A 56,497-nucleotide genomic window follows, 5' to 3' on the forward strand; every position below is an offset into this window, starting at 1 on the left:
GGGGGGGCCCCCCCCCCCCCCCCCCCCGGGGGGGGGGGCGCACCCCCCCCCCCCCCACCCCCCCCCAGCGCACGAAAATAAAAGGTTGGAACCAACAATGGTTTTTTGGCCCGCGCCCCGCGGCCCCCCCCCACCAGCCGCCCCGGCCCCCCGCCCCGGCCCTTCTCGCTTTCTTCAAGCATGTCACACTCGCCGCCCCCACATCGTCTATTGGTTATGAGCATCAACGACCTGCGTACCGATATCCGGGGAAACGTTCTCCTGCCGGGTGATACCGCCTTCGACCTCGCCGCCCGCCCCTGGAACACCGCGATCGCCCAGTCGGTCGCCGCCGTCGTCGAGGTCGCCGACGCCGACGACCTCGCGAACGTCGTGCGCTACGCGAACAGAGCGGGTCGTACGGTCCTCACCCAACCGACCGGCCACGGCGCGACCGGCGACATCGACGACGCGATCCTCGTGCGCACCGGCCGCCTCGACACCGTCGACATCGACCCGGCCCGGCGGGTGGCCCGCATCGGCTCCGGCGCCCAGTGGGGCGCCATCCAGCACGCGGCCGCCGCGCACGGCCTGAGCGGCCTGGCAGGCAGCAACCCCGTGGTCGGTGTCACCGGATACACCCTCGGCGGCGGCTTCGGCTGGCTGGCCCGCAAACACGGTTGGGCGGCCGATGCGGTCCGCGCGTTCGAGATCGTCGACGCCGACGGCCGACGCGGCCGGGTGAGCGCCGACGCCGACCCCGAGCTGTTCTGGGCGCTGCGCGGCGGCGGGGGCGACTTCGCGATCGTCACCGCGCTCGAGATCGAACTGTTCGAACTGCCACAGCTCTACGGCGGCCGGGTGAGCTGGTCGGCCGAGCGCACCCGCGACGTGTTCGACGTCTTCACCGAACTCACCACCGACGCGCCGCCGGAACTGTCGGTGTGGCTGCAGCGCTACCAGATCCCCGGCGTCGCACCGACTGTCGCCATCGACTTCGCCTATCTCGGCGACGAGGCACGAGGCCGTGAACTGACCAACCGCCTCGACACCATCACCGGCGCGCTCGCCGACACCCGCACCACCATGACCCCCGACCAGATCGGCACCATCACCGCCGAACCCACCGACCCCAGCCCTTCGCTGTCGCGCGGCGAACTACTCACCGATCTGGGCGACGCGGTCGTCAAAACGCTCATCGCCGCCCCGGTCGCGCCCCTGCTCAATATCCAGATCCGCGGCCTCGGCGGCGCCATCGCCGAAACCACCCGCGAACACGGCGCCCGTGGCCCGCTCACCGAGCCCTACGCCCTCTATCTACTCGGCCTCGGGCTCCCCCACCTGATCGACGATGTCAAGGCGGCCTTCGGCACCATCGTCGACAACCTCGGCGCCCACGTCACCGGCAAGAAGCCGTACACCTTCCTCGCCCCGGGCGAATCGGCCGCGGCCGCCTTCGACACAGTCACTCTGGACCGCCTCCGCGAGATCAAGCAGGCCCGCGACCCGCGAAACGTCTTGCGCGCCAACTTCCCTGTCCTTGGCTGACCGCCGACCCGTGCCGTCCACAGCCGACGGCGCGGGTCGAGCGTGTCGGCCGCACAGGCCGTCATCGCGAGTTCGGATTGTTCGCCGCGACGACGAAGGGCGCGCCAGGGAGTGACCTCCGCCGGACGACTGTCAGGCGGAGGCGCGGTTCGCCCGGTGACGTCGGACGGCCGACCGGTTCGCACAGGTCGGGCTACAGAAGCGTTGTCTGCCGTTGCGCGAGGTGTCGGCGTACACCTGCGAGCACCCGTCCGCCGCGCAGGCGCCGAGGCGATCCATCCCCAACCCGGTCAAGTGCAAGGCGGTGCCGACGGTGATCAGTGCCGCGATCCGACGGTCCGTCGCCACCCCAGGGTCCCGGAAATGCAGGTGCCAACCGTCGCCCACATGGTCGGTCAGGCGGGGTGCCGACGCGTACTCGGCCAGCAACACGTTGAGCCGCGTCGCGCGCTCGGTACGGTCCACGCATTCCACCACGCCGCGCCAGCGCCCCAGAAAGGCCGTCACCGACGCGAGATCACCGTCGGACACCGGTGCGGGCAGCACCAAACCCGCCGCCGCACAGCGCCGCGCCAACTCCGCGGCGCTCGCACACGGATCATTGAGCAAGTCGACGCCGAGCAGCACCGGCTCCCGCCCGTAATGGTTGTAATGCACAATGCCATTACATCAGACTCGAATCATGAACAGCCACCCCGCACACTCCTGGCAGATCGAGTCTCGCCACCGGACCAGCGAGGGCCTCGTGGCCTATCAGCGCTGCCGCTGCGGCGCCCGCAGGGTCGTCGTCGACCACCTGAGCGTCGCGTCGGAGATCCACCGCGACGAGCCCGGCCTCGCTACGGCCGGATAACTCGCACCACCATGACGAACGTCACGTTTGACCGCTACACTTTGGACCGCTGCCCAGATGTGGGGCAGATCTCGCCATAGCGTCAGCGCTCGACCGGAAAGACCCCTTGATGAAGCGTTCCACCGTCGTCGCCATCCTCGCGGCCGCCACCGTGCTCGGGCCCGTCGCGGGTACCGCGGCAGCCTCGCCCGGCCTGCCCCTCACCGACTTCACGGCGGAGACCCCCATCGGCGACTTCGCCCTGCCGAGCGATCAGCCCGAATCCGGTTCGGCGCAGAGCGGCTCCACCACCGGCCTCGAGACCACCGGCTCCTCCGGCACCGGCTCGGCCGGCCTGCCCAACCTCGACCGTCTGCTGTTCGGCGGACGCATCCTGTGCGGTGCCTTCGGCAGCGCGCTCGCCGTCGCGGGCGAGGCCATGATGGACTGCAGCGAGCTCCCCACACCGGCCTGAGAGGGCCACAGGCACAACGAAGGGGCACCGGAAACTTCCGGTGCCCCTTCGTTTTTCGTGTGTCGCGCGCCTACGGAGCGTCGGCGTTGCCCGCCTTCCATTCCGGCCACGCGATGTTCCAGTCGCCCAGCCCGTCGACACCGGACAGGGTGCCGCCGACCGTGTTCTTGATGACGGTGATGTCGCCGCGCTTGGCGTTCTCGTACACCCAGCGCGCGTTCGCCGGACTCAGATTCAGACAGCCGTGACTCGCGTTGGAGTAGCCCTGCTGCCCGACCGACCACGGCGCCGAGTGGAAGAAGATGCCGCTGTAGGAGATTCGCGTCGCGTAGTCCACCGGCGTGCGGTACCCGTCCGACGAGTTCACCGCCACACCGTAGGTCGAGGAATCCATGATGATCTTCTCGTGCCGGTCACTGACGATGTAGATGCCGTTGTCGGTGGGCGTGCTGTCCTTACCCATCGAGGTGGGCATGGTCATGATCACCTCGCCGTTGCGCTCCACGGTCACCTGGTGGGTGTTGTCGTCGGCGGTGAAGATCACCGCGTCGCCGATGGTGAAGAACGAGTGGATGTTGTCCTGGCCGAACAGGCCCTTACCCAGGTCCTTGCCGTAGACGTTCACATCGATCGTCACCTTGGTGCCGGGCTTCCAGTAATGCTCTGGGCGCCACCGCACTTCGCGATTGTTCACCCAGTAGAAGGCACCCTCGACAGCAGGCTCGGTGGTGATCTTGATGGCCTCCTGCACGGCACGACGATCGGGGATGTTCTCGTCGAACTGGATCGCCACCGGCTGACCGATACCGACCACCTCGCCCTCGCCGGGCATCAAGTACGGCTTGGTCTGATTGTTCGGCGAGCTGGTGGTGAAGCTCATCGTCGAGGAGTTCGCGCCACCGAGCCCGATAGCCGAGGCCTTGAGCTGGTAGGTCTTGCCGTAGCCGAGCACCTCGGCGGTCGACCAGGAGCGGCCGTCCGCGGCCAGCTGGCCTGCCACCGCGTTGCCCTGCTGATTGGTCAGCGTGACGTCGGTGAACTTGCCGTCTTCGACCTGGAAGGCCATCGGCATGCCGGGCGAGACGCCGACCTGCCCGTCCTTGATGGTCGAGACCAGCTTCGGCTTGATCAGCTCGGCGAGAGGGTTGCGATCGATCGCCACCTCCACACCGGCACCCTCCGCCGCCGAGCACGCCGACGCCCCGAGGGCGAACACCGCCAGCAGCACCACCGGAACGATCGTCCGTAGCGACCGAGGTCGCCCCCGCTTCTTACTCATGTCAACCCCGTTTCCGTACCGACGCGATTACAGTGCGCCGCAGATCCCACCGACCCGAATCGCTAGAGCCATCCGTGTGAGCGGGGGGCGTTACGAACTCGACGTCTCGCCCATTCTGCCAGCTGGCCCGGCCGGTTCCAACGGGAAATACCCCGCGACACGACCAAGTCACAATCGTTAGATACGTACAGAGGCCGCTGGCGTTAACAACGCCAGACATGCCGCATTGTTGCTGGTCAGAGCCCGATTTCACTTTCCGGCCCACGGCCTGCTAATGTTTGTTCCGCACCGGAGACGGGGCAAAGAACAAAGACACGCGCCATTAGCTCAATTGGCAGAGCAGCTGACTCTTAATCAGCGGGTTCGGGGTTCAAGTCCCTGATGGCGCACCACAACGAAGCTCCTGACCAGGTCATACGGTCAGGAGCTTCGTTCGTTACATCTGCTGGATCGGGTCGTCACCGAGCAGATGCCAAAAGTTCGCCACCAAAATCTTCGTCGGCGCCGAGTCAGCCGTCAGATCACGATATTTCGTTGCGCGGCGGCGAGGTTGGCGATCAGCTCCGCACGAGTCTGGGACTCGTGCGCGACCCAAGCGGGCTGGCCGGGACCACTGCGCCAGGATTCGCTGAGCGGGCTGTTGTCGACGGTGTCGAAGCCGAACTGGTCGTACAGTCGGGTCACGAGATCCACCGCCTCGGGAAAGTCGCTCGACGCCGACAACGCCAGCCGCCCCGGCGCCCCCGCGGGTCGACCCGCGGTGGTGATGCGGGGAGCCTGGATATGCGTGAAAGCCTTGACCACCTTGGATGCCGGTAGATGATCCTGGCGCAGCTCGTGAACGGTCTTCCCGCCTGATTCGACAACCGGGAACCGGCCGTCACGCCAAGCCATGTAGTTGTTCGTGTCGAGGACAACCTTTCCCGCGAGCTGGTCGACGGGCATGTTGTTGATCAGCCTGAGCGGGACGGCCACCACGGCGAATTCACCGGCCGCCGCGGCCTCGGGCGCAGACGCGGCGCGCGCTGATGGGCCGAGTTCGGCAATCAAGTCGTGGAGGGTCTCGGGTCCGCGCGAGTTGGCGATGACGACTTTGTAGCCGTTCGCGATGGCCGCACGGGCGATCTGGCTACCGACCTCGCCTGCGCCGATGATGCCGATTGTTGTCACGATGCCTTCCCGGTGAATGGTGTCAGCGGCTGTGTGAGTCGTCAGCGCAGACGGCGCGGTCGATCAGCTGCAGTACCGCGCTCTTCGCATGACGCAACTCGTCCGCACCGATGCCTGACTTGTGCAGGAACTCGATCCCCTGCATGACAGCGATCAGTGCGCGGGCTGTCTGTTCCGCATCGACGCCTGCATCGATTTCACCCGCCTCCTTGGCCAGGGTGATCTGCCGAACGAACAGTTCGAGCGTCCCGGCGTATGCCTGGCAGGCCATAGCTCTGACCTGCTCGTCTTGTGAGCTCAGCGCCGCTGCACTGTTGGCCATCAGGCAGCCTTGCGGTGGAAGATCCAGGCGGCCGCCGTCCTCGAAGGTGACCGCCGAGGTGAGTCCGTGCCATGGGCTCGGATCGGCAGCCAGGGCAGCCTCGAGCCCAGCGGACTGACGGGCGCAATAGTCCTCCAGAATCCGGATAAACAAGTCGTGCTTGTTGCCGAATGCCCCGTACAGGCTCTGCGTCCCGACCCCGGTGGCGTCCGTCAGGTCCTGGACCGACGTGGCCGCATAGCCATCGCGCCAGAAACTCGATCTCGCGGCAGTGAGCACAGCCTGCTCATCGAACTTTCTCGGCCTGGCCATTTCTCGATCGTATCAGTTATGGAGGGAACACTCAATAATTGACAAGACGAGCCACCTCTGCAATTTTTGAGGGACCACTCCATAACTCGATACCAAGGATGACGCACATGGTGACAGGACCACTCGAAGGCAAGACCGCGCTGGTGACAGGCGGATCCAGGGGCGTCGGCGCGGGCATCGTCGCCCGATTGGCCGCTGATGGGGCACGGGTGGCATTCACCTACGCGAACTCCAAGGAACACGCGCAAGACGTGGTCGCCGCCGTGACCGCGGCAGGAGGCGTCGCACACGCGATCCGCGCCGACAGCCTGACCGAAGAGGATGTCGTGTCCGCGGTCGCGCACACCGCCGATCGGTTCGGCGGCCTCGACATCCTGGTCAACAATGCCGGTGTCGGTAGTTTCACCGAGATCACCGACCTGACGATGGCCGAGATCGACGCGATGCTGACGGTCAACGTGCGGTCGGCGATCGTCGCGATCCGAGAATCGCTGGCGCACTTGGGCGGGGGCGGGCGGATCATCAACATCGGCAGCATCAACGCCGATCGCATGCCCTTCCCCGGCGGGTCGATCTACGCCATGACCAAAGGCGCACTGTCCAGCCTGACCCGCGGACTCGCCCGGGAGCTCGCCCCGCGCGGAATCACTATCAACAACGTGCAGCCAGGCCCGGTCGACACCGACGCCAACCCAGCCGATGGGCCTGCCGCGTCGGCCATGCTCGGCGTGATGGCGGTTGACCGATTCGGGACCACGGCGGAGGTCGGCGCTTTCGTTTCCTTCCTCGCCGGGCCCGAGGCCGCCTACATCACCGGCGCCAGCTTGAACATCGACGGCGGATTCGGCGGCTGATGCGGGCTCGGGGCCGCTGACCGTTCCGACTGCGGGCTTCTGCTGCGCCGGGCGGCACCAGCCGAGGGGGACCGCGAGCAGGCGCTGCCGGCCGGGGACCTACGGCCCGATCCAGCGGCTCGTCGCGCCGAAAAGTCGTGTGGCCAGGTGTTTGCGATTCATCCGGAAGGGATGAGGCGGTCAGGCGGTCCCGGGGCCAGAGTGGACGGGGATGTCCGGCCGGCGCAGCAGTCGAGTCCGGAACCACCGATCCGATTCCTTCGCGCAGGAGGCCTTCATGGGCGAGCCGGTTGATCAGCAGTTGATCCATGACGCATTCCTTTACGTGCAACCGCTGGTGGAGACCCGGCGTCAGCACCGGATGCACAACGCCAGGTTCGGCCCCGATAACGCGCTGACCGCATTCCGGCACCTCCTGGACGACACGGTGCGCACGGTGCCCAGTCCCAACAGCGACACCCTGTACACCGCCTTCGGATATACCCTCGCCGAGGGTCCGCTGGTGGTCGTGTTCCCCGAGGTCGAACCCGACCGCTACTACGTGCTGCCGTTCTACGACGCGTTCACCAACGTCTATGCCTCCTACGGCACCCGAACCGGCAAGTCGGAGCCCGGCCCGCACCTGATCGTCGGCCCCGGTTACGACGGCGAGGTCCCGGACGGAATGCCGGTGATCCAGTCACCGACCGAGCGTGGTGCGATGCTCGGCCGGTTCCTGGTCTACGGCCCGGACGACCTGTCCACCATCCACGCCATCCAGGACACGATGTCGGTCACCACCTTGGCCGACTGGAAAGCGGGCAAGCGCGGCATCACCTACACCGAGGCCGGAGATCGGTCATGGCCCGAACGCGGATCGGTGGTACCCGACGTCAAGGCCGACCCCGTCGAGTTCTGGAAAGCCGTCGGTGAGATGGTCCCCGGCACCCCGATCCCCGAACGCGACCGCGCCTTCTTCGACCGGTTCGCCGAACTCGGCCTGACGCGCGACGGATTCACCGAACCGACGGACCCAGCCATCCGCGACACGCTCTATCAGGGCACCCTCGACGGCTGGCAGTTCCTCACCGACATGGGCGCCGACCAATCCAAGGCCGAGGAGCTCGGCGTCCATTTCCTCCACCAGAACGGTTGGGACTGGTCCGCGGTCGGCGGCGACCCGGACAACACCGGCGTCCGGGACTACGGCACCGACTACACCTTGCGAGCCTGGGTGAACCTGCTCTACTACGGCATGCTCCCGCCAGAGGAAGCGCTGTACCCGACCGCGTTCTCCGACGAGCAGGGTGTGCGGATGAACGGCACCCACACGTACACCGTCACGATCGACACCGCGAACCTGCCCAACCACCCCGACGGGTTCTGGTCGGTCACGATGTACGACCTCGACGGCTATCTGGTGCGCAACGCGCTGAACCGGTACAAGTTGAGCAGCCACAGCCAGCTCAAACCCGACCCCGACGGGAACATCACTCTCACCATCGGCCACGACCAACCGGCCGACGAGAAGACGAACTGGCTACCAGCTCCGGCAACCGAGTTCTATCTGATGTTTCGCGCCTATCTGCCGGTCGCCACCGTTGTCGACGGCACCTATCCCTTCCCGATCATCCGGCGCCCCTCGTGAAGTAAGCGGCGAGGGTGGCCCGACGACAGCGGCACCCGCCTGGGACGGAAAGGTGGCCAACCGGGTGCCGCTTGCTCAGCCGGAATCCGCGAGCCGGGTGGCGTCGCATCGGGCGCGCATCACCGCATCCGCTCGGGGTTCCGCCGGGGTGTGCGGGTGGTGCGCGCGGTTGACGTCCATGAGTCCGTCGAGGGCGTCGCGGGCACGGGTGAGTTCGGCGATGTGCTCGGTCAGCCGGTCACGTTCCTGTGCCATCCGCTCGAAGGCGAGCTCCGAATTCTGCTCGCTGGGGGCGTCCACACAGCGCAGCAGCTGGGAGATCGTGCGGCTGGACACCCCGGCCGCGTACAGCCGTCGCAGCAGCAGCACCCGGTCGACGTGGTCGAGGGCGTAATGCCGTTGGCCGCTGGGACTTCGAGCGCTGGTCAGCAGACCCTGCTCCTCGTAGTAGCGCAGCGACCGGACGCTGACTCCCGTGCGCGTGGACAACTCCCCGATCCGCACAGCTTTCCTCCTCGTGATCTGCGACACAGACCGTTGCCTCTCACATCCATGTCAGCTTTTAGCGTAGATCTATCGCCGGTAACCCGGCGAGTCGGACTATCTGGAGAAGCGACATGGCATCCCTATTCGAGAGCTCTCAGCTCGGTGACCTGGTACTACCCAACCGCGTGGTGATGGCCCCGATGAGCAGGGTCCGCGCCACCGCGGGCGGCCTGGCCACCCCATCCATGGCCAGTTACTACGCCCAGCGGGCGACCGCCGGCTTGATCGTGAGTGAGGGAACGCACCCGAACCCGGTGGGGCAATCCAATCCGGGCACCCCCGGACTGCACACCGACGAACAGGTCGCGGCGTGGCGGCAGGTGACCGATGCCGTGCACGTCAACGGTGGTCGTATCTTCGCCCAGATCATGCACGGCGGACGGGTCTCCCACCCGGACACCACCGGGATGCGGCCGGTCGGCCCGTCTGCCGTGCCCGCGACCGGCGAAGTGTTCACCCCCACCGGGCCGCAGCCCGTGCCCGTCCCGCGGGCCCTGGATATCGCCGAGATCCCCGAGCACGTCGAGTCCTACGCCGAGGCGGGGCGCCGGGCAATCGACGCCGGTTTCGATGGAGTCGAGCTGCACGGCGCGAACGGATATCTGATCTCGCAGTTCCTGTCCTCGAACGCGAACCTGCGCACCGACCGCTTCGGCGGTTCGATCCGCAACCGCATTCGGTTCGCCGTCGAGGCGGTCGCCGCCACCGTCGACGCCGTCGGTGCTGCCAGGACCGGCATCCGCCTGTCCCCGGGCGGGGAGTTCTGGGGTGTGGCCGAAACCGATGTCGCCGCGCTGTACAGCGAGTTGCTGACCGAACTCGCTCGCCTCGATCCGGCCTATATCCATCTGGAAGCGACCACCGACCACGAGGTGCTGCTGGAGTTGCGGCGGACGTGGCCGGGCGCGCTCATCATGAACCCGGTGCTGCCGATGGGACCGAAGCAGACCGGCCTCGACGAGGCCGAGCAGTGGCTGGGCCTGGGTGCGGACCTCATCAGTTTCGGTCGCGCGTTCCTGTCCAACCCGGATCTCGTCGAACGGTTGCGCAACCACTTGCCGCTGGCCCCGGTAGACGAATCGACCTACTACCAAGGCGGCGACAACGGTTACCTGACCTACCCGGCGCATCAGTACGCCGCCTGAACGTCCACACAGCCCGCATCCCGGCAGCTACCACAGCTGCCGGGATGCGTTCTTTTTGCTCAGGGTCGACTGCCAGGCACCGGTCACGATCTCGTTATCGAACCGCCATGGAAATCCCGCGCTCGAGCGCTCAGACCCCGATTCAGACTCCCCCGAGCTGCGCAAACCCTCACAAAACCAGATTCGGACGAACTTTTTTTGTGACGGCCGCCACGCAGATCGGAGTTCTAAACCTCCTGCATACATAACGATTCTGCAACTGCCCGGCAAGGAAACAAGATCGGCAACGTTTGCCGTTCAAGTTTCGTTTACCTTGCGTTAACCCTTCGTGACCATTCTGTCATCAGGTCACAAACGGACCTGCGGTTTGGTTAGCCCGGAAGTATCCAACCTCCGATAGCACCGAACAGCGCGTGGTCTCCCCGCAGCCAGCTGTGGAGCGCCGTGCGACGCCAGCGATGAACCGCCACCGAGCGTTCGTCCCCCGACAGTGTCGCACCTTCCCATACACAGACAGAAACAACGCATCGCCTGACCGGCGTGTACTCCCGTGCGCGCTGCGCGATCCATCGCGCCCTCCTCCAGGGCCTGCGTCGCCAGACAGAGATGAAGGAACAGAAAAACCATGCTCATCAAAGACAAGCTCAGCACCGTTGTCGGCCGTCGCTCGCGCCGTGAGGCGTTCACCGTGGCAGTCGCCGCGGTCGGCCTGGTCGCCGTAGCCGCGTCCTCCGCCGTCTCGTTCGCCGACGACAGCGTTCCCGAGCGTGCCGCCATCGTCGAGCAGGCGGAGAACATCCCCGCCGTCGGCGCCGCACCTGCTGTTCAGGCCATCCCGGCGCCCGCGCCGCAGGCCGCTCCCGCCCCCGCACCGGAGGCCGCTCCTGCTCCCGAGGCCGCCCCGGCGCCGATGCCCGAGGTGAAGTCCTACGAGGACAACCTGCACGGCTGGATCACCGAAGCTCTCGACATCATGGCCGCCAAGGGCATCCCCGGCAGCTACGAGGGCATCCACCGCAACATCATGCGTGAGTCGACCGGTAACCCCCAGGCGATCAACCTCTGGGACATCAACGCGATCAACGGCATCCCCTCCAAGGGCCTGCTCCAGGTGATCGACCCCACCTTCGCGGCCTACCACGTCGAGGGCACTCCCTTCGACGTCTGGAACCCGGTGTCCAACATCGTCGCGGCCTGCAACTACGCGGCCAACCGCTACGGCTCGATGGACAACGTCAACAGCGCGTACTGATCCAAACCGTCACCAGGCACGTACTGAACAAAACGTACGACAGCGCCTACTGATCCTTCTGACGGGTGAACGCCCCCACTCCGGTCATCGCCGACCGGAGTGGGGGCGTTCCGTCGTAGAATCGCCGTCGTGCCAGACAGCGCCGATCAGGCATCCGATCACGCGCATTCCGACGCGGCCACCGCCAGCCGGGTCGCCAAAGCCCGCCGCATGGCCGCCTACGCCTGGTCGCGTGACATTCGCAGCGCCGAGCTACTCGCCCTGCCCGCGGCCACCCTGCGCAAGTTGGCCCGCGCCGCCGACACCAACCCGCCGAGCACCGGCGAGACCTGGCAGGTGGTCGCCGACCTCCTCGACCAGAAGGACGCCTGGGCCGCCCGCAACCCCGACCACGCCGCCGCGGTGCGCACCAACGCCGACGAGAAGCTGCTGTGGGTGAAGCCCCCGGTGAAGCCGTGGACCGCGGAGTCCTAGCGATCCCGCCTCAGGCGAGCAGCAGCCCGACGGCCAACGCGAGCATGACCACCGCGATGAGCGAATCCAGGACCCGCCACGCCATCGGACGCGCGAAGAGCGGACCGAGCCGGCGAGCACCGTAGCCGAGGGCCACGAACCAGATGACGCTGGCGAGCATCGCGCCCGCGGCCAGGAACCAGCGGTCGGGCGAGGCGTAGGTGCTGGCGAAGGAGCCGAGCAGGACCAGCGTGTCGAGATACACATGCGGATTGAGCCAGGTCAGCGCCAGGCAGGTGAGCACGGACGCGCCGACGGCCACCGAGGCGCCCGCCGCTTCGGCGATCAAAGCCGACGAACCGAGGGCGCGTCGAGCCGCCAGCAGCGCGTAGCCGACCAGGAAGGCCGCCCCCGCGTACCGGGCAACGGTCAGCACCGCCGGAAACGACTCGACGACCGTCCCGAACCCGGCCACTCCCGCACCGATCAACACGATGTCGGACACCGCGCACACCGCGATCACCGGCAACACGTGCTGCCCACGCACCCCTTGGCGCAGCACGAACGCGTTCTGCGCGCCGATCGCCACGATGAGCGAGAGCCCGAAGCCCAATCCGGAGAGGGCGGCCAGCGCCGCCGATGATGCCGTCACCCCTTCGACGTTAAGAGAACGTCAATTTTCAGTCCAGCTAATGATTCTTCACAACCATTAGAGTTGCTTATGTGGATCTCCAGCTGGACCAGTTACGCGCGCTCAACGCCGTCCTCACCGAGGGCACCTTCGATGCGGCCGCGCGCAGGCTCAACCTCACACCGTCGGCGATCAGCCAGCGGATCAAGGCACTGGAGGAATCCGCCGGACGCGTGCTGGTGCAACGCTCGAAACCGGTGCGCCCCACCGAATCCGGACTCGCGGTGCTGCGTTTGGCCAGGCAGGTGGAGTTGCTCGCCGGCGACACCGCGCGCGAACTCGGCGATGCCGACCGCCCCGCCGACCGGCCGATCCGCATCCCGATCGCCGTCAACGCCGACTCACTCGAATCGTGGGTGATGCCCGCGCTCGCGAGCGTGCCCGCCGGGATCTCCTTCGACCTACACCGCGAAGACGAGGAACACACCACCCAGCTGTTGCGCGACGGCACGGTGACAGCCGCGATCACCGCGACCGCGACGCCGGTACAGGGCTGCACCGTGACCCCGCTGGGCGCGATGCGCTATCGCCCGACAGCGACACCCCGATTCGTCAGCACCTGGTTCCCCGACGGCCCGACCCCGGCCGCCTACACCCGCGCGCCTGTCGTGCACTTCGACCGCAAGGACGATCTGCAGTTCCGCCAGCTACGCCGCCGCACCCGTCGCCAGGTCGACCCGCCGGGTCATTACGTGCCGTCGTCGAGCGCGTTCGCCGATGCGGTGCGGCTCGGACTCGGCTGGGGCATGCTCCCCGACCTGCAAACCGGGAAAGACCGCACCGCAGGCACTTTGGTGAATATCGACGGCGACTCCCACATCGATGTCCCGCTGTACTGGCAGCAGTGGAAACTCCACTCCCCCGCCCTCACCGCCGTCGCCACCGCGATCGCCGCGGCCGCGGCATCCGCGCTCACGACGCCGGCTTAGCTACCGAACCGTCTCGTCGAGATCCGGAACCACGCTCAGCCCCCACTGATTGGCACAGCCGGTACACACCCACGTTCCGTTCATCTCCTGATAGGTGTACTCGTAGTCGCAGGCGGGGCAGTTCAGCGAATCACGCATGACAGATCCTTGTGAGTGGTGAGTTATCGAGCAGCGGAGAGGAATTCGATCAGGATGCGATTGACCTCATCGGGCCGCTCCAGATACCCGTAGTGCCCACACCGCTCGATCTCGGTATAGGTGGCCGTCGGGATCGCCTCGGCGACCTCCCGACAGAACCGCGGCGGCACCATCTGATCATCGGCGAACCCGACAACCAAGCTGGGCACCGAAATCCCCCGATATGCCTGCCGCCGATCCTGCGACCGATCCATCCCCGCCTGCGCCCGCGTCCCGGGAGTTCCCTTCCCCGAAGTGAATTCGAAGATATCGAGCCACTCCTGCGCCTTGGCCGGATCGGCCAGAGTGTGCGGCGACAGATTCTGCATCGCCTTCACCGCGGCCGCGTACTCCGGCGGCAACTGGATCCCCTTGTCGAACAACGCCTGCTCCCCCTTGCTGAGGGTGCTCGTCACCGGATGCGGACGCGCGGTAGCGGCGAACATCACCGCCTTGCGCAGCAACTCCGGCCGAACCAACGCCAGCTCGGCGACGATCCGCGACCCCATCGAGGTACCGACCACATGCGCCGGGGCACCGAGGTGCTCGATCAGCGCGGCGGTATCACCGACCAGTTGCGCCATGGTGATCCCGGACGCCGACTCCGACGACGGCGCGATCCCCCGATTATCGACAGTCGCGACGGTGAACCCCGCCTTGACCAGGGCAGGCACCTGATAGGTGCGCCAGACACGTCCAGGACTCCCACTACCCATCACGAGCAGGACAAGCGGTCCCGAACCGGTGACGTCGTAGTTGAGCTGAATGCCGTTGAGCGAGGCGATGGGCATATCTCAACTTACCGCCAGAGCAGGACGGGTCGGCAGCGAGGATGACCACGCAGCCGACTCAGCTCGTCGCGACGAGGGAGGCGGCGCGAACAGCGACTGTCGCGCCTGAATCGTTAACCGGCCGAATCGCTTCGGGCCTCGCCGGCCGCTGTCACCTTCGCGGCCAGCGAGCGGAGTGCCGCGCTTTCCGCGTCGGTCATCCGGTCGATGAACAACTCCCGCACCAACTCGACATGCTCGGGCGCGGCCTCGCGCAACACCGTGCGTCCGGCCTCGGTCAGCGAGACGACGATTCCGCGCGCGTCGTCCTCGGCGGGCACTCGATCGACGAGTCCGCGCGTGGCCATCCGGGCCAGTTGCTTCGATAGCCGGGACTTGTCCCAGCAGACCTCGGCAGCGAGCTCCTTGGCCCGCAGACACCCTTCGGGTGTCGCCGACAGCGGCACCAACAGCTCGTAGTCGGCCATCGACAGTCCGTGTTCGGCCAGGCCGGCGGCCAGGACGGCGTCGAGTCGCTGGCGCATCAGGATGTAGGACTGCCAGGTCTGCTGCTCTTCTTCGGACAACCATCGGGGCACGGGAATGATTCTAGAGCTTAGTTGGTTGACATGGAAACCAACTACGTAGCACCCAGGAGGCACCCCATGCCCGCTATCACCGTCGATGACATCATGGTGCTGCCCAGGCTGCCCCGTCCCGATGTCACCGAGACCCAGCGTCCGGTTCGCCAGATCGTCACCGCCGCGCGCCAGCGCGAAGGCGCCGGATTCGAGGTGACCCGGCCGTTCCCCAGCGTCGACCTGCGCTCGGCCGACCCGTTCATCCTGCTCGACCAGATGGGCCCGGTGGCCTACGAGCCGTACGAGGCCAAGGGCGCACCGTGGCATCCCCACCGCGGCTTCGAGACCGTCACCTACATGCTCGACGGCACCATGGTCCACCACGATTCCCAAGGTGGCGGCGGTGTGATCGGCGAGGGCGACACACAGTGGATGACCGCGGGCTCCGGCATGCTGCACGACGAACTGCCCGAGGAGAAGCTGGTCATCTCCGGCGGTACGTTCCACGGAATCCAGCTGTGGGTGAACCTGCCGCGATCGAACAAGTTCGCCACCCCGCGCTACCAGGACCTGCGCGCGAGTGAACTGACCCTGGTGAGCTCGCACGACGGCGGTGCGCTCGTGCGCGTCATCGCCGGTGAGTTCGCCGGATTCGCGGGCCCCGGGTCAACCTACACCCCGATCGCCTACGCCCACGCCTCGCTCGTCCCCGGCGCCCAGCTGGCGACGCCGTGGCCCAAGGACTTCACCGCGATGGCCTACGTGCTGTCGGGCAGCGGCACGGTCGGCGTCGATCGCAGGCCGATCAGCGCCGGGCAGCTGGTGGTCTTCGGCAAGGGCGATGCCATCACCCTGACCGCTGACCTCACCCAGCACAGCACCACCGGCGATCTCGAGGTACTGCTGCTCGGCGGAACCCCGTTGCGCGAACCGGTGATTCAGTACGGGCCGTTCGTGATGAATACCCGCGAAGAAATCATCGAGGCGATGGAGGATTTCAACGCGGGCCGAATGGGTACCATCCCGGCTGAACACCTGACCGGGCGCAGGCTGGGCGAATAACCGACCACGACTCGCGGCGAATCCCCCTCCGCGTGCGGTTGACAATCGGTCGCCCCGTCATCAAGGTGGACGGGGCCTACCGGCCATCATCGTGGCCGTGACCACACCCGAACCGCAGCAGACATAGAGGAATTCATGAACGTTCGCCGGCTCACCGTCAGCCTTGCCGCCGTAGGGCTCGCCCTGATCGCCGCACCCGTCGCCCACGCCAACCCGTTCGCGGGCTCGGCAGGCACCGGTTCGTCCAGCTTCGACTCCATTCTCGGCGCCACCGGCTCGGCCAATCTGGTCCAGTCCGGCTCGGCCGGTGGGGCGTTCCGTAGCTGCGACGATGCGATGGCAGCCGGCCGCGCGCCGTTGTTCCGTGGCGAGGCGGGCTACTCCCCGCACCTCGACCCGGACGGCGACGGCCTGGCCTGCCCCACGCAGTAAAAGCACAAAAAACACCCGATGTGGCTCGTTGGCACATCGGGTGTTTTTTGTTGTCCGGCCGGCTGATTCAGCGGCGGAAGATCTTGATCAGGACCAGGCCGGCCACGAGGGCGCCCGCTCCGATCAGCGTGTACTTGACCTTCGGCTCGTTGAACTTGGCGACCACCATATTTTTGGTGTCGTCCGCGATCCGTTGCGGATCGGCGCGCACCGCCAGTTCGTCGAGCGTGGTCGCCAACCGGGTACGCGCGATCTCGATCTCGCGCTCGATCCGGTCGGTGTCGTCCTTGGCCACCGTCACCTCCAGGTAAATGTCTGCTGCTCGTCACCGAGTCTATCCATGCGCCTCGCGGACCCGGTCGGTTACCGTGCGGTGGTGACCGACAACCATCGCCTCTCCCCCGGAGACACCGCCCCCGAATTCACGCTGCCCGACGCCGACGGCAACGACGTGTCGCTGTCGGACTACCGCGGCCGCAAGGTGATCGTCTATTTCTACCCGGCCGCCAGTACCCCCGGCTGCACCAAGCAGGCCTGCGATTTCCGCGACAGCCTGGCCGAGCTCGGCGGCGCGGGCCTCGAGGTCATCGGCATCTCGCCCGACAAACCCGCCAAGCTGGCGAAATTCCGCGACAACGAGGGCCTGACCTTCCCGTTGCTTTCCGATCCCGAACGCGAGGTGCTCAAGGAATGGGGCGCGTTCGGCGAGAAGATGATGTACGGCAAGACCGTGACCGGCGTGATCCGCTCGACCTTCGTGGTCGATGAGTTGGGCAAGATCGAAGTTGCCCAGTACAACGTTCGAGCCACCGGACACGTCGCTAAGTTGCGCCGCGATCTGTCGGTGTAGTCAGTCGCCGAAGGTGGCGATGAACACCTCGTAACCGTCGAGCAATCGGGCCAGGCCGAATTCGAAATCGGCCTGCTCCCACTCGATATCGCCATCATCATCGAACGCGGCGGAGGAGAGCGCGGCCGACACCGAGGGGAAGCGCTTCGGGTCGAGCACCCTGGCCATCACCGAGGGGAAGTCGGCGCCCTCTTCCTCCTGTAGGTCCCGCAGGAACCGCCGTTTGCCCACCACGAACATCGACACGTTCATCACCAGCTGGAGCTTGACCGGGTCCGGCACCGCCGTCTCGGCGAGCACGCCCAACGCCGTCTCGAGCCACGCCATATTGTTCGGTCCCATCGGTGGCCGACTCAGCGGAATGTCCATCCACCAGGGATGACGACCCAGCCGCGCGAACTCGGCCCGCGCCCACTGCTCCAGCCCCGACCGCCATGGCGTCCGCGGCGCGATGACGGGTGGCACACCGACGACCCGGTCCATCAGCAGGTCGACCAGCGTGTTCTTGCTGTCGACATAGCGATACAGCGACATCGCGGTGAAGCCGAGCTGCTTGGCGACCTGGTTCATCGACAGCGCCGCGAAACCCTCCGCATCGGCCACTTCGGTGGCGGCGTCGAGAATCTGATCGAGGGTGAGCGCCCGTTTGGGGCCGCGGCCGCCGGGTTGCCCGAGTCCCCACATCAGCTCGACCGCTCGCGGTAACGCCGTGTCGCCGGACGTCGTCATCTGCCTCCTCTGCTCGCCTCGACTCTAACCCGCCCGCTCTTGCCATCAAGAACTGTTTAGCCTATAAACTGTGTTTATCACATAAACAGTTTCTCGATCGGAGAGAACCCATGGCACCCGAACGACCACCCGCGCTCTCGATCCGCCACCTTCACAAGGCCTTCGGCGCCCACGTCGTCCTGGACGACCTCGACCTAGACATCAGCGCGGGCACCGTCTTCGCCCTCCTCGGCCCCAACGGCGCGGGCAAGACCACGCTGGTCCGCATCCTGGCGACCCTGGGCCGCCCCGATCGCGGCGACGTCACGGTCTTCGAGCACGATCTGCTGCAAGCCCCCGATACGATCCGGCGGCTGATCGGCGTCACCGGCCAGAACGCCTCCGTCGACGGCGTGCTCACCGGCTCCGAAAACCTGCGGCTCACCGGCAGGTTGCTGCACCTCGGCAAGGCCGAAACCGCGCGTCGCGGCGCCGAGCTCCTGAGGCGTTTCGATCTGCTCGACGCCGCCGACAAGCCGGTCGCTTCCTACTCCGGCGGCATGCGTCGCAGGCTCGACCTCGCGATGAGCCTGATGGGCAAGCCGCGCATCGTCTTCCTGGACGAGCCGACCACCGGCCTCGACCCACGCAGCAGACGCGACTTGTGGGCTGCCATCAGGGAATTGGCGGCTGAGGGGACGACCATCCTGCTCACCACCCAGTACCTGGAGGAGGCCGACCAGCTCGCCGACCGGATCGCCGTGCTCGACGACGGCCGCATCGTCGCCGACGGCACGCCCGAGGAGCTCAAACGCCTGGTGCCGGGCGGACATATCCGATTCCGCTTCGCCGACCGCGGACTACTCGACGCCGCCGCGCGAGCACTCGACAGCAGCTCCGGTGGACATGCCGACCCCGAACAGCTGACCCTGCAGGTGCCATCGGACGGCAGCGCCGTCGAGATCAAACAGCTACTCGACCATTTCGCCGAACTCGAGATCGCGATCGAGCAGCTGACTGTGCACACCCCCGACCTCGACGACGTGTTCTTCGCGTTGACCGGTCAGCCAGGACGAACCGAGGTCGCCGCATGAATGCCACCCGCACACTCCAGGATTCGGCCACGATGCTGGACCGCAATATCCGCCACACCCTGCGCAGTCCCGACACCATGATCATGACGGTCGTGCTGCCGGTGATGATCCTGCTGATGTTCGTGTTCGTGTTCGGTGGCGCCATGGATGTGGGCCCCGGCGCCTACATCGACTACGTGGTGCCAGGAATCATCTTGCTGTGTGCGAGTTTCGGTGCGTCCACCACGGCGGTCGCACTGTCCACCGACGTGGCCGAGGGCATTATCGACCGGTTCCGCACCATGGCCATCGCCCGGTCCGCGGTGCTCACCGGGCACGTCGCCGAGAGCGTGATCCGCAATCTGATCACCTCGGGGATCGTGATCGGGGTGGCGGTGCTGCTCGGTTTCCGCCCGACCACCGATCCGCTGCGCTGGCTGGGCGTATTCGGTGTGCTGGCGATGTTCGTGTTCGCGCTGTCCTGGTTGGCGGCCGCACTGGGCTTGCTCGCCCGAAACCCGGAGGCGGCCAACGGCTTCACCTTCGTGTTCATGTTCCTGCCCTATGTGAGCTCGGCGTTCGTGCCTGCCTCGTCGATGCCGACGTGGCTGCACTGGTACGCCGAGAATCAGCCGGTGACACCCGTGATCGAGACGCTGCGCGGGTTGTTGATGGGCACACCGATCGGCAACAGCTGGGTGCTCGCGGTGCTGTGGTGTGCGGGCATCGGGCTCGTCGGGTACATCGCGGCGGGCGTGCTGTACCGGCGACACACCAGGGTCTGAAACCGACGAAGGGGCAGCGCACGCGCTGCCCCTTCGTAGTCGAGCCGATCAGTCGGCGGACGCCGTATACGGGCCGTCCGGCACCCCCGCCTGCGCGGGCTGCATGCTGAGCGGAATTCCGGTACCGGGCACAGTCGGTGCGGCGGCGGGAATCTGCGGAACCCCGGGAACAGCGGGTTCGAGCGGCAGCGGATCCTCCTGCGGTGCATCGCCGTACAGCTGGGTCGGGTAGCCGAGCGGGAACTCGCCCGGATTCACCAGTTGCGGATTCGGCGACACCGTCTCGTACGGCGAGGTGGCCGACTCCTCGGCCGGGCTCACCTGCAAACCGCTACCGGAACCGAGCCCGCCGCTCGACCCGGTCTCCGCCGCGGCGGCTTCGTGTGTCTGGGGGGCTTGCGGAATCATCGGCGCCGACGCGGCGCCGGGCTCCGACGACACGGCGGTGTTGTCGACCACCGGCGGCCCGCTGTTCATCACCGCATACGAACCACCCGCGACCAGCCCGCCCGCGAGCACACTCGCCGCCGCGGCGACCATCGCGGTCCCCCGCTTGGGCCGCGAGCCGGTCGAGATCGGCACCACGACCGTGTCGCCGAACGCGACCAGTGCGGCACCGGCGGCCGGCGCGAACGGCGCCAACCGGCAGGGCAGCACCGGCACCCCGAATCCGGCCACCGCGTCGCGCACCGCGGGGGCGTCCGACGACGAACCGACCAGCACCACCGCGCCGGGCTTCACCGATGCCGCCTCGAACTGGTCCCACGCCGCGGACACACCGGTGCGCAGCGCGTCAGGCGTTGGCGCGCCGGTCTGCGAGTAGGCGGCGAGTACACGCTGACGACCCGGGTCGATCAGTGTCATCGCCTGGTAGCCGGGCACCGCCTCGTAGACGAGCAGATTCTCGAACTCGTCGAGCCAGGTCATCGCGCCCGCGACGAACAGATGCGCCGACTTCGCCGAAACCAGCGAGGCCGTGCCCCATTCGGTCTCCGCCAGCCGGGTGACGATCGCGCGCCGCTCATTCGCGTCGCGGTAACTCACCGCCACCCCGGCGATCTCGTGCTCGTCATCGAGTTCGGCGGCGATCGCGTCGAGCGCGGTGTGTACCGCCACCGCCACTTCGGCCTTACCGTCGCCGTTGGCACGGACGGTGCGCCGCAGCAGCATCCGATCCGTGAGAGTGACGCCCGATTCGGCGAACGCCACCGCGTGCACGGCTCCTCGCTCGGTGCTGACGCCGAGGGTTACCACAGATCCTGCTGCTGCCACAAGTCTTGCCTTCCGTTACCTTTTGGTGAGCAAATGCGTGCGCGCCCATCAGGCAGCCATCCCTTCCGAGGCGACGGTCCCGGCCTCACCACCACTGGCGGTGTAGAGCCGGGTGGACGCTTCACAGCCGGCCGCGTCTCCCGCTTGCGCGGGATCGGTCTCCTGCCTGGCTCCACGTCCTGCCACCGACCCACTGTCGGCGGGACCCTGTTCACCCACGCTTGCCTGGGTGTCGCCGAGTCTGGCGAGGTTGATCGCGGCATTACGATCACGATCGATCGACACACCGCATTGTTCACACTCATAGACGCGGTCGGCGAGGGTCAGGTTTGGCTTTCGCCCACCGCACCCCGAACACGTCTTCGAACTCGGAAACCACCGATCAGCTTCCACCAGGACCGACCCGTACCATCTGGTCTTATACGAGAGCATCTGCCGGATCTGCGCTAGTGCCGCATCAGCGAGCGCCCGGTTCAAACCTTTCTTCCGGTCACCACCCGCCGATCGCATCCCGGCCGCGTTCAACGTCTCCACGGCGATGACCTGATATTGCTGGGCCAAGGTCGTGGTCGCCTTGTGTAAAACATCCTGACGGATCGCGGCGGCGCGACCGTGAGTACGGCCTATCCGAGCTGTGGTGACTTGCCACCGCTTCGACGGAAGCCGCCTTGTTTTCGTGACCGAGTCGTACGGGCCGTGTTGACGTGCGGCCCGGCGTTGCAACGCCCTCAGCCGGGTCCGCGACGCTGCCAACGGTTTCGGGGCAGGAACCCGCCACAACTCACGCCCATCAGCAGCCGCGACCACCATGAGAGCGTCGGCTTTGACACCGACATCCACCCCGACCACTCGGTCAGGTGACCGCGGCACATGCCCGGGACGCGTCTTGGCCGCGATGAGGGTCTGGAACGACACATACCAGCGGCGACGTGAATCCTGTGACAGAGTCGCGGACAGAATCCGCGCGGAGCCAGCCTCCACACGGCGGGCCAGCTTTCGGGTGGACTCATGCGTTTTGAGCCGCCCGACCCGCGGCAAGACGATGTGGTGGCGGTCGGGTTCGACCCGAATCGTTCCGGTGGTGAACCGGACCGATCGTCGGGACCGGGCCGCGATCTTGAATCTCGGGAACCCGACCGGTTTGCCTGCCCGCTGGCCGGTTCGGGAGGCGGCCCAGTTGTCCAGGGACCGTGCGAGGGCATCGAGTCCGGAGTTGTAGGCCTCTTTCGAGTTCTCGGCCCACCACGGCGCGTACTCGAACTTGCGCTGGTTCCAGATCTTGCGGAGCTTGGGTAGCGACCAACCGATCGACGGGGTCAGATCGGTGTCAGCGACGCCATACGTGCGTTCAGCGGCCCGTTGATCCAACACCGCTGTAACCAAGGCAAGCATGTGGTTGAACGCAAACCTAGCTGCACCGCAATGAGATCGGAGCATCGGGGTTTGTTGCTGGGTCGGGTCGAGCGCGAACCGGTAGGCCTGCACTGTCCATCCGTCGGGGATGTCGAACCTAGCCACCAGCGATCAACTCCTTCCCCAGGTTTCGTCGTCAGTCACCAACACACGCCACCACGCCAGAGCGATCTGGACAGTTCCTAACCGTGACAGCAACCAAGCCTCGCCGTCAGTCCCCAGCCCTTCGAGACGGGTACGGCGAGAAGATCACCGCGAATAAGCGTGCAGATAGACGCACACTTATCTGATGATTCGTCACCGGTCAGAGCATGGATGGGTCGGGATTTCGGCCAGTTGTTGACACGCTGTCGGTAGAGGCGTGTCGCGGATGTGTGGATACCGCTAGCCTGGATGGGTGGAAGTACACGCGCAGGCCCGGTCACCGCAGAGCCGTCCGGACCCTGCGCTGGAATTGCAGGACGACCCGCAGGAGTTGATGCCGCGCAAGCGGCCGACGCAGGAGCGCAGTAAGCGCAAATTCGACGCGCTGCTGGCGTCTTCGCGCGAGCTGCTGGTCGAGGTGGGGTTCGAATCGTTCACCTGCGAAGAGGTCGCGCAGCGCGCCGAGGTGCCGATCGGCACCCTGTATCAATTCTTCGCCAACAAGTACGTGATCGTCTGCGAGCTCAATCGACAAGACCTGGTTGCGGTTTCCCGCGAGCTGGCCGACTTCCACGGTGAAGTGCCCTCGCTGGACTGGTTGCGGCACATGAACCAGTTCGTCGACCACATGGCGAACCTGTGGACCACCGACCCGTCCCGGCGCGAGGTGTGGCTGGCGATGCAGTCGACCCCGTCCACGCGGGCTACGGGCGCGCTGCACGAGAAAGAATTCGCCGCGGTCGTCTCGCAGATGCTGCGGCCGCTCACGCCGCGCACTCCGCGCGCCCGGCGCACGATGATGGCCGAAGTACTGGTGCACGTCGTGTATTCGATGCTGAATTTCTCGGTGCAGGAAGATCAATCGAACACCGATGCGGTCGCCGAACTCAAGCGGCTGATGGTGGCGTACTTGCTGGTCGCGGAAAAGGAATCGCGAACCGCCGAGGAGAAGTAGCGGTTCGCGATTTCTAGCCCCGGCCGTCGATGAGGTCAGCCAACTCGCCTGGGTCCTCCAGCACCACCATCGCCGCGGCGGTGTCACCGTCGTGAGTCAACGACAGGTGTACTCGCACGCGGGGCAGGAACTCCGCGGCCAGACCGTGCAGTTTGATGCTCGGCCTGCCCCAGGCGTCGTTGACGACTTCGATCAGTGGATACGGGTTGTCGCCGATCTGTGGGCTGCGGGCGAAGCGAGACGATGCCCAGGCTTTGAGCACCGCCTCCTTCGCGGCCCAGCGTGCGGCGAAGCTGCGGTCCGGGTCGGTTTGCTTGCTCTGGCAGTAGCGACGTTCACCAGCGGTGAATGTCTCCCTGAGCATGGTCGACCCGGGCCGTTTCAGCTGTTCGGAGAACTCGGAGATGGTTACCAAGTCCAAGCCGATACCGAGAATCGTCACGAAGCGGCAGCCTACGACGCTTCGGTCGGCTGCGGAGCGATTTGCCCAGTGCCGCAACCCCATCCGTTCGCACTGTAGACACCGTCGCTGTCCAGGCGGGCCTGCGGCGAGAGCAGCATGTCGGCCTCGAGCTGACGAATCTGCTTGGCCGGCGTGCCGTCCGCGCCCAGCCGGCGATCGGCGGGCTTCTCGTACAGTGCCGACCCGCCGCACATGGCCTCGGCGAACCGCTGCCTGCCCGCGAGCTGACGCGTCTGCGCCCGCTCCTGGTACTCGGCCCGTGCGGCCGGTTCGATCGCGGCCAGGAACGCCTGCGGATGGACCACCGCGAGCAGGCCGGACACGTGACCGAAGCCGAGCGAGGTCACCAGGCCCGCCTTCAGCGCGAACTTCTCACCGAAGCGCAGTGGCTCGCGCGCCCACACCAGGTGCGGGAAGCCTGCCATCTTCTCGTCGACACAGTCCAGGCTCCGGTTCGGCGGCACCACACCGTTTTCCAGCACCTGGCACAGGCCGATGAGCTGGAACGCCGCCGCGCCGCCCTTCGCATGGCCGGTGAGGCTCTTCTGCGAGACCACGAACAGCGGTGCGCCGTCGGTGCGACCCAGCGCGCCCGCGAGCCGCTCGTGCAGCTCCGACTCGTTGGGGTCGTTGGCCGCGGTGGAGGTGTCGTGCTTGGAGATCACCGCGATGTCGTCGGGGGTCACGCCGAGCTTGCGCAGTTCGGCCGCCAGTCGCGACTCGCTGCCGCCCCGCCCCGCACCCAGCGCGCCGAGACCCGGCGCCGGGATGGAGGTGTGCACGCCGTCGGCGAAGGACTGAGCGAAGGCGACGACGCCGAGCACCGGCAGACCCATCTCCACCGCCACATCACCGCGGGCCAGCAGCACGGTGCCGCCACCCTGCGATTCGACGAACCCGCCGCGGCGACGATCGTTGGCGCGGGAGAAGTAGCGGTCGCTGATTCCCTTGGCGCGCATGCTCGCCGAGTCGGCGGTGGCCGACATGTCACCGAAGCCGACGATGCCTTCGATCCCTAGGTCGTCGAAACCACCGGCGACCACGACCTCGGCCTTACCGAGCCGGATCTTGTCGACGCCTTCTTCCACCGACACCGCCGCCGTGGCGCACGCCGCGACCGGGTGCACCATGGCGCCGTAGCTGCCCACGTAGGACTGCACCACGTGCGCCAGGGCGACGTTGGGCAGTGCCTCCTGCAGGATGTCGTTCGGGCGCGGTTCGCCGAGCAGGTTGTCGACGTAGAGCGAGCGCATCGAGGACATGCCGCCCATACCGGTGCCTTGGGTGTTGGCCACCAGGCTGGGGTGTACCCAGCTCATCAGCTCGTCGGGGCTGAAGCCCGCGCCGACGAACGCATCGACGGTGCAGACGATGTTCCACAGCGCGACCCGGTCGATCGAGGCGGCCATATCGGCCGAGACGCCCCAGATGGTGGGATCCCAGCCGGTCGGGATCTGGCCACCGACCACGCGTGACAGCTTCGCCTTGCGCGGCACCCGGATCTCGGTGCCCGCCTGACGAGTCACGGTCCAGTCGCCCGAACCTTCGACCGGGCTGATCACGGTGTGCTCGGGATCAGCGGTGGCGAATGCCCGCGCCTCGGCCTCGCTGGCGACCGTGAACGACAGGTCCTGATCGAGGAACACCGAGGTGAGCAGCGGGGCCGCGTTGTCGAGCATGGCGCCGTCGTCTTCGTAGCGGCGCACACCGCAGCGTTCGACGACGGTGTCGTGATAACGCTGCGCCACTTCGGCTTCCGGTACCAAGTCGCCGGACTCGGTGTCGTACCAGCCGGGCTTGGGATCGTTCTCCCAGCGGATCAGACCGGTCGTCCACGCCAGCTCGAGCACGCCGGCGGCCGAGAGCTGGTCTTCGACCTCCATCTCGAAGCGAGTCCGCGAGGAGCCGTACGGGCCGAGCTCGCCGGCACCGACGATGACGACCATGTCGCTGAGGTCAGCGGTGACCGGAGCCCAATCGGGCACGGGCAGCGCGGAACTCAGGGTCGGCGGCGCGGGCAGTGCGGCGATGGTCGCGGTGGTGGCGGCTTCTTCGATCTTCTCGGCCGCGGCCTCCTGCGCCTGCTTGGCGAGCGCGGGCAGGTCGAGCTTGGCGCGGGCCAGGCCACCGGTGAGGTCGATCTGCTGCGGGGCGGTGATCGTCACCTGACGAGCGCGCGAGGTGCACCACTTGAGCAGTTCGTCGGCCATCTCGGCGGTCGACCAGGTCTGCACGCCCGCCTTCTCGACGGCCTCGACCATGGGGTCGTTGTGACCCATCAGCCCGGTGCCGCGCACCCAGCCGATCAGCGCGTGCACCAGCGTCACCCGTGCGGCCCAGGACTTCTCGGCCTTCCATTTCAAGACCACCGCGTCGAGCGCGGCCTTGGCTTCGCCGTAGGCGCCGTCGCCGCCGAAGAGGCCACGGTTAGGCGAACCCGGCAGCACCACATGCAGTTTCGCGTCGACGTCGTGGTCGGCGCCGAGGGCGGACAGGCCGCCGATCAGCCGTTCCACCGACCAGAGCAGCACGCGCATTTCCATTTCGGCGCGGGCGCCCGCGTCGGCGAGGTCACCGGCGACGCGCGGTGCCGCGAACGGCAGCAGCATCGTCGGGGTCATGGCGTCCTTGACCTTGATCTTGGCGCCGCCCGCGTTGTCGACCTGTTCGGTGCCGACCCACTCGATCAGCGCGTCGAGGTCCTGATAGGAGGCCATATTGGCCGGGACCACCCACAGTGCCGCACCGTGGCGGGCGTTGTCGCGGTAGAGCGAGCGGTAGAACCGCAGCCGCTCGTCGTTGAGGCCCGACGTGGTGACCACTACGGTCGCGCCGCCGGACAGGAGCTTGCCGGTGACCGCTGCCGCGATGGAACCCTTACTGGCACCGGTGATCACGGCGAGGTCTTCGGACCACAGGCCCGGCTCGGTGGTGTCGAGCGCGGTCTTCGCGATCTGCGCGTACACCCCGGCCAGCACCGAACGGGCCTCGTGCATGGCCCGCTGTCGCCACCAGTTCGCCTGGGCGGCAACAGCTTCACCGGCACCGGCGAAACCGTCGATCGACTGCTCCGCGGTGGTGGCATCGTCGCCGAGCCACATCTTCGCGAGGTCTTCGCGGGCGGTGGCCCAGCGGTCGTCGATGAGGACGGCCTTGCGGGCATCGAACGCGGGAGCGACCAAACGCGGCCAGTCCGAACCCAATTCGGCCGAGACGAGGTCCGCGAGAGTATCGGGAGTCGCCTCGGGTGCGCTGATCTTCTCGCTGAGGCCGAGCTGTTCGAGCACGACCCGGGCCGCGGTGGCGAGCACGCCGTCGCGTCCGGTGATCTGCTCGGTGAACTCGCCCAGCGCCGCCGCGTCGACGGTGCCGCCTGCCGCGCCACCCGCCGAGGGCATCGAGACCGCGACACCGCGTCGTGCGGCCACGGCCTGCACGGCCGCGTCGATGGCCGCGTCTACCGACGCCGCGTCGCTGAGCGCACCACCGGCGAGACCGCCGAGGTCGCCGCCGCGCACGCTGGCACCTTCACGGGTACCGAGGGAAACCTCCGCGGTGACGTGGCTGGCCCAGCCGTCGCCGAGTTCCCAGACCTTCTTGACCCGGTCGGCGATGGCGGCGGGCCGCTTGCCCGACGGGCCGAAGACCTTGCGCAGGTGATCGCCGATGGCGTCGGTGAGCACGGTGCCGAAGGGCTTGTAGGTGCGGGCCAGGCGCTCGACGGTGGCCGCCAGTGCGCCCATGTCGGCGTCGGCGGCGCCGTCGATGGCACCGAGGGAGAGTTCGGCGCCGAGGTCGACGAGCAGCTGATTGCGCCGCGAGGAGACACCGTCGCAGAGGCCTTCGATGGTGTCGACCGGGCCGATCTGGTCCATGCGCAGCTTGGTCCACAGCGCGATGAGCACGCGGGTGGCGTCGGCGGCGCTGAAGGCGATGTCGTCGGGGCGCGGGCCGCCGGTGGAGACCGGAGCGGCGGCAGCGACAGGTGCCGCGGCGGGCGCGGCCGTGGCCTCGGCGGGGGTGTCGTCGATGTCCTCGACCGGCGCCGGATCGGTGTCGGTGGAGTAGACGACGGCCGCTTCACGTTCGACGTTGACGACCTCGACGGTCGCCCCGCCGAACGCGGGCAGCTTCAGCGTCTGCGAGGCCAGGTTCGCCACGGTCGGGGTGGCGCCGAGGCCGATCTCGACGAACCGTTCCACACCGAGACCACCGTGCGCGGTGTCGGTGAACAGCAGGTCCTGGGTCTCGATCCAGCGCACCGGGCTGGCGAACTGCCACGCCAGCAGCTCGATCAGCACCACGCGGCACAGCTCGGCATCGCGCTGCGCCCAGCTGTCGAAGTCGGCCAGCACGGCCACCAGAGGCTCCGACGGCACGAGTTCGGCGATCTCGGTGAGGAACGCGCGGTCGAGCGAGAACGGCCGGGGTACCAGGTTCGGAATGTAGCGTCCGACCAGGACTTCCGGGTGAACTTCGGCGGGCAGCAACTGCTCGAGCTTGTGCCGGAACTCCGGCACGCCGTCGCGCAGCACCGAGGAGTGGAACGGCACGTCGATGCCGGGCACCACGATGAAGGCCCGCTTGCCACCGAATTCCGCACGGCGGCGGTCGATTTCGGTTTCGAGCGCCTCGAGCCCGGCGACCGTGCCCGCGATGGCGTACTGGGAGCCGCGCAGGTTCAGGTTCACCACCTCGAGGAATTCACCGGTCGCCGCGCCGATGCCATTGACGAAGTCGATCACCTCGGTGTCGGGCAGCCCGATCTGCGACGGGCGGATGGCAGCCATCCGATAGTCGCTGCGGCCCTGCGCATCACGCGGCACCAGTTCATGCATGGCCGAGCCACGCTGGAACACCACCTCCAGCACGGCCTCCAGCGGCAGCACACCGGCGACGGCGGCGAGGGCGTTGTACTCACCGACCGAGTGACCGGCCAGCATCGCGCCTTCGACGAACGCGCCCGCTTCGCGCAGCTCGGCGACCTGGGCCACGCCGAGGGTGGCCATGGCGACCTGGGTGAACTGGGTCAGGTGCAGCACGCCGTCCGGGTGCCGGTGTTCGACACCGCGCGCCTTGAGGTAGGTCGGGTTGTCGCGCACCACCGCCAGGATCGAGAACCCGAGGGCTTCGCGGGTGTGCGTGTCGGCACGCTCCCACACCCGCTTGGCAGCCTTCGAACGGGTCAGCGCGTCCAGGCCCATCCCCTTGCGCTGGATGCCCTGACCCGGGAAGGCGTACACGGTCTTCGGGGCGGCGGTGCGCCCGGTCGCGGTCATGACCAGGTCACCGTCGACGCGGCAGGAGACCTCGATGATCTCGGCGCCCGCGTCCACCGCGATCCGCTCCACCCGCACGTCCACGGTCGCGCCGGGGCGCACCATGCCGAGGAACCGGGTGGTCCATGCGGTGAGAGTGCGTGCGGGAACGGAGCTTTCGGGATCCACCGCGACTACCGCGTGCTGGGCGGCGGCCGAGAGCCACATGCCGTGCACGATCGGGCTACCGAGGCCGGCCAGCTTGGCGGCGGCGTCGGAGGTGTGGATCGGGTTGTGGTCGCCGGAGACCGCGGCGAAGGCGTGCATGGCGCGCGGGGCGGCCATGCTGACATCGCGGCGACGGCGGCGCGGGGTGTCGGTCGCGCCGTCGGAGACCGCACCGGCCGCGCGCGGCGGATCGGTGAGCTCGCCCGCGCCGTTGCGGCCGCGGATGGCGAACCGTTCGACGAGACGAGCCAGCGGGGTGGCGTCGAGTCCCTGATCGAGGATCAGCCCGACGTGCACCTCGACCTCGACCACGCGGCCCATGTCGGTATCGACCACCGCGCCGCCCTCGGCACGGACGACGAGAATGCTCGTCTCCGAAGGCAGTTCGCTGAGCAGGTCGATCTGATGGTCCAGGTGGACCAGGTCGAGCATGCCCTCGATGACAGAACCACCCACCGGGGTGCGGGCCGCGCCGAGCACCGCGAACACCGCGGGCCAGCAGGCACCGACCAGCACGTCAGGAGCGGTACGGCCGAGGGTGCTGAGCGTGTCGGGCAGGCCAGAGCCGGTGACACCGGCGTGGTCGGCGATCAGATCCGGCATCCAGGCCAGGTTGAGGTGTGCCACACCGGCTTTCACCTCGGGCAGCGACTTCCCGGCGGCGACGCCGAGCAGTGCCGACATCGCGGTTTCGGCATCCGCCTCGGTGATCACCGGCGCGCCACCGGAATACACGCTCGCGGGCACGGTGATGCGAATCCGGACGTTGTCGCGGGCGAGCGGCACCGTCAGCTCCACATAGCCGAATTCGGCTTCGGGACCGGTGGTTTCGGTCAGGGTGGCACCGGTGCTGTGATGCACCGCGCTCCCCTGCTCGATGGTCCACTCCGAGATCTCGCCGAGGCGGTGCACCGGGTTGACGGTGGTGCGCCCGGCCCACTGCACGTCAGGGGCGGCGAGCACGGTGTCGATCGGACCCGCCACCACGCCCGCGACGCGACGCGCGTCCACTGCCTCTGGCACGACTCCGGCCCGGACCAGGCTGTACGCGGTGTCCTGTTCGAAGCGGTCGAGCAGCTCGCCGACCGGCTCGTCCACGCGGGTGATACCGGCGACGGCGACGGTGCCGGGAATGACGCACACCTGATCGGCCGAGTAGCGCGGATCATGGGCCTGCCACAGCGAATCCGAACGCCACCAGCGCCGCACATCGGCGTCGACGACAGGCACGAAGTTCACCGGCTTGCCCGGTGTCTTGCACAGCGAGACGAAGAACGGCACGTCGGCCGGGTGCAGCACGGCGTCGGCGACGCTCGGGTACTGCTTCTTCAGCGCGCACAGCGCCTGCACCGGGTGCTCGAAGGCTTCGTCGTCGGCGAACAGGGTTTCGATCTCGCCGCTGTCGGCCGGGTTGAGCCGGGATTCGGTGCGGCGCATCATCTCCGCGAACCGGTCGCGCCAGCTGATGTCGAGCCAGTCCGAGCGGGTGGCGTCGCGGATCGCGTCACCGATATCGCTGCCGCAATCGAACGAGATCGGCACGTCACTCGTCACGGCAAGGGAGACATAGCGTTCCAGCCACTGCTGGTAGGTCATGGTGGCGACGTCGCCGAAGTAGGGCTTGGCGGTGGCGTCGAGCGCCGCGATGATCTCGGCGCGACGACTCGCCACGGCGTCGGCATCGCCTGCGACCTCGTCGAGCAGGCGGCCGGTGCGCGAGGCGGCATTGTCGATCTCGTGGATATCGGCGCCCAATTGGCTTCGCCCGGACGCCATTCCGCCACTCGCGGTACCCGCACCGACCCAGTCGGGGGTGCCGGGTGTATCGACGAGCAGCTGCTTCACCTCGGGCGCGGTGGTCGCTTCGAGGGTGGCCATGGCCGCGGTGCCGACGAGCACACCGTCCAGCGGCATGAGCGGGTAGCCGTAGCCGGTGGACCAGGTGCCGGTGAGATAGTCGGTGGCGCGCTCGGGGGTACCGATGCCGCCACCGACGCAGATCACCACGTTGACGTGGCCGCGCAGCTGGGCGTAGGTGGCCAGCAGCAGGTCGTCGAGGTCTTCCCAGGAGTGGTGCCCGCCGGCCTTGCCACCTTCGATGTGCATGATCACCGGGTAGTCCGGCACCGCGTCGGCGATGCGCAGGACGGCCTTGATCTGGGCGACGGTGCCCGGCTTGAACGCGACGTGGCTGATGCCGGCCTCGGACAGCTCACCGATCAGCGCGACGGCTTCGTCGAGTTCGGGGATACCCGCGGTGACGATCACGCCGTCGATCGGCGCACCCGCCGCCCGCGCCTTCTGCACCAGACGCTTGCCGCCGAGCTGCAGCTTCCACAGGTAGGGGTCGAGGAACAGCGAGTTGAACTGCACCGCGCGACCCGGCTGCAGCAGCTGACGCAGCTCGGTCATCCGGTCGGCGAAGATCTGCTCGGTCACCTGTCCGCCGCCGGCCAGCTCGGCCCAGTGCCCCGCATTGGCCGCGGCCGCAACGATTTTCGCGTCGACGGTGGTCGGGGTCATGCCCGCCAGCAGGATCGGCGAGCGGCCGGTGAGCTTGGTGAAGGAGGTCTCGACGACGATGCGGCCGTTGGGCAGGCGCACCGGCTTCGGCGCGAACGCCGACCACGGCGTCGACGGCTCGGGCGCGGCACCCGGCGTGAGCAGGCTGCGCTGACCGGCGCGGGTGGCGGCGGCGATCACACCGACACCGGTGCCCTTGAGCGATCCGCCGGTCACCCGCGAGAGCAGGTCGCCGGGGCCGAGGTCGAGGATCCACTGCGCACCCGCGTCGACCACGGCGTCGACGGTGGCGACCCAGTCGATCGGGTCGACGAGGACCTGCTGGGTCAGGGCGGCGGCGAGGTCGGCGTCGATCTCGCACTGGCGGGCCCAGCCCGCGACCAGTTCGACGGTCTCGGCCAGCGCCGGGTGGTGGAAGGCGACGTCGACGGAGATGTCCTCGAACACGGGCGCGAATACCGCGCCACCGCGGGCCTTGCTCTCGCGCTCACGGGTCTGCTCGTCGTGCAGCTGCGCGCAACGCGTGCGCACCCGATCGATCTGCGCGGGCGCACCCGAGAGCACAACGCGCCGACGTCCGTTGCGGATCGACACGACCGCGGCGGTCGCGGGATCAACGCCTTCGGCGACCTCGGTGACAATCGCCCGCAGCTGTTCGGGATCCACATTCGACACCGCGACCATCGGCGAGCGCTCGCCCACCGGCATCAGTCCACGCCTGCGCGCGACGAGCCCGGCGGCCGCACCGACGAGCTGGGCGATGGCCAGCAGCTCCGCGTCACGCGTGCCGCCCGCTTCGACCGCCGCGGCGGCGAACAGTCCCTGCGAATGTCCGACGATCGCGACGGGCGCGTGCTCGGCCAGGTCGAGACCCTGCAAGCGCAACGCCCTGGTCGCGGCGAGCTGGGCCAGCAGCACACCCGGCATGGAAACGGCCACCGACCGCAGCACCGAGTCCGCGGGCGCGGAGGAGGGCTCCTCCGGCTCGTCGAGCTCGCTCTCGAGCACCCAGCCCATCGGATCGAAACCACCGGGGCGCACCACCAGCAACTGCGCCGCAACCGGCTCGATCAGCGCGGACGCGTCATTGACCAGCGCGGTCAACTCGGGCTCCAGCGCGCTGTCGCGCCCGATCTCCTCGAGCTCGCGCAGCCACTGCGCACCCTGTCCACCGAACGCCAACGCGTATCCAGCCCCGTTGCGCAGCTGCTCCAGCAGCGCCGCGCGCGCACCCCTCGCCGGGCCACGACCATTCGTCTTCGTGGTCGCTTCCGTGCCGATTTCGGTGCTCTCGTTGATCGTCAAGACGCTCGACTTCCTTCTCCTGGCGTGTCGCCCACCGACGGCACGCACACGTTTCCGGCAGCCCCTCGGGCCTGTTGAGAGCCACAATCGCACAAAATCATGAGGAAAGCCTCACGTTTCTGGTCCAGCCAAGTGCTACCGCCCAGTATTTCCGTACGTCCGTACCAAAATCATCTGAAACATGATGGATCCTCATGTTTGAACACGCAGGTCCGGCCTGTTACTCGGATTCTCAAACATGAGCGCCCCTCACATTGAGGTTTACCGAATCGTTATAACCCCAGGTCGTGTTACCCACGAGTACGCCACGCCGCCCCAAGGCTTCGCTCAGCCCGATTCGCCCGGTAGAGTTTGGACGGTCGTACACATCCAAGCGCGAGTGGCGAAATTGGCAGACGCGCCAGATTTAGGTTCTGGTGTCCACGGACGTAGGGGTTCAAGTCCCCTCTCGCGCACAGATTTGTGGCCTTCGGGCCAGATCAAGGCTTCTGCGTGTTCGAGTGCACTCGCACACTCAGGAGAGCCCCTTGTATGACCGCGACCTGCGTAAACAGGTTTCACCGGTGGCAGCTGTGCCACGCTTCGGTGATGATCGATGTTCCTCGAAGCTGGCTTGTAGGCTCGATTTTCGAGCGCGAGTAGCGCTCGCGCACCAGCGGGTGTCGAGTGCCCGTGTAGACACACAAATTCGGCAACATAAGCGCCTGACCTGCGCGAATATGATTCACAGGGTGGCAGCTGTGCCACTTTTGATCATCTACGCCGAAGCCCAAATGCACGAAGTCGCGGCCGCCACGGCCCGGAGCCGCACGTCTCACCATCTGTACCCCCACAGCTCACACGAGGCCAGACGACCCAGGCGTTGCGAATCGCCGACTTCCCGATCAGGGCGCCGGGTTCGGCGTACACCCGAAGTCATCCGCCCGATCAGCGACGAGTCAGCATGCGGGCGCGATGCCGCGGAGCCGGTCGACAACGATGTCCAAGGTCTGGAAGAAGTTCTGGACCTGATCTCGGGTGAGCCCTTCGAGAAGTGCCGCGGCCATCTCGCTACGTTGTGTTCGTAGCGTCTCGGTGAACGTCGCGCCATGTTCGGTGAGTGTCACCAGCGTGGCACGGCGGTCGGTTGGGTGTGGTCGTCGTTCGACGTAGCCGTCGTCGGCGAGTCCGTCGAGCAGTCCGGTGACGTTGCGAGGGGTGACCTCGAGGAGATCGGCGAGAGCGCGTTGGGTGAGCGGCCCGTGGTGGTGCAGCCGCCACAGCAGTCGTGCGCGGGCCTGGGTGAGTCCGCGCTCGGCCATGCCGCGTTCCATCATCGCTCCGAGGACCTCGGTCAGTTCGAACAGTTTGTCCGTCGCGGCACTAGCGGTGCTGCGCCCATCGGCATTATCGTGAAGTGACTTCACTATGTATCGACCTCCTTACTTGCAGTGTAGCGAGGCGATGCCGAACAGTTAGGCGGTGAGGTGCCATGCCGCAGCGATGGAAGAGTCGTCCGGTCTTCGCCCGGTTCTATGCGAGCCTGGCCGGCCCCGGCCTGGAGCGGGCCGGGGTGAGTCGATATCGCCACCGACTCACTGAGGGGTTGGTCGGTGACGTCCTCGAGGTGGGCGCCGGTCCGGGCGCGAACTTCGAGTTCTACCCGCCGACGGTGACCCGGTTGGTGGCCATCGAGCCGGAACCGCTGCTGCGCCGCGAGGCTGAACGCGCCGCAGCGGCAGTACCGATCACGGTCGAGGTGATCGAATCGGACGCCGAACACATTGCGGCTGAAGATGGTTCGTTCGACGCGGTCGTAGTGAGCCTAGTGTTGTGCTCGGTGCCAGACCAGCGCGCCGCACTGACCGAGATCGTGCGAGTCCTCAAACCGGGCGGAGTCCTGCGGTTCTTCGAGCACGTCCGATCCGAGTCGGCGCGGATGAGGCGAGCGCAACGAGGCGTCGACGCCACGGTTTGGCCACTGCTGAACGGAGGCTGCCACACCGGGCGCGACACTCTGCGCGCGTTCGCCGATGCGGGGTTCATCCTCACCGACTACGAGCGAGTCCGATTCCCCGACACAGCTTTCCCTTTCCCGGCGGCCGAACACATCCTCGGCACCGCCCTAACACCCGATCGGCGAGCGTCATGAATCAACCCGTCATCCCCACGGCCAGGTCGACGTCGTCGTCCCACTGGCCGCGATCGCTGCCGGGGTGAGCGCGCCGCAGCTGATTCGCGCCGCCATGCGGCTGCGCCGAGCTCGGCGGCGCTGAATTCCAATGCCAGTGCAACGCGGTGGCGTCAGGCGGGCGTGGTGGCGAGGGGCAATTCGGCCAGGCGCCATTCGAGCATGCCGTCGTGGAGGCGGATCGCACGACGACCGTGGTCGGTGAGCAGCCGCACGGCGTCGTAGGCCAGCACGCAGTACTCGCCGCGGCAGTAGACGACGATCTCGCTGTCGGCGGGGAGTTCGGCGATGCGGTCGGCGAGCTGGTCGACGGGGATGTTGACCGCGGCGGGGATATGGGCGGCCTGATACTCCGGTGCGGGGCGCACATCCAGGACGACTATCTGTCCGGCCTCGGCGCGGGCCAGTAGTTCCTCGCGGGTCATCTCCTGGCCGTCGGCGGGGCCCAGATAGTTATCGCGGGCTGGTGTCACGGCAGGCTGGTGGGCTTCGGCGACTTTGCGTAGCAACGCGAACAGTTGTGCCACGTCCTCGCCGGCGAGGCGGTAGTGGATCCGCACGCCCTCACGGCGGGTGGCGACGAATCCGGCCTGCTTGAGTGTCTGCAAGTGCGCCGACGCGGTCGTGAGGTTCAACCCGGCGGCAGCGGCGAGGGACTCGACGGTCCGCTCACCTTGGGCGAGTAGATCCAGCAGTTCGAGACGTTTGCCGCTGGCGAGAGCTTTGCCGCTGGCAGCGAACGCCTCGTACAGTGCCGCCTTCGCGGCGAATCGGTCACCACTCACGACTCCTCCAATCATCTTTGGAATAGCGTACCCGCCAGCAGAGAAGCGGTGGTTTCGCCGCCGGCTGCGGACCGTGCGGTTGTCTTCCATGAAAACATGGAATAGTCTCATAGTATTCCATGGTTGATTGGAATATTGTCCGTGGCTGAACCCGTCGACCCAGGAGTTGCGCGATGCCGACCGACTTCACCCTCATCCCTGTCATCGACGAGGGACTGGGCAACTCGACCTACCTGCTCGACCTCGGCGACGGGCGCGCGCTGGTCCTTGACCCCGAACGCGACGTCCGCGAAGTTCGCACCGAAGCGCAGCGCCGTGGTCTACAGATCGCCTTCGCGGTGGAAACCCACCTGCACGCCGACTTCATCTCGGGCGTGCGGGAACTCGCGGAAACCGACGGCGCGACCGTCATCGCCCCCGACGTCGGCCCCCGCGGGTTCGCGGTGACCGCACTCGGCGATGGAGAAAGCGTCACCATCGGAGAGTTCGTCCTCGAAGCGCTGGCCACCCCGGGGCATTCCCCTGAGCATCTGTCGTATCTGCTGCGCGAGGGTGACCAGCTCAAAGGCGTGTTCACCGGCGGCTCGCTGATGGTGGGGACCGCGGGGCGCACTGATCTGGTCAGCCCCGACCAGACCATCCCGCTCGCCCGAGCGCAATACCACTCGCTCCAGCGGCTGATGGAACTGCCCGACGACACCCCGGTCTGGCCCACCCACGGCGCAGGCTCGTTCTGCTCGGCAGCCACCGGCACCGAACGCGTCAGCACCATCGGCCGCGAGCGCGCGACCAATCCGCTGTTGCAGGTCGAAGGAGAGGATGCCTTCGTCGAGGCCTTGCTCGCTTCGCTCGGGTCCTTCCCCGACTACTTCCTGCGCCTGGGTGTGATCAACCATCAGGGCCCGGCTGTCCTGGGATCCACCCCGACCCTGGCACCGCTGACCAGCGAGGAGGTCGGCAAGCTGATCGCCGACGGCGCGCAGGTCGTCGATGCCCGCGCCGCAGCCGATTTCGCCGCAGGACACCTCCCTGGAGCGTTGTCGATCACCTTGCGGCCGGTGTTCGGGACGTGGCTGGGCTGGTTGGTCGATCCGGACCGGGCCGTGATCATCGTCCGCGACAGCTCCCAGGATCGTGTCGACATCGCCTGGGAGGCAGCCAAAGTCGGGTTCGACACTCTGGCCGGCGAACTCGACGGCGGGATGACCGCCTGGACCGGGCCGACCGACACGGGGGATCTGCTCGATGCCGACGACTTGGCCGTGCGCCCGGCGCCCACAGTGCTCGACATCCGCCAACGCGGCGAGTACACCGCCGGACACGTCCCCGCCGCCCACAACATCGAACTCGGCGCGCTCGCCACGCATCTGGTCGACGTCCCGGCCGGGCCGGTGGCAGTGATGTGCGGACACGGCGAACGCGCCATGACCGCGGCCAGCATCCTGGAACGCAGCGGCCGCACCGACATCCGAATCCTGGCAGGCTCACCGGCCGACTACGCCGCCGCGCTCGGTCAGGACCTGGCGGCCGGGGCATGAGCCTGCGCCCCAGCGCACGAACCCCGGTCCTGGGACTGCGGGAAAACGCCGCGCAGTTCGCCCTGCTGGTCGCGGTCAACGCCCTCGTCGGTGGCATGGTCGGCCAGCAGCAAACCGTGCTGCCGCTACTGGCCGAATCCGAATTCGGGCTCACCGGCTACACCTACATCTTCACCTACGTCGCCGCCTTCGGGATCACTAAAGCGATCGCGAACTACTTCGCAGGCACCTTCTCCGACCGCTACGGTCGCAAACCCGTTCTACTGATCGGCTGGCTGTTCGCGATCCCGGTGCCGCTGATGCTCATCGCCGCACCCAACTGGGGATGGGTCATCGCGGCCAACGTGCTCCTCGGCATCAACCAGGGCCTGACCTGGTCGACCACGGTCGTGATGAAGATCGACCTCGTCGGACCCACCCGGCGCGGCCTCGCGATGGGCCTCAACGAAGCCGCCGGATACGGCGCGGTCGCGATCAGTTCCCTGCTCGCGGGCTACCTCGCCGAACGCTACGGGTTGCGCCCGGCGCCGTTTCTACTCGGCCTCGCCTACGCCGCACTCGCACTGGCGATCTCAGGATTGTTCATCCGTGAAACCCGCGACTACGCCCGCCTAGAAGCCGCCGGACACACCCCGCGCGCCGACGGACTCCATGACCACCTCCACGCGGATCTGACCGATCGCCAGATCGCGGTGGCGACCAGCCTGACCGAACCCGCCCTGTCCTCGGCCAGCTACGCCGGGCTGGTCAACAACCTCAACTTCGGACTGTCGTGGGGGCTGTTCCCGCTGCTGTTCGCCACCGCCGACCTCACCGTCGGCCAGATCGGATTGTTGTTCGCCCTCTACCCCGGTGTGTGGGGCGCCGGTCAACTGATCACCGGGGCATTCTCGGACCGGTGGGGCCGCAAGCACCTCATCACCGGGGGTATGGCCCTGCAAGCCTGCGCGCTAGCGGTCATCGCCGCGTCCGACGGGTTCGCCGTATGGGCTGCGGGCGCGATCCTGCTCGGCGCTGGTACCGCGATGGTCTATCCCACGCTGCTCGCGGTGATCGGCGATGTCGCCCACCCGCTGTGGCGGGGGCGCGCGGTCGGGGTCTACCGCGTCTGGCGCGACCTCGGCTATGCCGTCGGCGCGATCCTGGGCGGCATCGTCGCCGACCTGCTCGGCCTGCACGCCGCGGTCTGGGCCGCCGCCGCTGTCAGCGCCGCCGCCGCGGTGGCAGTCGGTATCCGGATGTACGAAACCCACCCTCCGGCACATCGATAATCGGCCGGGTTGTTCCGGTATCGCCGCAAGGTCTTGCGCATCACCATACGAAAGCGCACACTTACGAAAGTGGAGGCTTTCAAAGATGTGGATCTGGCGACATTGGGCGACCCGACCCGCAAGGCGATCTTCGAACGTCTCGCCCGGCGACCCTCGTCGGTGGGCGAGCTCGCCGAATCATTGCCGATCACCCGCCAAGCGGTGTCACAGCATCTGCGTGTCCTCAAAGAAGGCGGTCTCGTCGTGGCGACCCCGGACGGCACCAAACGCATCTACCGCATCAACCCCGAAGGCCTCGCCGCGATCCAGGCCTACTTCCAGAACATCTGGGACGAGGCCTTGACCGCTTTTCAGAAGGCCGCCGACGCCGCGGCCACCGAACCCGAACAGGAGAATCGACCATGAGCACCACTGGACAACCGCCTGTCCTGGAAGGCAAAGCCACCGTCGCGATGAGCCCGGACCGCGCGTTCGCGTTCTTCACCGAATCCTTCGGCAGCTGGTGGCCTGCGGCCTACCACATCGGCAAAACCGAGATGGCCGACGCGATCCTCGAACCCGGCGAGGGCGGACGCTGGTACGAGCGCGGCATCGACGGCACCGAATGCGATTGGGGCCGGGTGCTGGTGTGGGAACCACCGCACCGGTTGTTGGTGACCTGGCAGATCAACGGGCGTTGGGAATACGACCCCGACCCGGCCCGCGCCAGCGAGATCGAGGTCCGCTTCACCGCCGAAGGACCCGAGCAGACCGCTGTCACCCTCGAACACCGCCACCTCGACCGGCTCGTCGACGGCAAGGCCATCCAGGACACCATCGTCGAACGCGGCGGCGGGTGGAGCACCCTGCTGGAACTGTTCGCCAAGACCGCGCAATCCCAGTCCTGACCGCCAGTCGGCATCCTCGGTGGCTGCAATTCGAATTCACCGAATGCCCGGCGATTCAGGCCGACGCCTCGGCGCCTTCCTTGCGTGCCCGCTCGGCGACGGCGGCCGGCATCGGCTCGTGCCGCAGATACCCGCGGGCGAACGACCCCGCCCCGTGGGTGAGCGATCGCAGGTCGATGACATACCTGCTCAGTTCGAGTTCGGGTACCTCGGCCCGGATATGGGTACAGCCGGTCTCGGCCGGTTCGGTGCCGAGAATGCGGCCGCGCCGAGTGGACAGGTCGCCGAGGACGGCGCCCAGATGGTCGTCGGGGACCGTGACCCGCACCGCGGCAACCGGTTCGAGCAGCAGGGTCCCGGACGTGTCCGCCGCGTCGCGAAGGGCCAGGGCACCCGCGGTCTGGAAGGCGGCGTCGGAGGAGTCCACCGAGTGCGCTTTCCCCTCCACCAGTGTCACCCGCACATCCACCAGCGGATATCCGGGAGTGACCCCGCGCGCGGCCTGCGCCCTTGCCCCTTTCTCCACCGATCCGATGAACTGCCGCGGCACTACCCCACCGACCACCCGGTCGACGAACTCGAATCCCGTCCCCGTCGGCAGCGGTTCCACCTGGATCTGGCACACCGCGTACTGCCCATGCCCGCCGGACTGCTTCACCAGCCTGCCGCGCCCCTCGGCCGCCGCGGCGAGCGTCTCTCGCAACGCCACCCGATACGGTTCCACGTCCACCCGCACGGCGAACCGCCCGCGCAACCGTTCCAGCGCGACATCCCGGTGGGCTTCCCCCAGACACCACAGCACCAGCTGATGGGTGTGTTCGTTGTGTTCCAGCCGCAGGGACGGATCCTCGGCGACGAGCCGGGTCAGGCTCTGCGAGAGCTTGTCCTCATCGGCCTTCCCCTGCGCCCGAATAGCCACGGGCAGCAGGGGTTCCGGCAGCTGCCACGGCTCGATGAGCAAGGGTTTCCCGGTGCCGGAGAGGGTGTCGCCGGTTTCCGCGTGGCCGAGTTTGCTGACGAACGCGATATCGCCGGCGACCGCCTCGGTCAGTGTCCGCTGTTGTTTCCCCAACGGCGCGGTGACCCCGCCGACCCGGTCGTCGGCATCGTGGGAGGGTCCGCAGACGCGGACGGTGTCCTCGCTGTGCAGCGTGCCGGAGAACACCCGCACCAGCGACACCCGTCCCACATACGGGTCGGACGAGGTCCGGATGACCTCCGCGGCGAGGTCCCCCGCCGGATCGCCGCGCAGTGTGGTGGGCGTGGCGCCGTCGCCTGCTGGATCAGAAGGACCTGGTCAACAGCGGTTTCAGGGTAGTGACGCTGGCCGCTGGGGCTCCGTTCGGCCTGGAGCAGGTGCTGCTGTTCGTAATACCGCAGGGCGCGGGCAGACACTCCGGTCCGGCGAGCGAGTTCTCCGATACGCATTCGAACCTTCGAGTGATCCGTGCCGCAACTACTTGCCCTTGACACCAACGTCAGGTTTTAGCGTAGTCGATGCGCCCCTCATCCAGGCAAGTCCTCGCAGTAGGGCGACCGCGCGCACAAACTCCGAGCCTCAACGGGCGTACGGAATCGTGCCCGAAAGGTTTACTCCCGCATGATCACTCACCCCACCCCGACACCGGTCGTCACAGTCAAACCACTAACTTTGCCTACACCCGGCCGCGGGGAGAACCTGCAGGTACGAGTCTCCGCACCAGTCACCGGCGCAGATCTGCCCGTCGTCCTGTTCGCTCACGGATTCGGCTCGAGCCTCGACGGCTACGCGCCGCTGGTCGATCACTGGAGCTCCCATGGCTTCGTCGTGGTCCAAGCCACGCACCTGGACTCGACGCGGATCACCCTCGCTACGAACGACCCACGCAAGCCACAACTGTGGCGCTACCGCGTGCAGGACATGAAACGAATTCTCGACGACCTCGGTGCGCTGGAAGCAGCAGTGCCCGGGTTGCGAGGCCGGGTCGACCGCGGCCGGATCGTCGCCGCAGGGCATTCCTTCGGCGGCCAGACCGCGGGAATCCTGGTGGGGTTGCGCGTCACCGATCCACAGACCGGCAGCGCCGAGGACCTGTCCGACCCGCGAATCATGGCCAGTATCCAACTGGCCACCGCGGGACACGGCGGTGCCGAACTCACACCCTTCGCTCACGAGCACCTTCCCTGGCTCCGCGCACAGGACTTCTCCCACATCACCGCCCCTGGATTAGTGGTCGCCGGCGACGACGACGACCTCCCCCTGTCCACTCGCGGACCTGCGTGGACAACCGACCCCTACACATTGAGCCGAGGGAACAAGAGCCTGCTCACCGTCTTCGGCGGCCAGCACTTCCTCGGCGGCATCTCCGGCGAGCATGTCACCGAGACCACCGACGAGAGCCCCGACCGGGTAGCGCTCGTCCAACAGGTCACCCTTGCCTACCTGCGCCACGTCACCGGCATCGACCACAGCGACTGGACCACAGCTCAGACCCTGCTCGCCGCACGACACCCGCTGGGACGGCTGGAATCCAAATAGCGCAATGCACACTGCTGGATACGTAACGAGGAGCCGGTCTGGAGCAGCGTTTGCCGCGCCCACCGAGCCGGTCCAGCCGAGCGCCACCTCCTCGACGCGCGGCCTTGGTGAGAGCGTCTTGGCTAGCAGTCAGGTAGTGCGGCGGGCAGTCAGAGCTCCGATCCCTTGCGATGGTCCACAACGGAGTCCGGACCGGGGGACATGATGGACTCATGGCCGTTCTCGGCCCGGACCCGGTAGGGCGGCGTGCCGTTGGGGCCGAGCACTTCGACGATTTCGACAACGTGATCCTGCGCACCGACAACCCGGCCATGCGTGACCAGCCGGTCGCCCTTTGATGCCCGCATGAGTAGCCTCCTTGTCACCGTTCGCTGACCTTCCTGGTTCAACGGTACGGCTCTCAGCTTGTTGTTTCGCCGGTATCGACGGAGCTGTTCGGCGTCCAGGGACAGACTCCGCCCCGGCACGGTCTTGAAACGACTCGCACCGTGCAGCAGTCCCCGTCAACGACGATGAGGAAGCTCACCTACAGGACTGCATCCAGTGCCGCGGCGAGGTCTTGATAGTCGCGGGCGGTGACCTTCTCGCCATTGACGAAGAAGGTCGGTGTGCCCTGGACACCGAGCGCCAGGCCGTCGTCGAAGTCCGACAGCACCCGGGCGGCGGTAGCCGGGTCGTTGTAAGCGGCGTCGAATGCGGCCATATCCAAGCCCAGTTCGACGGCGAAGCCGCGGAACACCGCGTCTTGGGGAACCCGTTTCTCACCCCACCCGGCCTGAGTCTCATACATCCGCTGATACATCTGCTCGAAGCGCCCCTGACCCGCGGCAGCCTCGGCGGCACGGGCGGCGCGCTCGGAATTGAAGTGCGACGGAATCGGAAAGTACCGAACCACGAAGCTGACTCGGTCCCCGTAATCGGCACGCAACTGCTCCACGACCGGGAACATCGCCCGGCACGCCTCACATTCGAAGTCCAAGAACTCCACCAGCGTCACCCGCGACCCGGCCGGATCGGTGAGCCGGTGGCTGTCCGGGCGCACCACCACCGCTGATCCAACGGCCGATTCCGTGCTGCCAGCGACCCGGTCCTCACCACGGGCAGCGACCAATACGATCGCGCCGACGACGATGACCAACACCGCGGCCACGGTGGTGAGGATCCGGGTGCGGCGCGACGCCGAGCGCGCGGTCACCGATTCCAATTCCGTACAAACAGGACAAATCGGGAAGTGTTGACCATGGCCGCCATCGTAGCAACGGAGCCAGCCGCCGAATCCGGCGCAGATTCGACCTCGCATCCGGTACCCAGGTACAGGCTTACCGTGGATTCATGACGATCCCACCAGCACAGGACGACTGGGTACCGGACGCGTGCACCCTGCCCACCGTCGAGCAACCGATCCGGATTGCCGAATTCGACCGCTTCTTCGCGCAGTCGGTACGCAGCGCGAGCCGACCCACGTCGACCCGCCTGGAGCTACATCTAGCCCTTGATGGTGGAGCCACCGGGCGAGAACTCGCGGCGAGGGAATCGGGCTGCTGCTCGTTCTTCACATTCGAGTTCGATACCTCCGACACCGGGCCGGTGATGCAGGTCAGCGTCCCCACCACCTACGTCGACGTGCTCGATGCGTTCGAGGCCCGGGTCGACGTCGCGATCGGCGGGCACCGGTGACGACCAGCACAGGTGCGGCCGGTCAGCTGCGTGCTGAGTTGGTGCGGCGGGCGGAATCCCGAGCCCCTGAGCCAGGGCGCCGGTGGGTGCGGCGAGGTGTTCTTCTCCGAGATTCGTATGCGAGCCCCTCTCGCGCACAGATTTGTGGCGTACGTGCCACTTTCGGGCGCCGCAGCCGGGCGTGATCGGGGCGGAATCGACGTGTGATGACGTTCCACGCTCGATGCCCTGCGGGATGGCGAGGGACTCGGTGGCGCGGCGATCACAGGGTCCGGGGCCGCAGTCGGCTGGCGGTGAAGAGTGGGGTGAGTGGCCGGAGCGGGATCGGGGGCGCCCACACACCCTGCAGGTCGACCCGATGGAGCCTGGCTTCGAGCACGCGGCCGATGCCCAACTGGTCGAGGGGATCGCGCTCGGAACCCAGCACCGTCAGCTGGAAGTCGTCGATCCGGCGGACCTCGACAACGCGCTCACGCGGGGTGAAACCCACCAGCCAGGACGGGAAGACACCGGCGAGGCCGACCACATTGCGGTGCGGGCGGGCCAGGATCGGCGGTGGATCGGTCAGGATCGCGCCGAGCGAGCCGCTCATGCTGAGCAGCTTGTGCCCACGGCGGGTGGCCTCCGCGCGGATCTCGGTGTCGGTGACGGTCCAGTCGATCTGACCCAGCTTCTTCGGGTACCCGAGCAGTTCCCGGCCGATGATCAAGGCCACATCGTCGTCGAGAATCATCCAGGGGCAATGGATTCCGGTGCCCTGCAGGGTTTTGATGTGCACGAACAGCCCGGCCTCGTGGTAGCCCGGCGAGCCGAAATTGTTGTCGGGAAAGCATGCGGTGAACAGGTCCGCGCGCGCGGGTTCGGTCAACCGGACCCCGGCGGGCAGCCACTGTCGCAACCGATCCGGGTCGATCTCGACGGTCGCGCTGAAGTAGTGGGCGTCCCGGTAGAGGCTCCGGCGCGGGTCGCCCATCGTGAACGCGCGACGCAGATCCGTGCTCAGGGAGCGTCCGACGGTGCGGATGGCGGGTTCCCAGCCCACGACTACTTCACCTTTCGGTAGACGGCGCGCAGCAGCGGTCCGACGAGCACGCGCGGGGTGTACTGGCCGCCGATGGTCTGCGCTTTGGCGAACAGGCCTGGCACCACCCGGCGCCGACCGGCCGACATGCCCGCGATCGCCTGCGCCGCAGCCTGTTCCGCGCTCACCCACAGCGGGCCGGGAACCAAGCGGTCGAGCTCGGGAACTTCGGCGACCTCGGCGTATTCGGTGCGCACCGGTCCGGGCGCGAGCAGGGTGCATTGCACCCCGGAACCGGCCAGCTCGCCGTGCAGGGACTCGGCCAAGGTGTTGGCGAACGCCTTGGACGCGGCATAGGTGGCGTTGCCAGGGCCTGGCTGATTGCCCGCTGTCGAGCCGGTGACCAGGATCGCGCCCGCGCCACGCGCCACCATGCCTGGCAGCACGGCGATCGTGAGGTCGTGCACCGCAACGGTGTTCACTTCGACCTGCCTGCGTTCGCGAGCCGGATCGGCGGCGGCGAGGTCACCGTAGGTGGCGAAGCCCGCGTTGTTGCAGAGCACGGCGATGTCGCGCCCGGCGAGCTCGTCGCACAGCTTCGCGCGTTCGCCGCGGTCGGCCAAGTCGACGGCGCGGACCTCGGATTCGACGCCGTGGCGCGCGGCGAGCCGGTCGGCCAGCTCGCGCAGCCGGTCCTCGCGCCGCGCCACCAGGATCAGTGAATATCCGCGCTGCGCGAGACCTTCGGCGAGCGCGGCACCGATACCGGACGACGCTCCGGTGATGACGGCCCTGCTGGTCGGAATGGGGGTGGGTAGCGACATGGGTTCTCCTCGGAAGTCAGAACTGGGTGAGTGCGCGCGCGGTCACGGTGGTACCCGCGGCGGCCAGGGTGCGTACCGCCCCGGGGCCGGTCACCTCCTTGTCCCCCGCCGCGATGCGCCGGAAATTCGCTGCGTGCCAGGCAAGCTGGAGGTAGGAATTGACCGGGGTGGCGGACGCGAGGGGAATGCGCGGTGCTGTGGGCAGGCACTGTGGTTCCCCGGCCCCGGCCAGCAGATCCCCCGCGATGTCGGGCCGCACTGCGAACGGGCGGCCCAGCCCGATCACGTCGACCGCGCTGTCAGCGAGCACCTCGTCGATGAAGGCGCGGGTACGGACGCCGCCGGTGAGCATGAGCGGCATCGCCGAGCGGGCGCGCAGTTCTCGCGCGTAGCGCAGGAAGTACGCTTCGCGCTCCCTGGCACTGTCCTGCACGACGCCGGTCATGGCGGGAGCTTCGTAGTTTCCGCCGGAGATCTCCAGCAGATCGATGCCCGCCTGTTCGAGCACGAGGGCGACATCGAGGGATTCGTCTTCGGCCAGTCCCCCGCGCTGGAAGTCGGCCGAGTTGAGCTTCACCGAGACAACAGTGCCGGGCCCGATCGCCCGTCGCACGTCGGCCACGACTTCCAGCAGCAGCCGACGACGGTTCTCGGGACTACCGCCGTATCGGTCGGATCGCTGGTTGGCGACCGGTGAGAGGAACTGCGACAGCAGATAGCCGTGGGCGGCGTGTACCTGCACTCCGGAAAAGCCCGCTGCCACCGCGAGTTCGGCGGTACGGGTGTAGCGGCGGCGCAGATCGGCGATGTCGTCGAGGCTCAGCGCCCGTGGCTTGCGCAGGTTGAAGCCGAGCGCCTGCGGCCGCAGTGCCGAGGGGCCGACCGGGCGGCGGTGCAGTGGTCCGACCGCGACGCGTCCGGGGTGGTTGATCTGCATGACCATGACCGAACCTTCGCGGGATCCCGCTCGAGCCCAGTTGCCGACGGCCTCGAGGTGGCGATCGTCTTCAAGCGTCACATTGCGCGGCTCGACGTAGGCGCGGCGGTCGATCATGACATTGCCGGTGATCAGCAGACCCGCGCCACCGCGCCCCCAGGCGCTGTAGAGCCTGGTCAGCGTCGCGCTGGGCGCGCCGGTGACCTCACCGAGCTGTTCGCTCATGGCGGCCTTGGCGATCCGGTTGGGCAGGGTCACCCCGCACGGCAGCGTCAACGAGCTGCCGACGGCGACGATCCGGGGTGAACGATTCTTGGGTGGCATGGGAACTCCTGGTGTGGCGGAAGGGTTTCGGGGTCAGGCGAGAAGACGGGCGGCGGTGCCGATCGGTCGCGGCAGGCGACGGCCTAGCGCGCTCTCGGCGAACGGTGCCTCCCGGGTGCGCCCGGCGGAACCCGGGAGCAGGGCTCGCGCCGTCAGCAGCTGGGCAAGCGCGCGAACCAGCCATCGGCCACGCACTACCTCCCAGCGCAATTCCGGTCCGCCCGCGAGGATTTCGGCGGACGGCTCGGAAATGCGCTCGTAGAGATCGCCGACCGGGGTGCGCATCTGCTGTTGGAGAAGTGCGGCTTCGGCGAGTAGCCGAGAGCTGTTCATCAGCAGCATGCCCGCGCCGGAGCGCGGCGCGACCAGTCCGGCGAAGTACAGGTTGGCTACGCCGGGCGCGAAGGTGTGCGACACCAGTCGTGGCTGCCCGTTCTGCCATTCGAGTAGGCCGTCGCGCAGGAACGGGAAGGTGGTCTTGAACCCGGTCGCCCAGACGATGGTGTCGTAGGTACCGCTCGTGCCGTCGGTGAATTGCACTGTGCGACCGTCGAAGCGCGCGATTTCCGGCCGGACGGCGATCCGGCCGTGCTTGAGGAAATACGGGAGCTGCTGGTTGACCACGAGATCCTGATCGAAGATCCGGTGCTCGGGCTTGGTCAGTCCGAAGCTTTCATACCTGCCCATCCCGATGGTGACGAGCGAGCGGAAGATGGCTTCCTGCACCAGCCGAGGCACCGGCACCGAACCGACGTCGAAGTTTCCGCTCGGGATTCCCAGCACGTATTTCGGGATGAACCAGTAGCTGCGGCGCAGCGAGATGTCGGCGTTGTCGAATGTCACCGCGGCCTCGACAGCCAGATCACAGCCGGAGTTGCCCGCGCCGACCACGAGCACCCGCGAGCCGTCGAGGTCGGCAGGACGCTTGTAGTCCTTGGAGTGGATCTGCTTGCCGGTGAATTCGCCCGGATAGGCCGGGATATTGACATCCCAGTAGTGGCCGTTGGCGACGACGACTCCGTCGTACTCACGCACCGCGCCATCGGCGAATTCGACCCGCCAGCCGGCCAGGCCCGCGTCGTCGAGCGGCGCGACATCGGTCACCAGGGTGTCGAACTCGATGCGGCGGTCCAATCCGAACTCCGTTGCGAAGCCGCGCAGGTAGTCGCGCATCTGCGCCGCGCTGGGGAAGTCCGGGTAGTCGTCCGGCATCGGGTGGTCCGGGTATTCGGTGACCCCCTTGGAGCTGATCAGGTACGTGGAGTCGTACACGCCATGCGACCAGTTGCCGCCGATCGCCGCCGTGGCCTCGACATGGTCGTAGTCCAAACCCAGATCCGTATAGGCCTTCGCCACCGCCAACCCGGTGTATCCGGCCCCGATGATGCAGTACCGCCGCGCCATTGCTACCTCCGAAAAAGCTACAGTCAGTGTAGCTACAGTGAGTGTAGTATTTGCGCAGGCACTGCTGGATGTCAAGCAGTCCCTCGATAGGGAGAGGTGGTCGGCGATCATGGCCGAACGACGAAACCGCGCTTACGCACCGCGAATGGCACCCGAGCAGCGGCGCGAACAGCTGCTCGACGCCGTCTTGCGCGTCATCGTCGAGCAGGGCGTCCACAAGGTGTCCATCGACACCGTGGCGCGGGCAGCCGGCGTCAGCCGCCCCGTCATCTACGGCCTGTTCACCGATTCCGACCAGCTGCTGCGCGCCTCACTCGACCGGGAGGAAACCGCCGCGCTGGCGCAGATGGCCGAGGCGGTGCCGGTCGCCGCCATGGGCGATCCGCCCGCGGCGATCGCGGAAAGCCTCGAACACTTCCTCACCGCCGTATTGGCCGCGCCCGACCGCTGGCGGGCCATCTTCCTCATCGCCGATGCCAGCACCCCGGCCTTCCGCCATCGAATCGACCGCGGACGGCAGTCCTTCATCGCCGCACTCACCACGTTCGTCCGGGAATCCTGCCCACCCGAACGCCTGCCCACCCTCGATGTCGAACTCACCGCCCGCACCCTGTACGCGATGTTCTGGGAAGCAGGCCGCCTCGCCCTCGCCGACCCCGAAGCCTTCCCTCCACAGCGCATCCGCGACTACGCAGACACCCTCATCCCAGCCCTTCCGGCCTTCCACGCGGCCCGCTGACCGACCCGATCCTCCACACACGAGGGCCGATAGGCAGCCTTCAGAAACGCCTTGGACGCCCGGCCGGTGACGCGTGTCGCCAGCTGTCGCCGAACCGGCGCCACCGGAGGGGTGGCGGCGCTGCTGGTTGCCGGGCCTAGATCAGGATTTCTCTGCCGCTTGGGTGTCAGGTCCCATCGAATGCATTACGCTCGCGGACGCGAACTAGAACAGGTTCTCGGGGCGGGAGTTTGCCATGCGGGTAGTGGAGATCGCGACATTGCGCGCGACGGTGGTCGGTGCGGTTTTCGCGCTGGTCACGGCGTGCGCGGGTTGGGCTGCGGCAGTGCCGCTGCCGGAACAGGATTCGTTCTACGCCGAGCCTGCTGGTCTCGCGGACCTAGCCAACGGGACCGTGCTCGCGTCCCGGGCGATCGAACCGGAGTCGTTCCTGCTGCCGCTGCCCGCAGAGGCGTGGCAGGTGCAGTACAAGACGGTCGACAATCATGGGGCGCCCCGTGCCTACGTCGCGACAGTTCTGGTACCGCACCAGGAATGGACTGGAGACGGGCCGCGTCCGCTGCTGTCGTACCAAGTCGCCGAAGACGGTGTTGGCTCGAAATGCGCACCCTCGTACGCGCTGCGCGGTGGGATCGAGGGCGGCCCGAGCAACGCGTATTCCGAGACCGGCACGATTCGGCTTGCGCTGCAACAAGGTTGGGCTCTTGTCGTGCCGGACTATCAGGGGCCTGACTCCGATTTGTTCGGTGCCGATGGTTATGTCCACGGCGTGCTGGACGGTATTCGCGCCGCCAGAGCGTTCGCGCCCGCGGCTGTCGACCCCGCGGCGCCGATCGGCATGTGGGGATACTCCGGCGGGGCGCAAGCGACCGCTATCGCAGCTCAAGCGCACAGCACCTACGCCCCGGATCTGCGATTGAGCGGTGTGGCGCTGGGCGGGATCGTCGCGGACCTGGAGTCCACCATGTCCGGCTTCAGCGGTGGAATCGCCGGTGGGGCGACTGTGGTGGGCCTGGTGGGGTTGAACCGGTCCTATCCGGAAGCCGATGTGGCTCAATACCTCAACGAATCCGGCCGCGCGATGTTGGCCGCCAGCCAAGCCGATTGCCTGCTCAACGCCGCTCTCGCCTATCCCTTTCTCCATGCGGCTGCGCTGGAAGCGTGGCCCGGATCGATCACGAACAACCCCGAATTGAGCAAGGTGGTGCGGATGGCCAGTCCCCTGTTCCGCCCGGGCGCACCCGCCGTACCGGTGCTGCTCCACCACGCTGTCGCTGACGAATTCGCCCCTATCGGCGCGACGCGGGCCCTGGCCGAGAAATACTGCGGCGCTGGAATTCCGGTGCAGCTGGTGGAGAATCCGGTCGGCGAGCACGGCACCGAAGCTGTGGTGGGATTACCGACGGCCCTGACCTATCTGGCCGACCGGTTCGCCGCGAAGCCCGCGGCAAGCACCTGCTGAGCGGCATCAGGCCTCGCTGCGCAACTTCCGAAACAAGCCCGGCTGATCGGCTCATCCGCAAGTCGGCAGCCAGCCTTTATTTCGCGTCCGGCGTGTAACCCCGCCGAAGGTCTGAACGACGATTCACTCGGGGCCCGCTCGGCGGTACCGTGATTCCCATGAAGAGTCCCTGGATCATCGCTTTCGGCGTGGTGGCGGTGGTGCACCTCGTGCTCAACGGCGCTGAGGTGCAGCCGTGGGACAGTATCTCCAAGTGTTTGCTCGCTCCCCTGCTTCTCGGCTGGGTCATCGAGCAGAAGGGGCCGCGGCTGCTGGCGGCGGCGCTGGTGTGTTGTTTCCTCGGGGATCTGTTCCTCGAGTTCGATGGCCTGTTCATCGTCGGCATGGCGGCGTTCGCGGTCGCTCACCTGTGCTTTATCCGGTTCTTCATCTCCCGCGGCGCCATCGGCCGGCTCGCGCGCAAACTCTGGCTGGTCGGTCTCTACGTCGTCGCAGGCATCGCGATGATCGCGTACGGATGGTCCGGCCTCGAGGCTGGGCTCAAACCGGTCGTCCCGCTGTATGCGGCGCTGCTCGTCGGCACAGCAGCGACCGCACTCGCCACTGACGTCCGTGCTGGTATCGGTGGTCTGCTGTTCCTGATCTCCGACGGCATCATCCTGCTCGGTGAAGCCGGCCGGATCGACAAGGACGCCACCGGCACGGGCCTGGCGATCATGGCCACCTACATCGCGGCGATCTTCTTCCTGACCTCCGGCATCTTGAACCGCGAGAAGGTCACCATCGCCGCCGGACCCGGATTCGACCCGACCGTCCGTACGGACTGCTGGCCGGTCTTCCCCACCGCCGAGCCCTGACCGTTCAATCCTCAGCGAGCGCGCTGATCGCCGCGCGCTCGGTGGGCATCAGGGACGAGGGGTTCGATGAGGGTGCGGGCGAAGTTGGCCGCCGCTTCACGGTCGTCGCGGTGGCCGGGTGTGGACATGTGGCCGAGGAAGGCGTGCTGGAAGCAGGCGCCGAGCAGGAGTCCCGCGGCGGCCCGAACGTCGGCGTCCGGTCGCAGGCGGCCCTGCTGCTGTTCGGCTCGCAGGTATTCGGCGACTGCCTCGTTGACCTTGTGCGGTCCAGCGCCGACGCGCACCAACTCCGCCTTGTGGGTCGCCAGCGTCTCCGGATCGGCGAACATCGAGGCGAACAGCGGAAAGCCGTTGCGGTAGAAGGCGATGGCGCCTTCGGCGACAGCGGCGAGGTTGCCCACCACGTCTCCGGTGCCGGCTTTGTCGCGGAGCACCTCATCGAGCCAGCCGAAGCCGGGTGACCGTTCGCGCATCACCGCGACGAGCAGGTCAGCCTTGTTGGCGAAGTGTTTGTAGAGGGTCGCCTCGGTGAACCCGGCGGCCCGCGCCATCTGGCGCGTGGTCACGTTGGCCAGACCTTGCTCGGCCATCACCTCGGCGGCCGCGTCGAGGATCACGTCCCTGGTACCCATCCGCTCCTCCTTCAGCACTTGACATGGTCAGTAAACGCTCACTAACGTCATCTAAGCAAGTTAGCGAGTGTTTACTAACCAAGGGGTTCCGATGAAATCGCTGGGGGTACCGACCATGAAGCGAAAGATCATCGTCTTCGTGTGTCTGCTGCTGGCTGCCGCGCTCGCGGGCACCGCCGGCTACCTTGCCTTTCTGCGCCCGGCAGACAATCCACCCGCCGAGGCCTGTGCGCCGACAAGCACATCCGACACGCGCCCCATCGCGGTCGCGTCCGACACGGACGTGAACTATCTGCCTCTGCACGAGCGCATGACCGAGGTGCTCCTGCAGGCCGACACCCCCGGGCCGGAGTACTCCTTCAATTTCGTCCGCGCCCTCGCCGCGGCGACCCAGCACTACCTACTCGGACAGAGCTGGGATCAGGTCGCCCGCGACGGCGGCATGCGGCTGCTCATCGACCACATCCACCTGAACGACCGAGGCGGCGCGATCGTCGCCGATCTCACTTCGACCTGGCTCTCGTCCCTCCCCCGCCCCTGAAACATCTCGCCACACCAGGAGAACACCATGGCCCTCGTCATCACACTGGTCCTGCTCGCGCTGCTCGCCGTGGGACTGTGCGCACTCATGTACGCCGCCTTCCGGCGCCCGGCCACCAACGCGCCGAAGAAGTTCCTCGCCACGGGTCGCCGGCCCGGCGCCCACACCGTCGTGGTCGCCTTCGGCGACAGCATCACGCATGCCACCCTCAGCGCCGACTGGGTCGGCGCTCTGCGCGACCGATTCGATGCCGACGGGTACGACTTCGTCAACGCCGGCGTCAACGGCCACACGAGCACCGATCTTCTCCACCGGCTCGATGAGGTGGTGGCCTGCCGCCCGGACGCCGTGGCGATCATGGTCGGTACCAACGACGTCCGTAACGGGATACCGCAGGCGCAGTTCCGCACCAACCTGGAAACGATCATCGGCCGGCTCCAGACCAGCGGCACCGCTCAGATCGCGCTGTTGTCGGCCACGCCCCTTGGCGAGAACCCGGCCGACCCGGCCAACCGGACACTCACCGACTACAACATCGCCGCCGAGCAAACCGCCGATCGCATGGGCATCAGTTATCTGCCGGTATACGAGCGGATCGCCGAGCACCTAGGCCGAGGTACCACACCCCCGAAGTTCGCGTTCAGCTTCGGCCTGGCACTGAAGGTCGCGGTGCAGCACTACGTGTTCCGCCGCTCCCTGGACGACATCGCCCGAGGCAACGGCCTGATCATGCTCACCGACCACATCCACCTCAATGATCGGGCGGGCACGATCGTGGCCGACCTCGTCGCGAACTGGCTGTCCCACATCCCAGCCCCCGCGCGTTGACTGACATCGAAGTGCAAGAAGATCACCGGCTACGGTGCCGACCGGTGATCGCGCAACATCGTGGCGATGAGGATCGCCGCCAGGGTGACGAGGGCCGCGGCGATGGTGAGTGCGTAGGAGAACGCTTCTGACGCGGCCTGTTGATCATGGATCGAGTCGCCCAGCTCGTCATCGCGTCGGGTAGCGAGAGTGACCAGAACGGCCAAACCCACTGCGCCGCCGAGTTGTTGGACCGAAGTGAGCACAGCGGAGCCGATGCCGGCGTTCTCCTCGGTGGTGCCGGTGAGCGCGGTGACGGCCAGGGCGGGCAAGGTCATCCCGCAGCCGAGGCTGGTGACGAGCAAGGCGGGCAGTACGCCCGAGGCGTAGGCGTCGTGGCCGTCGATGCCCGACATCAGCAGCAGACCGGCCGCGCTGATCAGCAACCCGATCACGATCGCCGAGCGCGCACCGAGCCGCTTCACCGCCCGTCCCGACACCCACATTCCGGCGAGAATGCCCGCGCCGAACGGCAGATAGGCCAGACCGGCGGTGAACGGCTCGTAGCCGAGGACGGTCTGGATGTGCAGCATCAGCAGGAAGGCCATGGCGTAGAAGGCCGCGGAGAACAGCAGCGTGGCGGCATTGGCCACCGCCCGTGGCCGATAAGCCAGAAAGGACAACGGAACCAGCGGATCATCGGTGCGCTTCTGCACCGCGACGAATGCCACGGCCAGCAACGCCGCGGCGATCATCGCCACCGTGGAACCGACTTCGCCCCAACCGGTTTCGGCTGCGCGCAACAGTCCGTAGACCAGCAGTACCGGGGCGCCGGTGATGAGCACCGCACCGGGAAGGTCGATGCGCGTTCGACGGCTGCTTCTGCTCTCCGCGACCGAACGTGGCAGCAGTACCGAGACCACCACGACGACCGGCACATTGATCAGGAAGATCCATCGCCATGAGGCGAACCCGGTCAGCGCACCGGAGATCACCAATCCCGAGGTGGCACCCACCGCGGCGGTCGCACCCCAGACGCCGATCGCCTTGGCCCGTTCCCGCGCACCCGGATAGAGCAGGGTGAGCAACGCGAGCGCGGCCGGACTCGCCATCGCGGCCCCGGTTCCTTGGATGAATCGGCCCGCCACCAACTGCCAGGGTTCCTGTGCGAGGGCGCACAACACGCTCGCCACCCCGAAAAGCGCAACGCCACAGAGGAATATCCGACGCCGACCGAGCAGATCGGCCACCCGTCCGAACAACAACAGGAATCCGCCGAAGGCGAGGATGTAGCCGTTGACCACCCATGCCAAACCAGCGGTGCCGAACCCGAGGTCATCGCGCACGGTGGGCAGGGCGACACTCACCACGTTGTCGTCCAGATTCAGCATGAACTGGACCAGGCAGAGCATGATCAGCACCGCGCGGCGGCGGGCGGCGCCTCCTGCCGAGGCTGATTCCATCGTGGAAATCGAAGTCATCCATCGACGGTAGGCAGCGACGTCGATGGCCGATATACGTCACCGGGCCAGGTAATAGCGCGTTGAGGACATAGCCTGGTGGCATGTCCGCACCTGCTTTCGAACCTGCCCCGCTCGGCGTCGGCGCGATCGTGGTCGGCAGCTTCCCGCTCGCGGCCGGACAGTGGACCCATGAGCACTATCACCCGCAGCACCAGCTGGCCTGGACACGCACAGGCGTACTAGGAGTTGCTGTGGGAGAGGCGAATTGGGTTGTTCCACCGACTCGCGCGCTGTGGCTGCCCGCGGGAGTCGTGCACAAGACCGGTGCCAGCCGCGATGCCGTGCTGTGCAGTCTCTATTTCGAACCGGACCGATGCGAGGTGCCATGGACCGAGCCGACAGCGGTCCGGGTCGACGGTCTGCTGGCGCACTTGATCGCCCACCTCGCCCAGCAGCAATTGGTCGATGACCAGCGGATACGCGCGGAGGCGGTCGTCCTCGACCTGCTGCAACCGCTGCCGGCAACACCGATCGACGTGCCACGCCCTGCCGATGAACGAGTACTCGCGGTCGCGGACGCCCTGCTGGACAACCCGGCCGATCCACGCAGCCTGGAAGCACACGCCCGGACCGTCGGTGTCAGCCGACGCACCATGACGCGCTTGTTCGTCCAAGACACCGGGATGAGCTTCGACCGCTGGCGCACCCACGCCCGACTCCAGGCCGCACTGCCGCTGCTCGCCGACGGCCAGCCCGTCTCCCGCGTGGCACACACCGTCGGATACTCCACGGCCAGCGCATTTCTCGCTGCCTTCCGGCGAACGGTCGGCACCTCGCCGAGGCACTATCTCGGCGGCGATTCCTCCAACTGAGGCGGGTTGGACAGAATGGACCGCACGGTAGCATCGACAATCCGCGCGACATCCTCGATATCGATCCGCCCGGCCCGCCCTTCCTCCGCCGCGCCGTTGAGGATGTAATGCACGGCACTGACCAGCCAGCCGGCGGGAAGGTCGGTGCGGAACACGCCTTGGTCCTGGCCCCGGCGGATGAGTTCCTCGACTCGTGCGGCCGGCGTCCCGTGCAATTCGCGAAGGCGGCCGGCAGGCAATACGCCCTGAGCCGCGGTCAGCAGTGCGGCGGACTCCGCGACGAGTGACCAACTCGATGCGAGCAGCCGAGTGAAGGCGCCCTGCGCATCACCGGTGAGATCGACCTGGGCCAACG

53 protein-coding genes, 2 tRNA genes and 3 pseudogenes (1 of these 58 cut by a window edge) are annotated in these 56,497 nt (G+C 67.3%); 30 read left to right on the plus strand and 28 right to left on the minus strand.

All coding sequences use genetic code 11. The features are described from left to right. The first annotated feature begins 216 nt into the window (after positions 1-216). Positions 217-1,527: an FAD-binding oxidoreductase gene (locus tag ACFXKN_RS22490; protein WP_378963490.1), complete on the plus strand. Its 1,311-nt coding sequence runs from the start codon at positions 217-219 to the stop codon at positions 1,525-1,527. Between the two features lie 132 nt (positions 1,528-1,659). On the opposite strand, the gene ACFXKN_RS22495 is transcribed toward ACFXKN_RS22490, so the two are convergent. Continuing rightward, complete coding sequence (locus ACFXKN_RS22495; RefSeq protein ID WP_378963489.1) at positions 1,660-2,184, minus strand: CGNR zinc finger domain-containing protein; 525 nt, start codon at positions 2,182-2,184, stop codon at positions 1,660-1,662. 25 nt (positions 2,185-2,209) lie between these two features. Here ACFXKN_RS22495 and ACFXKN_RS22500 point away from each other — a divergent pair, with 25 nt between their 5' ends. Next, positions 2,210-2,380 (plus strand): hypothetical protein, encoded by a 171-nt coding sequence (locus ACFXKN_RS22500; protein WP_378963488.1) that lies wholly within the window; start codon positions 2,210-2,212, stop codon positions 2,378-2,380. Between the two features lie 109 nt (positions 2,381-2,489). Then, a complete protein-coding gene (locus ACFXKN_RS22505) occupies positions 2,490-2,834 on the plus strand; it encodes a hypothetical protein (RefSeq protein WP_378963487.1) in 345 nt (114 codons plus the stop codon). Between the two features lie 70 nt (positions 2,835-2,904). Here the strand turns inward: ACFXKN_RS22505 and ACFXKN_RS22510 are convergent, their stop codons facing one another. After that, complete coding sequence (locus ACFXKN_RS22510) at positions 2,905-4,113, minus strand: Ig-like domain-containing protein (RefSeq protein WP_378963486.1); 1,209 nt, start codon at positions 4,111-4,113, stop codon at positions 2,905-2,907. Positions 4,114-4,429: 316 nt separating this feature from the next. Between ACFXKN_RS22510 and ACFXKN_RS22515 the strand changes: the two genes are divergently transcribed. Next, positions 4,430-4,505: transfer RNA gene (locus tag ACFXKN_RS22515), tRNA-Lys, on the plus strand. A gap of 124 nt (positions 4,506-4,629) precedes the next feature. On the opposite strand, the gene ACFXKN_RS22520 is transcribed toward ACFXKN_RS22515, so the two are convergent. Next, positions 4,630-5,283 carry an NADPH-dependent F420 reductase gene (locus ACFXKN_RS22520; protein WP_378963485.1) on the minus strand — a complete coding sequence of 218 codons (654 nt, stop codon included), beginning with the start codon at positions 5,281-5,283 and terminating at the stop codon, positions 4,630-4,632. Between the two features lie 22 nt (positions 5,284-5,305). Continuing rightward, positions 5,306-5,917, minus strand: a complete 612-nt coding sequence (locus ACFXKN_RS22525) for a TetR/AcrR family transcriptional regulator (RefSeq protein WP_378963484.1) — start codon at positions 5,915-5,917, stop codon at positions 5,306-5,308. Positions 5,918-6,027: 110 nt separating this feature from the next. Here ACFXKN_RS22525 and ACFXKN_RS22530 point away from each other — a divergent pair, with 110 nt between their 5' ends. Together ACFXKN_RS22530 and ACFXKN_RS22535 are read left to right on the plus strand one after the other, a co-directional pair. Beyond that, positions 6,028-6,771, plus strand: a complete 744-nt coding sequence (locus tag ACFXKN_RS22530) for an SDR family oxidoreductase (RefSeq protein ID WP_378963557.1) — start codon at positions 6,028-6,030, stop codon at positions 6,769-6,771. 277 nt (positions 6,772-7,048) lie between these two features. Continuing rightward, positions 7,049-8,398 (plus strand): DUF1254 domain-containing protein, encoded by a 1,350-nt coding sequence (locus ACFXKN_RS22535; RefSeq protein ID WP_378963483.1) that lies wholly within the window; start codon positions 7,049-7,051, stop codon positions 8,396-8,398. Positions 8,399-8,473: 75 nt separating this feature from the next. Here the strand turns inward: ACFXKN_RS22535 and ACFXKN_RS22540 are convergent, their stop codons facing one another. Then, positions 8,474-8,902 (minus strand): MerR family transcriptional regulator, encoded by a 429-nt coding sequence (locus ACFXKN_RS22540; RefSeq protein ID WP_378963482.1) that lies wholly within the window; start codon positions 8,900-8,902, stop codon positions 8,474-8,476. A gap of 113 nt (positions 8,903-9,015) precedes the next feature. On the opposite strand from ACFXKN_RS22540, the gene ACFXKN_RS22545 reads away from it, so the two are divergent. The 3 genes from ACFXKN_RS22545 (at position 9,016) to ACFXKN_RS22555 (ending at position 11,815) form a co-directional block, all read left to right on the plus strand. Then, complete coding sequence (locus ACFXKN_RS22545; protein ID WP_378963481.1) at positions 9,016-10,089, plus strand: alkene reductase; 1,074 nt, start codon at positions 9,016-9,018, stop codon at positions 10,087-10,089. Between the two features lie 625 nt (positions 10,090-10,714). After that, positions 10,715-11,341 (plus strand): transglycosylase SLT domain-containing protein, encoded by a 627-nt coding sequence (locus ACFXKN_RS22550; protein WP_378963480.1) that lies wholly within the window; start codon positions 10,715-10,717, stop codon positions 11,339-11,341. A 129-nt stretch (positions 11,342-11,470) separates the two neighbouring features. Continuing rightward, positions 11,471-11,815, plus strand: coding sequence for a hypothetical protein (locus ACFXKN_RS22555; protein WP_378963479.1), 345 nt, complete (start codon positions 11,471-11,473; stop codon positions 11,813-11,815). 10 nt (positions 11,816-11,825) lie between these two features. Here ACFXKN_RS22555 and ACFXKN_RS22560 read toward each other — a convergent pair whose 3' ends face one another. Beyond that, positions 11,826-12,446 carry a LysE/ArgO family amino acid transporter gene (locus tag ACFXKN_RS22560; RefSeq protein ID WP_378963478.1) on the minus strand — a complete coding sequence of 207 codons (621 nt, stop codon included), beginning with the start codon at positions 12,444-12,446 and terminating at the stop codon, positions 11,826-11,828. Positions 12,447-12,517: 71 nt separating this feature from the next. On the opposite strand from ACFXKN_RS22560, the gene ACFXKN_RS22565 reads away from it, so the two are divergent. Further along, on the plus strand, positions 12,518-13,414 hold the full coding sequence (locus ACFXKN_RS22565; protein ID WP_378963477.1) for a LysR family transcriptional regulator ArgP: 897 nt from the start codon (positions 12,518-12,520) through the stop codon (positions 13,412-13,414). On the opposite strand, the gene ACFXKN_RS22570 is transcribed toward ACFXKN_RS22565, so the two are convergent. From ACFXKN_RS22570 to ACFXKN_RS22580, 3 genes are all read right to left on the minus strand, one after another. After that, on the minus strand, positions 13,415-13,552 hold the full coding sequence (locus ACFXKN_RS22570; protein WP_378963476.1) for a hypothetical protein: 138 nt from the start codon (positions 13,550-13,552) through the stop codon (positions 13,415-13,417). 23 nt (positions 13,553-13,575) lie between these two features. Next, positions 13,576-14,382 (minus strand): alpha/beta fold hydrolase, encoded by an 807-nt coding sequence (locus ACFXKN_RS22575; RefSeq protein ID WP_378963475.1) that lies wholly within the window; start codon positions 14,380-14,382, stop codon positions 13,576-13,578. A 113-nt stretch (positions 14,383-14,495) separates the two neighbouring features. Beyond that, the gene (locus ACFXKN_RS22580) at positions 14,496-14,960 is read right to left on the minus strand and encodes a MarR family winged helix-turn-helix transcriptional regulator (protein WP_378963474.1); all 465 of its coding nucleotides are present in this window, start codon (positions 14,958-14,960) and stop codon (positions 14,496-14,498) included. A 66-nt stretch (positions 14,961-15,026) separates the two neighbouring features. On the opposite strand from ACFXKN_RS22580, the gene ACFXKN_RS22585 reads away from it, so the two are divergent. Further along, positions 15,027-16,004: a pirin family protein gene (locus ACFXKN_RS22585; RefSeq protein WP_378963473.1), complete on the plus strand. Its 978-nt coding sequence runs from the start codon at positions 15,027-15,029 to the stop codon at positions 16,002-16,004. A 135-nt stretch (positions 16,005-16,139) separates the two neighbouring features. After that, positions 16,140-16,436 (plus strand): excalibur calcium-binding domain-containing protein, encoded by a 297-nt coding sequence (locus tag ACFXKN_RS22590; RefSeq protein WP_101464065.1) that lies wholly within the window; start codon positions 16,140-16,142, stop codon positions 16,434-16,436. A 67-nt stretch (positions 16,437-16,503) separates the two neighbouring features. On the opposite strand, the gene ACFXKN_RS22595 is transcribed toward ACFXKN_RS22590, so the two are convergent. After that, complete coding sequence (locus ACFXKN_RS22595) at positions 16,504-16,737, minus strand: DUF3618 domain-containing protein (RefSeq protein ID WP_378963472.1); 234 nt, start codon at positions 16,735-16,737, stop codon at positions 16,504-16,506. Between the two features lie 75 nt (positions 16,738-16,812). Between ACFXKN_RS22595 and bcp the strand changes: the two genes are divergently transcribed. After that, complete coding sequence (gene bcp, locus ACFXKN_RS22600) at positions 16,813-17,286, plus strand: thioredoxin-dependent thiol peroxidase (protein ID WP_378963471.1); 474 nt, start codon at positions 16,813-16,815, stop codon at positions 17,284-17,286. On the opposite strand, the gene ACFXKN_RS22605 is transcribed toward bcp, so the two are convergent. Continuing rightward, the gene (locus tag ACFXKN_RS22605) at positions 17,287-18,015 is read right to left on the minus strand and encodes a TetR/AcrR family transcriptional regulator (RefSeq protein WP_378963470.1); all 729 of its coding nucleotides are present in this window, start codon (positions 18,013-18,015) and stop codon (positions 17,287-17,289) included. It lies immediately after the preceding gene. 110 nt (positions 18,016-18,125) lie between these two features. On the opposite strand from ACFXKN_RS22605, the gene ACFXKN_RS22610 reads away from it, so the two are divergent. After that, a complete protein-coding gene (locus tag ACFXKN_RS22610; RefSeq protein WP_378963469.1) occupies positions 18,126-19,088 on the plus strand; it encodes an ATP-binding cassette domain-containing protein in 963 nt (320 codons plus the stop codon). Continuing rightward, complete coding sequence (locus ACFXKN_RS22615; RefSeq protein WP_378963468.1) at positions 19,085-19,852, plus strand: ABC transporter permease; 768 nt, start codon at positions 19,085-19,087, stop codon at positions 19,850-19,852. Before ACFXKN_RS22610 ends, ACFXKN_RS22615 begins: the two co-directional genes overlap by 4 nt. Before the next feature lie 48 nt (positions 19,853-19,900). On the opposite strand, the gene ACFXKN_RS22620 is transcribed toward ACFXKN_RS22615, so the two are convergent. Continuing rightward, on the minus strand, positions 19,901-21,124 hold the full coding sequence (locus tag ACFXKN_RS22620) for a hypothetical protein (RefSeq protein WP_378963467.1): 1,224 nt from the start codon (positions 21,122-21,124) through the stop codon (positions 19,901-19,903). A gap of 48 nt (positions 21,125-21,172) precedes the next feature. Then, positions 21,173-22,642: an IS607 family element RNA-guided endonuclease TnpB gene (gene tnpB, locus ACFXKN_RS22625; protein ID WP_379433770.1), complete on the minus strand. Its 1,470-nt coding sequence runs from the start codon at positions 22,640-22,642 to the stop codon at positions 21,173-21,175. A gap of 373 nt (positions 22,643-23,015) precedes the next feature. Between tnpB and ACFXKN_RS22630 the strand changes: the two genes are divergently transcribed. Next, positions 23,016-23,636 (plus strand): TetR/AcrR family transcriptional regulator, encoded by a 621-nt coding sequence (locus tag ACFXKN_RS22630; RefSeq protein ID WP_082844012.1) that lies wholly within the window; start codon positions 23,016-23,018, stop codon positions 23,634-23,636. A 13-nt stretch (positions 23,637-23,649) separates the two neighbouring features. On the opposite strand, the gene ACFXKN_RS22635 is transcribed toward ACFXKN_RS22630, so the two are convergent. Further along, positions 23,650-24,078 carry a holo-ACP synthase gene (locus ACFXKN_RS22635; protein ID WP_378963466.1) on the minus strand — a complete coding sequence of 143 codons (429 nt, stop codon included), beginning with the start codon at positions 24,076-24,078 and terminating at the stop codon, positions 23,650-23,652. An 11-nt stretch (positions 24,079-24,089) separates the two neighbouring features. Continuing rightward, on the minus strand, positions 24,090-33,413 hold the full coding sequence (locus ACFXKN_RS22640; RefSeq protein WP_379433771.1) for a fatty acid synthase subunit beta domain-containing protein: 9,324 nt from the start codon (positions 33,411-33,413) through the stop codon (positions 24,090-24,092). A gap of 373 nt (positions 33,414-33,786) precedes the next feature. On the opposite strand from ACFXKN_RS22640, the gene ACFXKN_RS22645 reads away from it, so the two are divergent. Then, positions 33,787-33,868, plus strand: a tRNA-Leu gene (locus ACFXKN_RS22645). 483 nt (positions 33,869-34,351) lie between these two features. Here ACFXKN_RS22645 and ACFXKN_RS22650 read toward each other — a convergent pair. Next, positions 34,352-34,819 carry a MarR family winged helix-turn-helix transcriptional regulator gene (locus tag ACFXKN_RS22650; protein ID WP_378963463.1) on the minus strand — a complete coding sequence of 156 codons (468 nt, stop codon included), beginning with the start codon at positions 34,817-34,819 and terminating at the stop codon, positions 34,352-34,354. Between the two features lie 65 nt (positions 34,820-34,884). Here ACFXKN_RS22650 and ACFXKN_RS22655 point away from each other — a divergent pair, with 65 nt between their 5' ends. Then, positions 34,885-35,544, plus strand: coding sequence for a class I SAM-dependent methyltransferase (locus ACFXKN_RS22655; protein ID WP_378963462.1), 660 nt, complete (start codon positions 34,885-34,887; stop codon positions 35,542-35,544). A 152-nt stretch (positions 35,545-35,696) separates the two neighbouring features. Here the strand turns inward: ACFXKN_RS22655 and ACFXKN_RS22660 are convergent, their stop codons facing one another. Beyond that, positions 35,697-36,368 carry an ArsR/SmtB family transcription factor gene (locus ACFXKN_RS22660; protein ID WP_378963461.1) on the minus strand — a complete coding sequence of 224 codons (672 nt, stop codon included), beginning with the start codon at positions 36,366-36,368 and terminating at the stop codon, positions 35,697-35,699. Positions 36,369-36,541: 173 nt separating this feature from the next. Between ACFXKN_RS22660 and ACFXKN_RS22665 the strand changes: the two genes are divergently transcribed. From ACFXKN_RS22665 to ACFXKN_RS22680, 4 genes are all read left to right on the plus strand, one after another. Next, entirely contained in the window at positions 36,542-37,906 is a 1,365-nt protein-coding gene (locus ACFXKN_RS22665) for a rhodanese-like domain-containing protein (protein ID WP_378963460.1), read from the plus strand. Then, positions 37,903-39,177: an MFS transporter gene (locus ACFXKN_RS22670; RefSeq protein ID WP_378963459.1), complete on the plus strand. Its 1,275-nt coding sequence runs from the start codon at positions 37,903-37,905 to the stop codon at positions 39,175-39,177. Before ACFXKN_RS22665 ends, ACFXKN_RS22670 begins: the two co-directional genes overlap by 4 nt. Positions 39,178-39,246: 69 nt before the next feature. Continuing rightward, a complete protein-coding gene (locus ACFXKN_RS22675; RefSeq protein ID WP_378963458.1) occupies positions 39,247-39,582 on the plus strand; it encodes an ArsR/SmtB family transcription factor in 336 nt (111 codons plus the stop codon). Beyond that, positions 39,579-40,064 carry an SRPBCC family protein gene (locus tag ACFXKN_RS22680; protein ID WP_379433772.1) on the plus strand — a complete coding sequence of 162 codons (486 nt, stop codon included), beginning with the start codon at positions 39,579-39,581 and terminating at the stop codon, positions 40,062-40,064. The genes ACFXKN_RS22675 and ACFXKN_RS22680 overlap by 4 nt, the downstream gene beginning before the upstream one ends. Before the next feature lie 55 nt (positions 40,065-40,119). Here ACFXKN_RS22680 and ACFXKN_RS22685 read toward each other — a convergent pair. After that, positions 40,120-41,334, minus strand: a pseudogene (locus ACFXKN_RS22685) (EF-Tu/IF-2/RF-3 family GTPase); the annotation flags it as partial. Beyond that, positions 41,331-41,492: pseudogene (locus ACFXKN_RS22690) on the minus strand (MerR family DNA-binding transcriptional regulator); the annotation flags it as partial. The pseudogenes ACFXKN_RS22690 and ACFXKN_RS22685, both read right to left, overlap by 4 nt. A gap of 166 nt (positions 41,493-41,658) precedes the next feature. Between ACFXKN_RS22690 and ACFXKN_RS22695 the strand changes: the two are divergent. Further along, positions 41,659-42,582, plus strand: a pseudogene (locus ACFXKN_RS22695) (alpha/beta hydrolase family protein); the annotation flags it as partial. A 149-nt stretch (positions 42,583-42,731) separates the two neighbouring features. Here the strand turns inward: ACFXKN_RS22695 and ACFXKN_RS22700 are convergent. Together ACFXKN_RS22700 and ACFXKN_RS22705 are read right to left on the minus strand one after the other, a co-directional pair. Continuing rightward, on the minus strand, positions 42,732-42,929 hold the full coding sequence (locus ACFXKN_RS22700) for a DUF1918 domain-containing protein (RefSeq protein WP_378963456.1): 198 nt from the start codon (positions 42,927-42,929) through the stop codon (positions 42,732-42,734). A gap of 179 nt (positions 42,930-43,108) precedes the next feature. After that, entirely contained in the window at positions 43,109-43,777 is a 669-nt protein-coding gene (locus ACFXKN_RS22705; RefSeq protein WP_379433773.1) for a DsbA family protein, read from the minus strand. Positions 43,778-43,914: 137 nt separating this feature from the next. Between ACFXKN_RS22705 and ACFXKN_RS22710 the strand changes: the two genes are divergently transcribed. Then, positions 43,915-44,259: a hypothetical protein gene (locus ACFXKN_RS22710; protein ID WP_378963454.1), complete on the plus strand. Its 345-nt coding sequence runs from the start codon at positions 43,915-43,917 to the stop codon at positions 44,257-44,259. 262 nt (positions 44,260-44,521) lie between these two features. On the opposite strand, the gene ACFXKN_RS22715 is transcribed toward ACFXKN_RS22710, so the two are convergent. The 4 genes from ACFXKN_RS22715 to ACFXKN_RS22730 are packed head-to-tail and all read right to left on the minus strand — an operon-like array spanning position 44,522 to position 48,769. Then, positions 44,522-45,301 carry an acetoacetate decarboxylase family protein gene (locus tag ACFXKN_RS22715; RefSeq protein WP_378963453.1) on the minus strand — a complete coding sequence of 260 codons (780 nt, stop codon included), beginning with the start codon at positions 45,299-45,301 and terminating at the stop codon, positions 44,522-44,524. Between the two features lie 2 nt (positions 45,302-45,303). Continuing rightward, positions 45,304-46,104, minus strand: a complete 801-nt coding sequence (locus ACFXKN_RS22720; protein WP_378963452.1) for an SDR family NAD(P)-dependent oxidoreductase — start codon at positions 46,102-46,104, stop codon at positions 45,304-45,306. A 16-nt stretch (positions 46,105-46,120) separates the two neighbouring features. Then, positions 46,121-47,365: an NADH:flavin oxidoreductase/NADH oxidase family protein gene (locus ACFXKN_RS22725; RefSeq protein WP_378963451.1), complete on the minus strand. Its 1,245-nt coding sequence runs from the start codon at positions 47,363-47,365 to the stop codon at positions 46,121-46,123. Between the two features lie 33 nt (positions 47,366-47,398). Beyond that, positions 47,399-48,769 (minus strand): flavin-containing monooxygenase, encoded by a 1,371-nt coding sequence (locus ACFXKN_RS22730; protein WP_378963450.1) that lies wholly within the window; start codon positions 48,767-48,769, stop codon positions 47,399-47,401. A gap of 37 nt (positions 48,770-48,806) precedes the next feature. On the opposite strand from ACFXKN_RS22730, the gene ACFXKN_RS22735 reads away from it, so the two are divergent. The 3 genes from ACFXKN_RS22735 to ACFXKN_RS22745 all read left to right on the plus strand — a co-directional run bounded on the left by ACFXKN_RS22735 (position 48,807) and on the right by ACFXKN_RS22745 (position 51,827). After that, positions 48,807-49,508, plus strand: a complete 702-nt coding sequence (locus ACFXKN_RS22735) for a TetR/AcrR family transcriptional regulator (RefSeq protein WP_378963449.1) — start codon at positions 48,807-48,809, stop codon at positions 49,506-49,508. Between the two features lie 235 nt (positions 49,509-49,743). Further along, the gene (locus ACFXKN_RS22740) at positions 49,744-50,970 is read left to right on the plus strand and encodes a lipase family protein (RefSeq protein WP_378963448.1); all 1,227 of its coding nucleotides are present in this window, start codon (positions 49,744-49,746) and stop codon (positions 50,968-50,970) included. 158 nt (positions 50,971-51,128) lie between these two features. After that, positions 51,129-51,827 (plus strand): lysoplasmalogenase, encoded by a 699-nt coding sequence (locus ACFXKN_RS22745; RefSeq protein ID WP_378963446.1) that lies wholly within the window; start codon positions 51,129-51,131, stop codon positions 51,825-51,827. Positions 51,828-51,838: 11 nt separating this feature from the next. Here ACFXKN_RS22745 and ACFXKN_RS22750 read toward each other — a convergent pair whose 3' ends face one another. Further along, the gene (locus ACFXKN_RS22750) at positions 51,839-52,459 is read right to left on the minus strand and encodes a TetR/AcrR family transcriptional regulator (protein ID WP_378963445.1); all 621 of its coding nucleotides are present in this window, start codon (positions 52,457-52,459) and stop codon (positions 51,839-51,841) included. A gap of 115 nt (positions 52,460-52,574) precedes the next feature. On the opposite strand from ACFXKN_RS22750, the gene ACFXKN_RS22755 reads away from it, so the two are divergent. Then, positions 52,575-53,000, plus strand: a complete 426-nt coding sequence (locus ACFXKN_RS22755; RefSeq protein ID WP_379433774.1) for a hypothetical protein — start codon at positions 52,575-52,577, stop codon at positions 52,998-53,000. 27 nt (positions 53,001-53,027) lie between these two features. After that, on the plus strand, positions 53,028-53,828 hold the full coding sequence (locus tag ACFXKN_RS22760; RefSeq protein ID WP_379433775.1) for an SGNH/GDSL hydrolase family protein: 801 nt from the start codon (positions 53,028-53,030) through the stop codon (positions 53,826-53,828). A 29-nt stretch (positions 53,829-53,857) separates the two neighbouring features. Here the strand turns inward: ACFXKN_RS22760 and ACFXKN_RS22765 are convergent, their stop codons facing one another. After that, positions 53,858-55,288 (minus strand): DHA2 family efflux MFS transporter permease subunit, encoded by a 1,431-nt coding sequence (locus tag ACFXKN_RS22765; RefSeq protein WP_379433776.1) that lies wholly within the window; start codon positions 55,286-55,288, stop codon positions 53,858-53,860. A gap of 83 nt (positions 55,289-55,371) precedes the next feature. On the opposite strand from ACFXKN_RS22765, the gene ACFXKN_RS22770 reads away from it, so the two are divergent. Beyond that, entirely contained in the window at positions 55,372-56,142 is a 771-nt protein-coding gene (locus ACFXKN_RS22770; protein ID WP_378963441.1) for a helix-turn-helix domain-containing protein, read from the plus strand. Here the strand turns inward: ACFXKN_RS22770 and ACFXKN_RS22775 are convergent. Continuing rightward, a protein-coding gene (locus ACFXKN_RS22775) for a TetR/AcrR family transcriptional regulator (RefSeq protein WP_378963440.1) crosses the window boundary here: on the minus strand, positions 56,115-56,497 show its 3' portion. 232 nt of this gene lie beyond the right edge of the window; only the last 383 of its 615 coding nucleotides appear in the window; its start codon lies beyond the right edge, outside the window; its stop codon occupies positions 56,115-56,117. The genes ACFXKN_RS22770 and ACFXKN_RS22775 overlap by 28 nt on opposite strands.

This window comes from Nocardia sp. NPDC059195, assembly GCF_042754695.1.
Classification (GTDB): Bacteria; Actinomycetota; Actinomycetes; order Mycobacteriales; family Mycobacteriaceae; genus Nocardia.

Coding starts and splice junctions, on each gene's coding strand:
- ACFXKN_RS22680 (WP_379433772.1), top strand. CDS start 39,579: ATGAGCACCACTGGACAACCGCCTGTCCTGGAAGGCAAAGCCACCGTC.
- ACFXKN_RS22770 (WP_378963441.1), top strand. CDS start 55,372: ATGTCCGCACCTGCTTTCGAACCTGCCCCGCTCGGCGTCGGCGCGATC.
- ACFXKN_RS22545 (WP_378963481.1), top strand. CDS start 9,016: ATGGCATCCCTATTCGAGAGCTCTCAGCTCGGTGACCTGGTACTACCC.
- ACFXKN_RS22535 (WP_378963483.1), top strand. CDS start 7,049: ATGGGCGAGCCGGTTGATCAGCAGTTGATCCATGACGCATTCCTTTAC.
- ACFXKN_RS22725 (WP_378963451.1), bottom strand. CDS start 47,365: ATGCCACCCAAGAATCGTTCACCCCGGATCGTCGCCGTCGGCAGCTCG.
- ACFXKN_RS22610 (WP_378963469.1), top strand. CDS start 18,126: ATGGCACCCGAACGACCACCCGCGCTCTCGATCCGCCACCTTCACAAG.
- ACFXKN_RS22590 (WP_101464065.1), top strand. CDS start 16,140: ATGAACGTTCGCCGGCTCACCGTCAGCCTTGCCGCCGTAGGGCTCGCC.
- ACFXKN_RS22585 (WP_378963473.1), top strand. CDS start 15,027: ATGCCCGCTATCACCGTCGATGACATCATGGTGCTGCCCAGGCTGCCC.
- ACFXKN_RS22570 (WP_378963476.1), bottom strand. CDS start 13,552: ATGCGTGATTCGCTGAACTGCCCCGCCTGCGACTACGAGTACACCTAT.
- ACFXKN_RS22670 (WP_378963459.1), top strand. CDS start 37,903: ATGAGCCTGCGCCCCAGCGCACGAACCCCGGTCCTGGGACTGCGGGAA.
- ACFXKN_RS22730 (WP_378963450.1), bottom strand. CDS start 48,769: ATGGCGCGGCGGTACTGCATCATCGGGGCCGGATACACCGGGTTGGCG.
- ACFXKN_RS22755 (WP_379433774.1), top strand. CDS start 52,575: ATGAAGCGAAAGATCATCGTCTTCGTGTGTCTGCTGCTGGCTGCCGCG.
- ACFXKN_RS22615 (WP_378963468.1), top strand. CDS start 19,085: ATGAATGCCACCCGCACACTCCAGGATTCGGCCACGATGCTGGACCGC.
- ACFXKN_RS22500 (WP_378963488.1), top strand. CDS start 2,210: ATGAACAGCCACCCCGCACACTCCTGGCAGATCGAGTCTCGCCACCGG.
- ACFXKN_RS22550 (WP_378963480.1), top strand. CDS start 10,715: ATGCTCATCAAAGACAAGCTCAGCACCGTTGTCGGCCGTCGCTCGCGC.
- ACFXKN_RS22525 (WP_378963484.1), bottom strand. CDS start 5,917: ATGGCCAGGCCGAGAAAGTTCGATGAGCAGGCTGTGCTCACTGCCGCG.
- ACFXKN_RS22740 (WP_378963448.1), top strand. CDS start 49,744: ATGCGGGTAGTGGAGATCGCGACATTGCGCGCGACGGTGGTCGGTGCG.
- ACFXKN_RS22760 (WP_379433775.1), top strand. CDS start 53,028: ATGGCCCTCGTCATCACACTGGTCCTGCTCGCGCTGCTCGCCGTGGGA.
- ACFXKN_RS22655 (WP_378963462.1), top strand. CDS start 34,885: ATGCCGCAGCGATGGAAGAGTCGTCCGGTCTTCGCCCGGTTCTATGCG.
- ACFXKN_RS22575 (WP_378963475.1), bottom strand. CDS start 14,382: ATGCCCATCGCCTCGCTCAACGGCATTCAGCTCAACTACGACGTCACC.
- ACFXKN_RS22505 (WP_378963487.1), top strand. CDS start 2,490: ATGAAGCGTTCCACCGTCGTCGCCATCCTCGCGGCCGCCACCGTGCTC.
- ACFXKN_RS22765 (WP_379433776.1), bottom strand. CDS start 55,288: ATGACTTCGATTTCCACGATGGAATCAGCCTCGGCAGGAGGCGCCGCC.
- ACFXKN_RS22630 (WP_082844012.1), top strand. CDS start 23,016: ATGCCGCGCAAGCGGCCGACGCAGGAGCGCAGTAAGCGCAAATTCGAC.
- ACFXKN_RS22750 (WP_378963445.1), bottom strand. CDS start 52,459: ATGGGTACCAGGGACGTGATCCTCGACGCGGCCGCCGAGGTGATGGCC.
- ACFXKN_RS22605 (WP_378963470.1), bottom strand. CDS start 18,015: ATGACGACGTCCGGCGACACGGCGTTACCGCGAGCGGTCGAGCTGATG.
- ACFXKN_RS22490 (WP_378963490.1), top strand. CDS start 217: ATGAGCATCAACGACCTGCGTACCGATATCCGGGGAAACGTTCTCCTG.
- ACFXKN_RS22665 (WP_378963460.1), top strand. CDS start 36,542: ATGCCGACCGACTTCACCCTCATCCCTGTCATCGACGAGGGACTGGGC.
- ACFXKN_RS22710 (WP_378963454.1), top strand. CDS start 43,915: ATGACGATCCCACCAGCACAGGACGACTGGGTACCGGACGCGTGCACC.
- ACFXKN_RS22510 (WP_378963486.1), bottom strand. CDS start 4,113: ATGAGTAAGAAGCGGGGGCGACCTCGGTCGCTACGGACGATCGTTCCG.
- ACFXKN_RS22700 (WP_378963456.1), bottom strand. CDS start 42,929: ATGCGGGCATCAAAGGGCGACCGGCTGGTCACGCATGGCCGGGTTGTC.
- ACFXKN_RS22745 (WP_378963446.1), top strand. CDS start 51,129: ATGAAGAGTCCCTGGATCATCGCTTTCGGCGTGGTGGCGGTGGTGCAC.
- ACFXKN_RS22720 (WP_378963452.1), bottom strand. CDS start 46,104: ATGTCGCTACCCACCCCCATTCCGACCAGCAGGGCCGTCATCACCGGA.